This is a genomic window from Mycobacterium sp. UNC410CL29Cvi84, from assembly GCF_000686745.1.
GTDB classification, from domain to species: domain Bacteria; phylum Actinomycetota; class Actinomycetes; order Mycobacteriales; family Mycobacteriaceae; genus Mycobacterium; species Mycobacterium mucogenicum_B.
In genome coordinates this window covers 57,366-113,673 of sequence record NZ_JMLM01000010.1, presented here as the reverse complement: position 1 = coordinate 113,673, position 56,308 = coordinate 57,366, and the positions used below count along the sequence as shown (strand labels likewise).

Sequence of the window (56,308 nt, the reverse complement as noted above, 5' to 3'; positions counted from 1 at the left end):
ATAGGGCTCCTGCAGCGGCAGCCCGAGCAGCGAGCCCGGCACGCCGCGCATGATGTAGACCGAGCCGTTGTAGCCGGAGACGTAGTAGTTGCTCCGGATCAGGTAGCGCCCGATGGCCAGTCCGCTGACGAGCAGCAGGATCAGCACGATCGCGCCGATGATCAGATTGCGCCGGGTGTGCTTCTTGCGCTGCGGTGGATCAAGTTGTGCCGCAGGCTTTTTCGCGGCCGCCGCCACGCGCTTGGGGTTGAAGGCGGAGGCGCGTCCGGCGGCGGTGTTGGGGGGCAGCGTGTCGTCGTCCTGGCCCGACACCGCGCCCGCCAGGATGGGTGCGGTCTGGCCGTATTCGTAGTCGACGACGTCGGCCACCACGACCGTGACGTTGTCGGGGCCGCCGCCGCGCAGGGCCAGCTCGATGAGCCGGTCGGCGCAGTCCACGACGTCCGGGATCTGCATCGCGGTCTGGATGGTCTCGTGGCTGACCGGGTCGGACAGGCCGTCCGAGCACAGCAGGTAGCGGTCACCGGCGCGGACTTCGCGCATCGTCAGCGTCGGTTCGACCTCGTGACCGGTCAGCGCCTTCATGATCAGCGAGCGCTGCGGATGACTGTGGGCCTCTTCGGCCGTGATGCGGCCGTCGTCGACCAGGGTCTGGACGAAGGTGTCGTCCTTGGTGATCTGGGTCAGCTCGCCGTCGCGCATCAGGTAGCCGCGGGAGTCGCCGATGTGCACCATGCCCAGCCGCGTGCCGGCGAACAGGATGGCGCTCAGGGTGGTGCCCATGCCCTCGAGTTCGGGATCGGCCTCGACGTGCGCCGCGATGGCGGCGTTGCCGTCGTGGACGGCGTCGTTCAGCTTGGCCAGCAGGTCGCCGCCGGGTTCGTCGTCGTCGAGGTGGGCCAGCGCGGCAATGACCAGCTGCGAGGCGACCTCGCCCGCGGCGTGACCGCCCATGCCGTCCGCCAAGGCGAGGAGGCGGGCCCCCGCATAGACGGAGTCCTCATTGTTGGCGCGGACCAGGCCGCGGTCGCTGCGCGCGGCATATCGGAGTACGAGTGTCACGGGCGCAGCTCAATTACCGTCTTGCCGATTCGAACCGGCGTTCCCATTGGAACCCTTACCGCCGTCGTCACTTTCGCCCTGTCCAGGTATGTACCGTTGGTCGATCCTAGGTCTTCGACGTACCACTCGGAGCCTCTCGGCGACAGCCGGGCGTGCCGTGTCGAGGCGTAGTCGTCGGTGAGCACCAGGGTGGAGTCGTCGGCCCGGCCGATCAGAACGGGCTGGCTGGTCAGGGTGATCCGGGTGCCCGCGAGGGCGCCATCGGTCACCACCAACTGGCGCGCGTACCGGCGTCGGTCCCGGTTGGGCAGCAGGGTGCCACGGAACGCCAGACCGCGCCGCACCATGACGGCTCCGGTGGGTGCGTAGATGTCGGTGCGCAGGACACGCAGAACCGACCAGATGAAAAGCCAGAGCAACAGAAGGAAACCGACCCGCGTCAGCTGCAGAACTAACCCCTGCATCCGACGTCCTCTCCGTTGCCGCATCGAGGCTGGGCCCGGTGCCCGGTAGCCGTCGGCATCGTCACGATACTTTGGCGGTCACCGGCCGGTGTGAACATCATCCGGCCGGTGACGGAAACCGAGCTCAGTGAACGCGGACCACGATCTCGGAGTGACCCACCCGGATGACGTCGCCGTCGGCCAGCTGCCACTCCTGCACCGGGGCGTTGTTGACGGTGGTGCCGTTGGTCGAGTTCAGATCCGAGAGCAGCGCGGTGTGGCCGTCCCAGCGGATCTCGAGGTGCCGACGTGAAACGCCGGTGTCGGGCAGACGGAACTGTGCGTCCTGGCCGCGGCCGATGACGTTCGCGCCTTCGCGCAGCTGGTAGGTGCGGCCGCTGCCATCGTCGAGCTGGAGAGTGACGTTCGCGCCCGCGGCGCCGTAGCCGCCGTAGCCGGCCGGCTGACCGTAATCGGGCTCGGCGTAGCCGGCGCCTGCGCCGCCGCCGTAACCCTGGTCGCCGTAGCCGGCCTGGGCCGGAGCCTGACCGTAGCCCTGATCCGCGGGGGCATGACCGTAACCCTGGTCGGCGGGCGGCTGACCGTAGGACGGCTGCTGCGGCTGGCCGTAGTTCTGCTCGCCGTAGCCGCCCTGTCCGTAGCCGCCCTGCTGGGGCTGGCCGTAGCCACCCTGCTGGCCGCCGTAACCCTGGTCGGGCTGTCCGTAGCCGCCCTGCTGGGGCTGGCCGTAACCGCCCTGCTGGCCGCCGTAACCCTGGTCGGGCTGTCCGTAGCCGCCCTGCTGGGGCTGGCCGTAACCGCCCTGCTGGCCGCCATAGCCCTGATCGGGCTGCTGGCCGTAGCTCTGCTGGCCGTAGCCCTGTTCGGGCTGGCCGTAACCATGCTGAGGACCGACGGGCGGCGGTCCGGGAGGACCACCCTGCGGACCGCCGAAGCCGCCCGGGCCGTATCCGGACGGACCCGCGCCATAGCCGGCCTGCTCGGGCTGCCCGTAGCCACCCTGCTGGCCGTACCCGGGGCCACCCTGCGGCGCGCCGTAACCGCCCTGCTGTCCGTAACCCTGCGGGGGCTGGCCGTAGCCCTGGTTCGGGTCCTGCGGGTACTGCTGACCGCGCTGCTCGTCGGGCTGCCGTCCGTAGTCGTACTCGTCGCCTGGCTGGCCCTGTCCCTGGCCGGGACGGTGGGTCGGGTTGTCAGTCATCGTTGGTACTCCTGGTTCTGCGGTGTGCACGCGGTCGCTGGGTGCCGGCCGCGGTGGCCCGGCGGTTGAGTCGGGGTTGACCGCGCCGTGGGCGCGGAATTGGCCGGTATGAAGGCCAGGTGACGGCTCAAACCTGACGACCACCTCACCATACGTTTGCCATCCCCGCTCATGGACGAATCCCTCAAGGTGTTTGGCAAAAGCACTGGGTGTGAGGTCAGGATCGGCGTTCACCTTCTCGAAATCGGTGTAACTGAGCGTAATGACGTAATCGTTCGGTGCCAAAATACGGCCGCCACCGACATCACGGGCACCAGATTCGGCTTCCCGCTGGAGGGCGGCCTCGACTTCCGGGGGTGCGATCGACCCCCCGAAGACGCGGGCAAAAGCGTCTCCGACCGTGGTCTCGAGCTTGCGCTCGATCCGGTCGACCAGACCCATGTCCCCCTGCCTCGCTTCGTCTCGGTGGTCCAGATGTGATGTGCGTAATAACCGCAGACACCACTGTTACGCATGGTATCGGCCTGACCTTGTAATACGTGACCAACAGAATCGTGAGAATTCGAAACCCGCTGGTCAGGAGGTGGTGAACCGGCACGCGGACCGCTCGATCGTGGCTTCTCGCCGCGTTTGTGGGTCCAGCTGGGCAGAACTCCGTGGTCAGGCGCGGATTTGGAGCCGGGGGTAGGGGTGGTGATACTCTCTCCCAGTTGTTTGGGGCGAGTGGCGGAATGGCAGACGCGCTGGCTTCAGGTGCCAGTGTCCTTCGGGACGTGGGGGTTCAAGTCCCCCTTCGCCCACTCAACAGCAGTTCTACGAACTGCCGGCATTAAGGTCACGAACTCAAAAGGGTTCGTGACCTTTGTGTTTGTGGCGAAAGTCTAGCTGTGGGTGCGAGTTCATGTCCCCTCCCGGACTTCGTCGCGGAGATTCCCCATCAATCTGGACCCGCGCGTCGCGGCGGGCGAGCACCCCAGGGAAGACCAGGGCTAAACGGCACCGTGCGGGGCTCTTCGAAGCACTCAAGATGGACGACACTCCGATGGTCGTGGACAACTTCGTCAACTGCATCGACGAACTAGTGCGTGGAGGTAAGTTCGAGAGTTGACAGTTAATCATTTGGGGCGATTAGAAAGTCCGTCAAGCTTTGCACTCAACGCCCCTACGTGCAGTTCAAGATTCGAGGCGATGACATCTTCGAGAAAGCCCTCGGATGTGCGCGACTACTGAGTGGCTTGGTCCAGTGTTGTCTAATAGGGGAACACCTCGGTGAGTACTGACGGTGCGGCCGCTCGGCCGGAGATAGTGATCGGATTGGTTGGCGCACTCGGCACGGAACTGAATCGAGTCGAGGACGCATTAGCCCAGTCGTTGACGGGTGTGGCCTATTCGATCCGAAAAGTGCGCGTTAGCGATCTGATTGCGTCCGCGTACGGTGAGCTCGGTCTTCCTGAAATCGTGAATGCTGAAACCGACCTCGACCGCTTGATGGACATGGGTGATCAGCTGCGCGAGCATCAAGACGATGGTGCTGCTGCAGCAGCTATCGCGGTGTCAGCGATCGCGAGACAACGGTTCGATGAACTGGGCCAAGCATTAATAGATGCTGGTGTTGAGCGGGAGGCTGTTGCAACTGTCGTCCGACAGCTGAAACATCCGGATGAGGTAGACCTGCTGCGCTCGGTATATGGACCACGATTCATCTTGATCGGTGCGTGGTCACCGAAAGAACAGAGACAAATCCAGATAACCCAGCGTTTGCGTTTGTCTGTATCGAATCAAGACAACTCTTGGTATGACCAGCACGCAATTCGATTGATGAGCCGGGATGAGAGCGACGGCACTCGGAAACTCGGACAACGGGTCAGGGACACGTTTGAACTAGCTGACGCGTACGTGGCTATCCGATCGGGCTGTCCTATTGACCAAGATGTCAGCCGGCTAGTCCGGCTGATATTCGGGGCTCCGTTCGAGTCACCAACGCGTGATGAGCAGGCAATGTTTCAAGCCTTCGGAGCTCGACTCCGTTCATCGGCGGGTGGAAGGCAAGTTGGTGCGGTGGCAATCGACCGCGACGGTGAAATTCTCGCGACCGGAACCAACGACGTACCCAAGGCGGGAGGAGGTCAGTACTGGACGGGTGACGAACCCGACCACCGAGACTTTCAATCAGGGGCAGATTTCAATGATCAAGAGAAGTTTCAAGTGGCGCTTGATCTCGTGGACCGTCTTAAACAGGCGGGGTGGCTAGGCGACAAGGCAACTGGGCTTGAACCAAACGAGCTTGCTGAGCTGGCACTTAATTCCGGAGGGCCGTTCAGTAAGAGCCGGTTGGCGGATCTTCTCGAGTTTGGTCGGATCCTGCACGCCGAGATGGCTCTGGTGTGTACCGCGGCACGGCGCGGAACCGCGCTCGGCGGTACCACGATGTACTCCACCACGTACCCCTGCCATGCCTGCGCGCGGTTGATTATCGGCAGCGGAATCCTGAAAGTGGTGTACATCGATCCGTATCCCAAGTCGTTGGTTCCGCGCATGTACAGCACGGAAGTATCTGAGTACGAAGACCACACAGGGAAGGTCTCGTTCACAGCGTTTGCTGGGATTGCCCCGAGGCTGTATCCGCGAGTGTTCGCGATGACTGGGCGCGAACGCGACCGGGTCACCGGGTCGTACTCGCCTTGGAAGCCAGACGAAGCCATACCGCGGCTGGTAGATGCTGGCGTTTTGCGCTACCCCATCCAAGCAGCTGAGGACGTAGTGATCCGAGGTCTCGCGGACCGATTCAAGGCGGATTGACCGTTTGACACGTAGCTATCGTCAGAAGAGATCCTGGGCGTTTGCGCACGTCACCAAATTTTTGTGGGTGGGCCCTGTTTTAATATGGCTATCTTGAACTTTCAGAGAGGACGATTGCATCGTGAGCAGCGATCAAGGATGGCTTCGACGTGAGTTTGAGCGTGCAGAGCGGCGGTCGGAAAGTGTGCCGCAGCGTGCACGCCCAGTGGTGGTGAAAGGCTCCTTGCGCAGCGCTACAACCTCTGCGCGGCGTGCTAAGGAACAGGGCTCCTCGACCAGCCACCAGAGTCGTTAGCTAGTCTTAGTTTCGGTCGGGATAGCGGGTAGTGGCAGTCCTTTGTCTGATTGAGACGACATCGGGCGGCGCGATCAGGGTGCCGGGTCCTGTTCGAAATTTGTACAGCGGATTCGCTGATGGCCTGTTTTTCCGTGACGGCAGCCTGGGCGCTCTAACGGTTCAGAAGCCGGACGACGAGTTCCGCGACGCGGAGCAGGTTCGGCTCAGGTAGCGCCGGCGCCGCGGTGAAGGCCTTCGGATGGGGTGGACACGTGCGCGTAACCCAATAAGCGCATGCCTTTGATTTACCACGGGGCACCGAAAATTCTGGCACACGTTTTCGGGGTAGTAGACCGACAGGTCGGCAAGCCGTATTTGAGGTGTCCCAAAAACGGTCGTTATTGGCACGGATCCCGCCCGCCCAGGGTCGGCGATAGTTGCGACCTACTTGAGGTCGCAACGTCTGTTGTGGAGCCGCGTATCGAAGCGCGATCCCCGGAGACTCTTCGTCGCCGCCGGCTATGCACGGATATGTATGCCGCAGTTGATGAGTCGGTGTTTGGGCACTGCAAAGTCCAGTGCCCGCGTGCCTAGGCGGCCGGCCGTCCAATCGACCGAAGCATCCGCAGAAACGCCGACACCTCGCCCGAGAGCCAGGCGTCATAGTCACGCGAGCGGCGTTGGCGCGCTTGGTGAAGACGTGCTCGCCGAACATCAAGGACTGCTGCGCGACCATGCTCAGCACCGAACGTCAACTCAACAATGCGGGTCGCGGCCTGTGCGGCGTCGGTCGAGAGTTCTTCACCCTTGTAGTAGGGAACGATGAGTCGGCTGCCGCCGCGCTGCCGCCAAATGAAGGCCGGTGACACGTTCACCTGGAGCTGCTGCTCGCGCCACTTCTCGGTTGTGGCGAACGCGGACAGGGCCTTGCGCTGGCGCCACTGCTCCCAGCCCGCGGCAACTGCCCGGTAGCTGTCCCGCTTGTTGTCGCCGGCGTGGCTTGCTGCAGCTTCGTTCAGGCGGCGGACGTCATCGCCGCGAATGATCCCTTCGCGCAGCGCTTCTCGGACGTCTCGGTAGAAGTCGGGGCCCCGCGTGTAATCCTCGGCGTACATCTCTGCGATGGACCGCACCACGGTGATTCGCTGGCTGGCCTTCGCGGTAACGAAGTCCATGAAGCTGACGAGGCTGATCCTGGTCTCGAGTGGATTTGACAATGGATTCAGCCCTTCGGCGGGAAGGGGTCGTTGCCGGGGGCTACGGTGCTGGAATCGCGGATCTTGCCGTCGCGTCCGTGGATGCGGACTTCGCCTCCGCCGCTGTTGCGCACGATCTGCGTGGCGCGCTGGGCTGCTTCCTTCTGCGTGTCCGCGTGGGCACTCGAGCGGGTCGCCCCGGGCTTCTTCACGTCCCAGCCGCCGCCATTGTTTGGAACCACGTGTCGGGCGTTCGGCCCCTGCTTGGTTGTCACTTTGTCGTCTCCTGTCTTCGCAAGTTGTGTACGGTCCATCCGCACGCAAAGCGAAGCCCAGGGTCGGATATCGGTGGGTTACCGACACCCCCAGCCGGCGCTGGTGTTACCGTCGAGGCCTGCCTGCCAGAGCAGCCAAGAGGTTCCAGACCGTGGGCTTCGGCTCCAAGCCAGGTTCCTGGTCTGGAGCTTCTTGGATCATAGGACGCGCACCGGACACGACACGGCATCGCGAATCAACAACATTTCGACGACGCTGTGGATACTCGGACCGAGACCGCCGCGCTTCTGTGGACAATTTCGTAAACACACAGTTCAGCGGGCTAGACGCCAGAACTACATGAGTGTAATTCTTTGTGGATAACTGCAGTGGGAAGCGGTCGTGTCTCGGCGTGTCGTGTCGCCGGGACGGTATCGAGATTCCTGTTCCGCGAGTTGTTCATTGAGGGTCACCGCGGCTTGGCGCCGTACGGGTGGATCGGATCTCGGCTCATCGACGACTCTCGGTCCGGCGGGCGTAACGGTCACGCGCCGCGCGCCGTTTCGACGTCAGACGGCTCGGTGTTGAACTCCGTGGCCAACTGGGCGTACCCGACATCCAGAACGCGCTCCCCGAGGGCTTCGGCTCCCGCCCGCAGCAGTGCGCGCAACGCCGCCGCTTCCGACTTGATGTCGTCGGCGACGTTGTTCTCACTGGCCCAACGGCTCAGTGCCTCGAAGGCAGCCGAACCCTCGACCAGATAGGGACCAATCTTGGCCATATCCGAGTCGCCAAGGGTCAGGCTCACACGCTTACTCATGATCCGAGTTCTACACCGGTAGTCGGCGCATGATCGAGGCATATTGTGCGCTTTCGGGGCGCGAGCGGCTACGTGGACACCGGCGTTCGGCTCCACATTGCGATACATGTCGGCGGACCAGCCGCGTACCTGACCGATGGCCAACTTGCATGCTGACGAAGACCCAGGCCCGACTTGATATCCAAGAAGTACTCACCCAACACTCGATCACACCGTCATCGGCAAGTCAGTCCTCGTCGTCGGTCCTACTCAGGGCGTCCTGCAACTCCGGTGACGGCACAAATTTCGGTAGAGGTTCGTCCTTCTTGGTGAGCAGCTGAAGTCTCTTGTTGATGAAGACTTCTCGTGCGCCGACATAAGCGACAGCGCTCATGCCGGCAATGTCGCGGAACACATCTTCCGTCGTCGAGGACGGGGTGTTTTTGAACCCGCCGATAACTGTTTCCCGAAAGTGTGGAGTGGAACGGCGTGTGCCTTTGGTGGGGATCGTCCAGTACAGGTACGGGATGCGTTTGATGGCGGCGTCCCCAACAAACATCGCCACGTCGTAGAGCACCGAATCCCAGTACGGGCGCAGTTGTCCGTATCCGTCGTCTTCGATGCTGGCGATGAGCCAGTCGGTGAGCTGTTTGACGTCTTCGGGTTGTGTGCTGAGGTTGAATCCGTGCGCGCGGGTGAGTTTGCCGAGTTCGGTGATGCGTTGGTCGATGCTGCTGGTGATTTGCTCGAAACGCGCCAGTGCCTCCGCTTCGGATAGCTCCGAGCCTGGTGTTTTTCCTCCGATGCGCTCGAAGGGGGTGTAGCTGTCCCAGTTGGTCGGCCACGGCACCCGATCAGTATTGACGGGCGGCACAGCATCTGGGACGGGGGATTTCGCTTTCTCGATTTGTGCGGCGAATTCTGCCGTGGGGATGTCGAGGTCGGTGATGCTGCTGATCGGGGTGCCGAGCTCGCGGTCCACACCGCGCAGACCGAGGCTGTCGAGGTCGCGGGCCAACAAGTACAGCCGTTGCACTGCGCTCGCGGGGTCGGCGTCGGGGCGCGTCGGGATGGACAGGTGCACTTGCCAATCCATGTCCACCGTGATGTCCCACGGCTCGATGCGGTAGCGCCCCGGCCGATCCTCGAACGCGGGGACCATATGCGCACCCGCTGCGGCCGCCGTCGCAGCCAGTTCAGCGACCACAGCCTCCGCGTCGGGCGCCTTGTCGAAATCGATCCGATACACCATAAGAATCCCTCGTATCTATCGGTAGAGAACGCCGATGCCGGCTTTGGTCAATGCGTTCAGCAGATTCGCGGTCGGCCCGCCGTTGGCGGCCGAGGGCCCCGCGGCAACGTTGTTCAGTTTAAATACCCACGTGACGCTGTTGACCTGCCCGCTGTTAAGCAGTTCGGCGTCTTTGGCGACCTGCGCCTGAATTCTGCTGCCGAACGCCGTACGGCCCACTTTGGTTTCGAAAGCGTTGCCCAACCCGTCAAGCACATCGACGTAACGCGTCCCGGTACTCGTTGAGAAATAGGCCTCCTTGGCCACTCCGTTGGCCGCTCCGCCGAGTTGTTGGGCGAAGGCGTCTCGGAAAGCGTTGCCGGCGGCCTGGTTCGCGGCGAGCCGCGCGGCCGCACTGGTGACTTGGGTGGTCGCCGCGGTGTTGGCGAGGGAGAGCACGTTCTCGGTGGTGACGCTGGCGACCGTTTCGGCGCCACCGCGGGACAACAACGCACTGATGCCTCTGGCGGCGCCCCATCCGCCGGGCACGATCGTCATCACCGCTGAGAGCAGCGGCTCCGGGGTCGCTTGGACCTGTCCCGGATCGAGGTAGTTGACGCTGGTCAGTGCGCCGTCGCGGAACATGTACTGGAACATGTTCGACGGGGTCGAACAGTGTCCCCGTGCCGTCCTGCAGCGTGCTTTGCAACCCACCGACAGAATCCGCGGAGTGCGACAGGGCACCAATATCGCCGTAGAGCTGGGCGAGCGGTCCCCGAAGCTGCCCGGCCTGCGCCGCCGCCGAATCGAAATCACTGGTGCCCGGCCCGTGGACGTACCCCTGGGCGGCGGCATGATCGAAGGCTTGCTGCAGCGATTGGGCTTGCTGGTGCCGATCAACAATGGCCTGATCCAGCAGCTGCTGAATCTCATCCTGACTCGCGGGGACACCCGGCCCCGACGCAGGCCCTTCCGGGGCGCTGCCGCCCAAAACCGGAGCAGCAGGGACATCGCCGGATTGCAGCTCGATCCGCTGCGCCTGCGGTCCCGCGGCACTGGCCGTGCCGGACACATCACCGGTTCCACCCATGTCAGGTGTTCCGCCAGCACCAAGACTGGAGACCGTGTTGACCGCTCCCGCGCCTTGGGAGGTGAGTTGGGCGCCCTGCCCCACAAGATCGGTGACCTGGGAGGTCTGGTCGTTGAGTTGCGTGAACTGCTCGGCCTGCGGTTTCAGCTGCGGGCTCGCATCCCCGACCGCTTGGGCGACTTGATCGGCTGCTCTCTGCGCAGTTTTCACGATCTGGGAGCCCGCGTTGACCGCATCGGCGGTGCTTTGAACTCCCTGTGCCGTGCCCTGGATCAGGCCCTGCACATCCTGCGGGTTCACCGCACCCGACTGGGCCGAAGATGCCAGCGACGCACCGGCCTGCCCGGCTTCGCCGAATCCTTGCGCGGCCTGACCCGCGGACTCGCCGATCTGCTGCCCGGACTGCACGTACGTCTGCACATCCCCGGGAATGCCCTGCGCGGCTTGCGCACCGTCCTGGGCTAAGGCCTGTGTGTCCGGACCCCGCTCCTGCTCGTCGGGCTTTTGTGGTTCGTCGGGTCCTTGGTCCTGCTTGCGGCGGCGGCTCGAGGACACCGCCCCGAACAGCAGCGTGCTCAGATCGGTATCGCCGGACTGACTGTCACGATCCTGGTTCTTCTTATCGTCCTGCTTCTTGTCTTTGGACGGGAACTTCGGCAGCTGCTGATTGGTGTTCTGCCGCTGTTGTACCGGTTGTTGTGGCTGCTGCTGGGCAGGCTGATTCTGCTGCCCAGGTTGGCCTTGCGGCTGCTGGCCGTCAGGCTGCTGCGGGCCCTGCTGGGCCGGCCCCTGCCGTGGCTGTTGCTGGGCTGGGCCCTGCTGTACCGGCTGTTGTTGTGGAGCTTGCCCGGGCTGCTGAGCCGCGGGCTGCTGCGGCACCGACGGGGCCTGCTGAGGCGCCGACCCCTGAGCCGGGGCGTCATAATTCGGCGGCTGGACACCGTTGGCCGGGGCTTGCTGGCCCCCTGGTGTGCCCTGTTGCGGTGCGGGTGCCTGAGCCTGCGGCGGGGCGTCGTAATTGGGCGGCTGGACACCATTGGCCGGTGGTCCGGGCTGCCCTTGCTGAGGATACTGCGGGTAGCCGCCTTGGCTGCCAGGACTCTGCTGGCTGGGGTTGTAGATGGATATGCCATTGGCCTGATCGGGGGCCGGGTAGGAGCCGCCGTTGTAACCCCCTGGGGGACTGGGCATATCGGGCGGCTGCATCGGAAACGCAGGGCCGGACGAACCCGACCCGCTGCTACCGCCGCCGCAGTCCGGTGGGCAATCAGCGTGGGCGCGGGGCACGGCGCCGGGCCCGGTGTAAGAGTCCGGGACCGCCAGACCGAACGCGGTGGCCGAGAACCACAGCAGCACAACGACGGCGGCACCGGCGCGCATCTGGCCCATCGGGGTGGTGCCCCCGCCCGGGTTGTGCGGGCGGTGCGCCCAGGCCCACCACCCGGACAGGGCGCCCCACCAGCAGGTGTTCGCCAGTAGTCCGGCGATCAGGATGGCCGCGATGGTGGCCACGGCGGCCAGCCGGTCACTGCCGAATAGCCATCCGGTGACGCGGGGGACGATGTACCCCGACAGTGCCACGACGGTGGCAGCGCCGGCCAGCAGCATCAACCCCAGACCCGGGCGCGTGGACCACCACGACGCCCAGCGATCCCGGTACGGCCGGACGGCGAGATCGGCCCCGCCGCGGCGCTTGGGGCCCAAGCTCGGGACCCACAGTCCCGCAAGGTTTTTCGCGCCACCAAACAGGAGTGCTCCGGCGGTGGCGATGATCGTGACCTGCACCAGTGCCGAGATCAGCGTCCAGCCTGGTCCGGTAGCGGTGGTGTGGGCCCACCAGGTGGCGGCATGTCCACGCATGACCCACCAGATCCCGACTGCGCCAACGACGATCGTAGTCAGCGCTCGCGCCAGTGCGGGTACGCCGGAGACCGCCATAGCGGCCACCGCGGTGATCGGGTTCAGCGCCCGCTGCAGCAGGGTGATGCCCTTACCCAGGGCGCTGAACGCCGCCAGCAACAGCACCACCGAACCCACCGACAGGCTCACCCCGCCTGCCGAGGAGAGCACGTGCAGCCCCCACACCCCGGCAACCAGCAATGCCGCCCCGGTGATCCCGGCGGCAAAACCTGTCAGCGGCAGCGGCGCACCCTGCGCCGACGGTAACGGCTCGGTGAGCGGCTCACCGCGGTCGGGTCCCGGGTCAGTGATGGTGTTGCTCATGCCCTGGCCTTTCGTCCTGGCCGAAAGTTGGCGAAACTGGCAGCGGTGGAGCGGGTTCTGGTCATTCGGGTCCACCGGCCATGTTGGCTTTGACCCAACCGACTTCATCGGATGCCGTGCGGATGCATGCGTTGTAGTCATCGCCGCTTTGGCCGAATATCGCGACGCATTGGGCGGACATGTTGGCCAACAGGCGGTCGTTGCAGGAATCGACGCTGGTGTGCGCGGGGGTGCCCGCCAGGCACAGTTGTTGGGTTTGGCAGGAGGCGACGAAGTCCGCGGCCCGGCCGTCGGCGGCGGTGTATTGGTTGGGTCCGCCTTGGCAGTTCCCGGTGTGCCGCTGGGCGTACAGTGCCGGGTCGACGCCGTCGGGCCGGTGCGCCCCGGTGGGGTCGGTGACATAGTTCGCGGGCCTGGGGATCACCTCGATCGGGGTCCGGGTTCCCGGTGGTAGGCCGGCCCAGTCCTGGGTCAGAGCGCCGGTGGTGGGGATATCCGAGGCTCGGTACGACACGGTGATGGTCACCGGGAACGCGAAAATATTGGCCGGGCCCAGATCGATGGTGAGGTTGGATTGCCCGGGCGGGAAACCCGGTCCCAAGGTGGGGGTCACCGTCAGGGCGCCGTGGTTGGCGTCGAACGCAGTGGGGATGCTGAAGGTGCCGATCACCTTCGCTGGACTGCCTGGTGCGGCGTCGGTTTCCACCAGTACCGTGTTCACTCCTTGGCGCAGATGGGTTGCCGCCGGCAGTTTGATCCCGATCGGATAGGTGCTGCCCGAGAACACGCTCTTGCGTGTGATGGTGATGTCGGTGCCGCCACCGGCGAACGGGATCACTTGGTAGTCAACGTCATTGGAGCCGTAGATCGCGCCACCGTCTGGAGTCCAGGCGGCCGGGCCCAGGGTGACCTCGCCTGGTAGATGGATCGCGATCTGGCGGTTCGGGTGGGCGGTCGGGGCGAAGATGCCGTCCTTGGCCCACATCGGCACTGTCACCGCGCCTCGCTCCACCTGCGCGGCTAGGGGTCGTTCCATGCCGGCGGTTTCCCCTTGCGGTGTGGTGGAGGAAACCCGTGCCCCGCCAATGGGATTGACCCGTGAGGGGTCCTCTGGCATCGGCCGCGCCACCGGCACTGGTACGGGGGGATTCGGTGCCGGTGGCACGGGGTCCGCGCTCGCGGTGCCGGCGATACCGCCGACATTGGTCAGGGTGAGCAGCACCGCCGCGGTGACCGCCACCCGTCGAATGGCAGTCCGCAGCTGGTGTTCTGAGGGCAATGCGGTTGCCACGATCACAAGTCCTTCGGTTCGCCGTAGAGGGTTTGGGTGTCGTTGCCGTTGTCGGTGCGCACCCGGATCGTGGTGTATGACTGGATTTTCACCTGGCCACCGCAGCCGTCGGCTTCGATGTTCTGATCACGCAGGTTCGACACCGCGTGCATGCTGCGCAGACTGATCCGGTCCAACGGAACCTGGGCCAGCCCACCGGGTTTCAACAACACCCGGATGTGCCCACCCAAATGTTCCTGAACCCCGAGCGTTGCCCCGGCCGACGCGCCACCGAAACCACCGCCGCCGCCCCCTCCACCACCGGCACCGCCTTGGCCCTGCCCGTAGCCGCCGCCATACACCTGACCGTTGATCTGCTGATACGGATCAATCCCGATGTCGGCACCGACCTCCACGCCAGGGGAGGAATCGGTGCGACACCCCACGAAATACCCGGACTCCAGCTGCGCGTCCTGAATCACCGCGCCACCGCTGCCGGTGATGCGGGCCTCTGAGCGCAGCGTCACCCGCGCCTGCCACGAGTTGGATGCCCCGGCCAGGTTGTCGATGTGATTGATCACCTCGTTGGTGGTATTCACATCCACCACCCAGCCGTCATCGGTGACGAACTGCGTCCACCGATCCGGCATCGACTGCGGATCAGCCACCGCAGCCGGCGCAGGAATCGCGCACGAGAGTGCAAACACAGCGAACATCAATGACCCGGTAACACAGGGACGAATAGACCCCAGACCGCCACTCATGCAGTGACCTTCCCCCGCGAAATCAGGCCAAGCCCCCCGGCTGCCATCACATTTCGCCTAGGTGTCAGACATTTGCACAATGCGACTGACGCGTCAACACGTACGCGGCGAAACCGCGGCAGCTAACACGCGCAGGTGATCCCCGTCACCCTTAACGCAAGCGTTCGGCCGTCAAGTCCTGCGAATGCCCGTCATCGCGGCGCATCGACGAAGGTGATCACGAACCCGCCACACCCCGCTGCGGCGTAGCGGCCCGTGCGGAGCCGCGTCGAGCACTCAGCACCGACGAACCGTCATCAGCCAGCGATCTCCATGTCAGCGTTGAGAGCTGACGGCTGGTTCCACAAAGAAACAGAACACCGACCGTCACCGATCACCCCGCGCTATGTCCCTTGTTCTAGAGAAACGAGAAGGATCATTTCCCGTGTCGGTTTCGTGTTGACGTGTGTAGAACGCACTCGAATGTTTGCTGTGTTCGAGATCACTGGTGGATGACGTTCGGTCTCAAGGCGGGTTCCCGACTACACCTTCCATAACGTGTCCGGCGGTGCTGCCGGATATCAAGTTGGCGTATTTCAGGGGGAATCGTCGTGGGGGACTTCTTGCCGGGTGACCGGACGTGGTGGCGCATCGCTCGGTGGTGGCCGGTGGTGGTGGCTTTGGTGGCCACGATCGCGCTGGCCATCAGCGGACAGTGTCTGTTTGCCAGTTCTGGCCGGTCAGGGTCGGTAAGTGGGCGGGCTGCATCGCCTGCTCAGCAGTTCGCTGACGCGGCGATGGCGGCGTTCAGCGGATCGAGCACTATCACGGTCCCGAATCCGGCGTGGACACCCGCGCAGCGGACGGCGGGCTTGCCTGCCGATCCGGTGGCCGGTCTGACCTCGGCCACACCGGCCGGACCGGTGCAGCAGGTCTTGCCCGCGGGTCTGGGTGCGGCTCTACGCACCAGTGGTGGGCAGGTGATTTACCCCAATCGTGGTGCGGGCCTTGACTTCCTGGCCGAGAATGCCGACACCGGGACCCGGACGGTGGTCGGCATCAACAGCCCTACCGGGGTGCGGATGGTCACAACTTTTGTCCGCACCCCTGCGGACACCGTGATGCTGGCTCACACCAACGGATATCTGACGATCAACCGGGCCAGGTGTCGTGTTCGGTATTTCGCCTGACGAAGATTTTGGTTTCCTCACCGGAAAGCTGCTGCAGCAAGTGTGTTTCGGTGAAAATGAAATAGTTCTTCATTTCGACGACTCTGAGGTCGATCTTGTCGAATTCCCTAACACCCCAAAGATCATGTGTGGCGTCGAGGCCGACATCGAGATCGTCACCCGTATGCGCGGGAGAAGGCGGGCAGAAGACGCCCGTTCGCTCGCCGGTGACCTGGTGGACCTTCTCGGCAAACGCATCATTGGAACCAGTTTTACCCACCGCTCCCTATCGCTGGTATTCGATAACGAATACACCTTGGTGCTTCACGATTCAGAAGAACATTATGAGTCTTTCAATATTCGATACGGCGATCGCGTCATAGTGGTCTGAGACGGTGTCATAGCGAATGGGTGTCGTAGGAACGCGGCCTCGCGACGGATGTACTGCAGCCAATTCCTGTTCGGCTCGCCCGGGGGGCGGGCCACAATCGGGCTTCAAGTCTTCGTCGCAGTGAGAACTTCCAGAGCGACAGATTCGGTGAAGTGGCCCGACGGATTGATCGAGAGCAGGGTGGTGCGCAACGCCTCTTCGAAGGCGCCCTGCCTGTCTCCGAGCAGTCGGCGAAGTGGCAGTGAGGTCGAGTACAGATAGCCGACGATTCGTTCGATCGTCCATGAGCGCCGATATCGGTAGACCTCTCGACCAACCCGCGAAAAGGGAGAACTAACCAATATCTGCTCGTGAGTCCGGCTGTCATCGACTGATGATGGAGAAACAGCTACGCCATACCTCGGGATGAAGCTGCGCTGGATGTCTTGGATCGCCTGTTGCCATGGGGCGCTTGGCAATAGGAGGTTCGTGTCGTTGACGATGACTAGGCTGCCATCGTCATCGACCATGTCACCGAGGTCGATGAGGACTTGTGCACGGTCCATCCAATGGAAAGCACGCCCGATGGTGGCGATACTGAATCGACCCAGATCGGTTGGGAGGTGTGCTGAACTCCCTTGTCTCCAAAACACATTTGTGACTCCCTGCGCTTCGGCTTGACGGGTGGCTTCGGCGAGCATGCCGGATTCAGGGTCGACGCCGACCGCCTCGGCGACGTGACCTGCCAATGGCAATGTGAGTTGACCGGTCCCACAGCCGAGGTCGAGCAGACGGCCGGTGCCATCTAGGCGCAGTTGCTGGACCAGCTCGTTGATAACGACTGCCGGGTAGTTGGGACGAAAGCGCGCGTAATGCCAGGCGGTGCCTGCAAAAAGGTTGCCTTCGGACTCAGACACCGACAGCCGTCAGCCAATCGCTGTAGAAGAGCGCGATTCCGAGGCCGCAGGTGATGGCGGCGATGAGCCAGAATCGGATCGTCAGCGTGGTCTCGGGCCAGCCGATCAGCTCGAAGTGGTGATGGATCGGCGAGTTCCGGAAAACCCGTCGGCCGGTCGTCCGGAACGAAATGACCTGGATGACCACTGAGGTCACCTCGACTACGAACAGGGTGCCCAGGATGATGGCCAGAATTTCGGTGCGGCTGGTCACCGACAGCCCCGCGATGATGCCGCCCAGCGCCAGCGACCCCGTGTCACCCATGATGATCTTGGCGGGCGCGGCATTCCACCACAGGAATCCGATGCAGGCGCCGGCAGTCGCTGCCGCGACGAGGGCCAGATCGAGTGGGTCCCGAACGTGATAGCAGCCGGGTCCGGGCGTGACAGCACACGCGTTTCGAGATTGCCAGAGCGTGATGAGCACGTAAGCCGCGGCCACCATGGTCATGGCACCTGCGGCGAGGCCGTCCAGGCCGTCGGTGAGGTTGACGGCATTCGACCACGCCGAGACGACGACGATACAGAAGAGCACGAAAACCACGGGCGGCATTGTGAATGCGGCGATTTCGCGCACGTAGGACAAGTTGGCGCTGCCAGGAGTGAGGCCGTCGGAGTTACGGAACTGGAGCGCAAGTACGCCGAACAGGACCGCCGCAACGAGCTGGCCCACGCTCTTGGCCCGCTTGTTCAAGCCGAGGTTGCGTGCGCGCCGCAGCTTCACGTAGTCGTCGGTGAATCCGACCGCGCCCAGCGCGGTGGCGAGCCCGAGGACGAGCAGCCCCGATGCCGTCGGGCCCTCACCGCCGACTACGAGCCCGGCAAGGGTGGTGGTGAGGTAGCCGGCCCAAATCGCGGTGAGGATCGCCAGGCCGCCCATCGTCGGCGTGCCCCGTTTTCGCTGGTGGGTTTCCGGGGCTTCGTCGCGGATCGGCTGGCCCAGCCCAAGCTGGGTGAACATCAGGATCAACACCGGAGTCAGCAGAATGGCGACTGCCAGGGCCACACCCGCGGCGATGAGTATCCGCGTCATAGTTCCGCGAGGGCCTTTCGCGCATAGCGCGATCGACAGCAGTTACACCGCATTGAACCCTTCGCCCCCACCAGGCCAGTATGGCCCGAGCTCGCTGCGATTCGTCGACAGCTGATGGTCTGGGCGGCACCGGTGGATAGGCTCGCGCCATGAAAGGTTCGGTGACCGTCCACATGAACGCCCCGGCAGATCAGGTCTGGAACCTGATTGCCGACATTCGCAACACCCCGAAGTACTCGCCGGAAGTGTTCGAGTCCGAGTGGCTGGACGGTGCAACCGGACCGGCGCTGGGAGCCCTGTTCCGCGGCCACGTCAAGCGCAACGAGATCGGGCCGATCTACTGGACGACGTGCCGTGTCACGGCTTGCGAGCCCGGTCGCGAGTTCGGCTTCGCAGTGCTCGCCGGCGACAAGGCGGTCAACAATTGGCACTACGCCCTGGCGCCCGCCGGTGACGGTACCGATGTCACCGAGTCGTTCTGGATGACGCCCGGCCTGCTCGACACCGTGTTCGGCATTTTCGGTGGGCAGCTGCGCACCCGGCGCAACATCCGGGACATGAGGACCACGCTCAACCGCATCAAGGCCGAGGTCGAGTCCGTCTGATCCCCGTCGCTGTCTATTTCACGAATTCCAGCAGCCGGCCGAGCATCAACTCCGCGGCGTCCCCGTCGTACTCATTGGGCAGCGAGGCGTCGCTGAACAGGTGGCCCCGCACATCGGGGTAGACAAAATGCTCGAACCGAGCGCCGCCGGCCCGCACTGATGCACCGAGTGCCGCGATCTCGTCGGGTTCGCGAAACGGATCGTATTCACCTTCGTGCACCTGGACCGGCACGGTATCCGGCCAGGAGCACACGCCGAACCAATGGGGCGATACTGCGCCGTGCAGTCCGATGAGGCCGCGGGCGCCCGGGCGGGTGGCAGCGAGATAGACGGCGGACGCCGCGCCCATCGACAACCCCGCGTACACCACCTCGGCGGGCAGGTCGGCGACCGCGGCTGCGGCCTTCGTGATGAGGGCCTCATCGCCGCCCAGCGACTGGACATGGGCGAAGGCGGGTTCGTATTCGTCGAATGACGCGCCGTCGAACAGGTCGATGACGTGCACGGTGTGACCGGCCGCCGCCAGCCTGGCGGCGATGTCGCGGACACCCGCGCGTACGCCCAGCACCGAATGGAACACCACGATCTCAGTCATGGTCACCCCCGCTCTCGGCCAGGGTATGCCCGATCGGCGACGCGGTGCCGGCGGGAAGTGAACGGCTCTGACCGCTGAATCTTTGATTTGTGCGAGGAAACGGTCGGATCGACCGGGCAACCCCTTCCTGACCGCGATTCCCCCGCCCACACTCGGTGCACGAGCTGGGGAAGGGGATCGGCGTGAAGGCACAGATCGTCCACGAAATTCCGGCGCCCGTGTGGGTCGCGCCCGAGCCCGGTGTCGATTGGCGGACCGTCGTGGAGGCGACGGCGGCATCGTGGAGCCGCCCGACGGTCTTGCAGTGGACCACCGAGGTCGACGACGACGGGGCGCACCACCGCAGCGAGCGCTATGACATCTCGCAGCAGTCCTTGCCGGACTTACCGAAGTACGTGCTGACCGGCTACGGGTTGGACTTCATGAGCGGCAGCGTGGACTTTCTGAAGTCGGTCGCCGATGGACACCACGAGCGGATGACGCGCCGTCAGCGGTGGAGCGGGCTGGATCCACACGCCGCGCGGGGTGACCACTGCGAGCCGCCGCTGTGGATGGGCGGGTATGCCATCGGCGCGACCTAGCCACAAGTGACCGCATGGTAATATCGGCGTCGTCCCGGTGAGAACACCGCGTGGGAGGAAGCCATGTCCATTCGCAAGGCCGTGACCGATCTGGTCCAGCGCCGCACCCTGTTGCCCGAGCGACTCGACGCCGCACTGGCCGGCCCGGGCCGTGATGTCAGCGACCTGACCATCGTCGTAACGGGCGCCTCGGCCGGTATCGGCCGGCAGGCGGTCACTCTGCTGCGCGCCCGCGGGGCCACCGTCATCGCCGTTGCCCGCCGTGAGGAAGAACTGCGGACGCTCGCCGCTGAGACCGGATGCTCTTGGCGCACTTGTGATCTCGCTGACCAGGACGCCACCGCGCGCCTGCTGGCGGACCTCGCCGACGAACGCGTGGATGTCTTGGTGAACAACGCAGGCCACTCCATCCGCCGCAGCATCGCCGACGCCACCGACCGTCTACACGACTACCAGCGCACGATGTCCCTCAACTACCTGGCGGCCGTCCAGCTGAGTCTGGGCCTTCTGCCGGGCATGATCGGCCGCGGCCGCGGCCAGATCGTCAACGTCTGCACCTGGGGCCTGCACGCCAACACGTTTCCGCGCTTCTCGGCGTACGCCGCCTCCAAGAGCGCGCTGGCGATCTTCGGCCGCAGCCTGAACGCCGAGCGGCCCCACCCCGGCATCAGTGCGACCAACGTCTACTTCCCGCTCGTCCGCACCGAAATGATCGCGCCCACAGCCGAATACGAGGATGCCCCGGCACTGTCAGCGGAAGAGGCCGGACGCTGGATCGTGCGGGCCGTCACCCATCAGCCGGTGGAGGTCAGCCCCGCCGTGCTGCGGGCCGTTCTGCCCACGATCGACCTCATCTCCCCCGCCGCGGCGGACCGGGCTCTCGCCGCCCTCACCTAGTCGCCGATCACACGTCAGATAGGGACTCCATTGACGACCCACACCATCTCTCGCGCATTGTCACGCGTCGTCATCGACGGCGTGCTGCCGCTGGTCGACAGTCGCCTGCCGGCATCGCGCCGGCCGTTCGACGCACCGGAGATTCTGAAACCCCACAACGTCTCGCGTGCCTGGGGCGTCACGCATTTCGGCGTATTCGTGCCGGATCTGCCCGAGCCCTACCGCTACCTCAACACCATGACGCTGCTGGGCGCGTCGGGCGCCGAGCTGTTCGACCTCGATCATCTGGCAGCCTCCGACGCGCGCGACACCACCACGGTCTTCTCGTCGACCGCGCACGCGGATCAGCGGTTCTACCGTGCGTACGACATGAGGACCGACTGTCGATTCACCGCCGATGGCAGCCAGTTGCGCTGGGCCGACGACCTGGCCATCGACGTGGCGATGCCGCACGTCGTCGTCCGCGGCCGCTATCCACAGTTCGATGTCGACCTCAAACTTGATGTCACAGACCAGGTTTCGTACTTCGTGAAGTCGCCGATCTACGACCACCTGAGCCTGCTCGCCCCCTACACCGGCACCGTCGACGGGGTGGCGGTCAGTGGGCTCGGCACCTTCGAGTACGCGAGAATCCGCACGCACCAAGCACTTACGCGCCGGCCGGTACCGGCCCAGCTCAAGCTGCCGCTGGACTTCTTCACCTACCAGATCATCAACATCGACGAGCGCACGCAGGTGTTGCTGACCGACGTCCGCGCGCGTGGCCGGACCGCCTGCAAGCTGGCGCACGTGCGGGTCCTCGGCGGCGAGACCGAGGTGTACTCCGACGTCCACTTCGCGGTCACCGAGTACGGCGAGCCGCTGGTCGATGACCGTGGTAACACCATGCGGCGGCCCCGCAAGTTCAAGTGGTCGGTCCGCGATGGTGACCGGGAAATCCTCGCCCTGATCGGGACGGTCGACTCGCCGTGGCGCCTCGGCCACGGACCGGGATACGTCGCCGCATACTCCTATACCGGTACCTGGGGTACCGGATCGGTCTCGGGCAGCGCGTATCTCGAGTGGATCGACGTTCAGCCGAACTGAATCGGCCCGTTCGTCCCAGGCAACGGTCAACTCCGGGACAGAGGTGCCTGCCACCTGATTAGGCTGTCCCGATGACCACGCGTCCCGTCACCGGCAGAACCGGCACCAAGGGTGTGCCGCGCGGTGAGCGCGAGCAGCTGATCGTCGAGGCCGCGATCGCCGAATTCAGCCGGGCCACGTACGCGGGTGCGTCGCTGGCCGCCATCGCCGCGCAGGCCGACGTCTCCAAGACCCTGATCATCAGTTACTTCGGATCCAAAGAGGCGGTCTACGCCGCCTGCGTCACCAAGATCGGCACCCAGATCGAGCAGGCGGTCGCCGACGTGCTGAATTCCCCCGATCACCTGGCCGGGGCCGGCGCCGCCGCCGGCGAGCCGGTGCTGGCCGCCATCTTCACGACGTTCGAGGGTCACCCGGGCGACTGGCATGTGCTGTTCGACCGGTCGGTCCCCAATGGCCCGGCGCGGGATGCGGCGCGTGAGCAGCGGACGATCCTGCGCCAGCAGGCGTTCGCGGGGGTGTCGCGGTCGCTCGGCGGTGTCGGCCTGACCGATCCCGTCGACCTGGTGGCCGCCACCGGCGTCTGGGAACACATGGTGTCGGCGCTGATGCTGTTCTGGCGCAATCATCCCGAGGAGTCCGCCGCCGCGATGGTCGCCCGCGCCCACCGCGTCCTGGCGGCCATGGCCGGGCACACGCTGGACAGCGTGCGGCGCTAGGTCGGGATCCGTCCGGCGATACCGTCCGCCAACAACCTGCGGGGCGGCTCGGTCCCGTCGAGGAGCCGCGTGACGCGTTTGACGATCTGCCAGCCGTGTGGCGCCTCGGCGGCGCGGCGGAGATGGAAGTGGCTGACGCCGGCCCGGACGGCCTCGTAAGTCGTTGCGCGCCTGAGCAACAGCGTCGACTCGCACACCGCGACCGCCTCATCACCGTGGACGGTGACGACGGCGGGACTCAGGAAGTGGACGCACCCGGTGGTGATGAAGCCTTGATGACCGGGTGAGCGCACCATCGCCGCGACGTCGTCGGGCCCTGTCATGAGCCAGTTCTCGACGTCGTACACCCCGCCGGGTGCCCACATGGCGGCGACGGCCTCGGCCTCGCCGGCGTCGACGAGCGGGCCGTAGGAAGCGATCATCCGCTCGATGGCGCGTTCGTCTTCGATGCGGGACAACCGCGCTTCGAGGTCGGCCAGCCGCTGGTCGGTCATCGCGACTCCGTGGTCAACAGGTTCGTCAGGTCCGCCAGGGCGCCGAGTTGTTCGCAGCAGTGCGCCGCCGAACGCGAGGCGATCACGCATGTCGCGGCCGTCGCTCCCGCGTCCTCGAGCGCACCGAGTTCATCGAGCGTCTGTTGCGGCGCACCCACCGGATCCAGCGGCCGTGTGGCGAGCGCGATGTCGAAGTCCTCGGGAAGTTCCACGGCGCCAAGCATTGTCGCGATCTCGGCGGCTGAGAAGCCGAACGGCATCCAGCCGTCGCCGAGGTCGACGGCGCGGCGCAGCGACCGGCGGGTCCGGCCGCCGACCCAAATGGGCACCCGGAATTGCAGCGCGCAGGGATCCATGACGACCGAGTCGTACGTGTAGTGATCACCTTGGTGCACTGGATGTTTGGTGGACAGCGCCCCTCGCAGCGCCGCCATCGCCTCGTCCGCGCGGGCGCCCCGGTCGTCCCAGGCCGCCCCCAACAGATCGAACTCCTCGCGCAGTGACCCGACGCCGACACCGAGGATCAACCGGCCACCGCTGACCTGGTCGAGCGTGCCGTAGCGCTTGGCGATCTCGAGCGGGTGGTGGTAACCCAGCACCAGCACCGAGGTCGCCAACCGGATCCGCGACGTGCGGCCGGCGATGAATGCCAAGGTGGCCAACGGATCCCAGTACGTCGCTCCTCGGGTCGCCGCGACATCGGTCGGCACGACGACATGTTCAGAGCACGTGAGGTAGTCGATGCCGAGCAGGTCGGCGACGGCGGCGATCTCACCGATCTCGGCGGCCCCGGCGGTCGCTTCCCACGCCGACGCGGTGGCGGGAACTTGGATGACCACCGGCGTCTGCAGACCTATCCGCATGCGTGCGCCCTTCCGAACTGGCGTCTGGATCGGCTACCCTCGGACGCAGAAAACTAAAATGAATTTTAGATATGGAGCGAGAACTTGTCTAGCGAGGACCCCCTGCAGCTACAGCAGTACGGGCCGTGGGCTGTCATCGCCGGTGGCTCGGAAGGCGTCGGCGCCGAGTTCGCGGCGCTGCTCGCCCAGGCCGGCATCAACCTGGTGCTGATCGCGCGCAAGCCCGGCCCGTTGCAGGCCACCGCCGCGAGGTGTCGGGAGTCGGGCGTCGAGGTACGCGAACTGACCGTCGACCTGACCACCAGTGACGGCATCGACCAGATCATCAGCGCCACAGCCGATCTGGAGGTGGGTCTCCTCATCTACAACGCCGGCGCCAACACCCACAGCGTGGAATTCCTCGACGGTGACCTGACGGAATTCCAGCGCGTCATCGATCTGAACGTCACCACTCCCCTGCGATTGGTACACCACTTCGGCGCGCCGATGCGGGAACGCCGCCGCGGCGGGCTGATGTTGGTCGGCTCGCTCTCCGGACATCTCGGCTCAGCGCGGCACACCGTGTACGGCGGCGTGAAGGCGTTCAGCCGGATCTACGCCGAGGGGCTCTGGCTGGAGCTGCGCGAGCACAACGTGCACGTCCTCGAACTCGTCCTCGGCCTCACCAGGACACCGGCGATGGAGCGCGTCGGCCTCAACTTCGACATCCCCGGGATGCCCGCGTCCGACCCGGCTGACGTCGCCCGCGAAGGCCTGGCGAATCTCGCGAACGGACCGGTGCACATCATCTCGACGCACGCCGTCAATCCGGCGGTGCACGCCACCGCCGATCGCGACAAGGTGCTGCTGGCGTCACACGCGATGATTCAGAAGATGCTGCAGGGCACTCCTTCTGGGCCACCGGACTAGCCATGCCCCGGGCACCACTCGACCGGGAACCGGCGACGCCGAAGACCCCCGCGCAGATCGACCGCTGCGAACGCATCCTCGCCACCGCCGCGCGCCTCGGCGCGCGCCACGGCCTCGAGGAAGTCCGCATGCAGGACGTGGCGGACCAATCCGCGGTCTCGATCACGACCGTCTACCGCTACTACCCCACCAAGCATCATCTGTTCGCCGCGTTGCTGTTTCACTACACCCAGGGGGCGGCGCCGCCGGGCCCCACCACGGGCAATCCCGTCGCGGACGTCACCGAACTCATGGTCGGCATCATCCGGGCCATGCTCAGCCGTCCGCAGTTGGCCCGCGCCATGATCACGTCGGTCAACGCCAGGCGCGCCGAGTCGACGGCCGGCGGCGACTACAACCTGCGGCGGAACATCCTCGGCGTCGCGGGCATCGCGGCGCCCACCCCCGATCAGACGCAGATCGCGCTTCTGCTCGAGCAGTGCGCGTACGGCATCCTGTCGTGGGCCATCACCGGGGAGACGACACCCGAGCAGGCCGAGCGTGACATGCGCCGGGCCTGCGAACTGCTCTTGGCGCCCTGGCGCGGACGGACCCGAACCCGACGAAACGAAGGCAACCGATGACGACACCCGTCACCCTGAGCACCGGAGACCAGGCGCACGCCATCGAGGCCATCAAGCGCACCTTCGCCCGCCGGCTGCGGTGCATGGACACCAAGCAGTGGGAGATCTATCCGACGCTGCACACCGATGACGTCGTGTCCGAGACCTGGGATGGGTTGCCCGACAACAACAATTGGACATCCACGCCCGGCAGCAAGAACCGCGTCGTCGGCAAGGAGGCGCTCACGCGCGCCATTCGATCACTGCTCGACGGCGGCACCACCGTCACCACCGTCCACCACGGACACACCCCCGAGATCGAGCTGACCAGCAACACCACGGCCACCGGCATCTGGGCCATGGAGGACCAACTGTGGTGGACCAACGGCGACGCCGAAGAACACCTGCACGGCTACGGCCACTATCACGAGCAGTACCGGCTGGAAGACGGCCAGTGGCTCATCAGCTACCGCAAACTGACGCGGCTGCGGGTCGACACCACACCGCACTTCTTCGCCTTCCTCACGCGGCGGTAGCGTGCTCACTTCAGCTGACTGGCGGCGTACTCCTCGGGCCGGTTCTTCTTCATCCACGCGCGTAGGGGCCAGAACAGGATCCACAGCAGCCCGTACCCGGTGAAGTAGATGGCCGCACACAACGGCGCGGCGATCAGCCAGCCCGGGTAGATCAGCAGCAGGCAGAACTGCAGAAACTGTTTGACGCCAACGGGATAGCCGTCGGCCATCGCGAAGAATGCCTTCGGGTGCATCGACGCCAGCAGGCCGCGTCCGGGCGAGGTCTTCTGTTCCGTCGGTGTCTCGTCCGCGGTGACGGCGGTGGGTTCGGGGTGGGTCATCGAGCGGGCTCCTCCTCATGCGGCTGCGCGGCGGTGATCAACGGGCGAGGCACGACTTCGCGCCCTCGTACACGCCCTTGCGGTAGGCATCGATCCGGTCGCTGCCCTGACCCTGGCGTTCGACGTCGCCCTCACCCCGGAACAGCAGGAGCGCGGACACCGCTTTGTCGAGGTCGCCCGGCGACAGGCTGTATCGGCTGTCGGCGCGTTCGTGCAGCAGCAGACTCGCGGCCCAGGCGCCGGCCAGGCAGTCGGCCTGCAGCGACGTCTGTTTGTCGCTGCTGTCCTGTCCGAGGCGGGTCAGCAGCGCCAACCCGTACTGCGTCGCGATCAGCGTCGCGACCGCGAAATCACCAGCCTCGTCATAGATTTGGGGCATGGCCTCGACGTTGTCGAATCCGACGTAGTCCTCTGGCACGCAGTAGAACAGCACGTAGCCCTTGGTCGACTCGTTGCCGCAGTCCGGTTGGTTCCGCGGGTCGAGCTTCTGCGCGGGCTTCATCGGCGTCCACGGCTTGCCGGTGCCTTGCTGGTAGAGCCGCGCCATGTAGTCCTCGACATCCTCGGGGACACCGTCGACGATCGACTCGTATGGGGCGTTGCCGCCGGCCGCGGCGTCCTGCGCGTTGTTGAACGGCAGCTCGACCACGACCGGGTTACCGCGCCTGTAGTCGGCGCAGGCCTGCGGGCCCTCGTCGTATCCGTTGCGGAACGAGTTCACCCGGTCGAAACCGCTGCCGTGCGCGCTCAATTCGTGCTGGCCGGTGCCCGGCTCGTCGCGCAGGAACAGCACACCGGCGAGTGCGCGGTCCAGATCGTTGGCGCTGGGCTTGAACGTCTCGGCGCTGTGTTTGGCCCACGCCCCGGCGAAGCAGTCGGCCTGGATCTCCTTGGTGACGGTCTCGCCCTGGAAGTTCGCGCGGGCCTGGATCGCATGCCCCCACTCGTGGGCCATCACTATGGGAATGACGAAGTCGCCGAACCGTTTTCGCAGACTCGGTAGGAGCTCCTCGACGTCCCACGCGACGTTGTCGGCCTTGGCGCAGTAGAACGCGTTGCCGGCGATGTCCGAGGCCGCCTGCGCGCACGGCGGCAGCGGGCCCTGCGTGGGATCCACGGCGTAGAACCCACCTTTGACCGGTGTGTAGTCCTTCTTGTAGAGCTTGGGAAACTCGGTCTGCCAATAGCTTTCGATGTCGCCGATCGCCTTGATGACGATCTTGTTCACCGGGTCCGCGGCGTCGCCGTGAATCTCGATCGGCGGAGCCGACGACGTCGACGATGACGACGGGGGTTCCCCCTGAGGTTTCAAGTGCTTCTCGCCGCAGCCGGCGACCGTCAGGGTGCAGACCGCCAGGAGTGCAGATGCCCGCCACAGGGCCCGGTGAATTCCCATCGCTTACGACGTGGGCTTGTCGTCGACCTTGAACCCGTAGTTCACGTCGGAGCCGTCGACCTTGTTGACGGTGACCGTGACGCCGTAGGTCTGGCCGCTGTCCTTGAGCTCGCACCGCAGCGTGGCGCCCGGGGTGCCCTTCAAGTTCTCCGGGCAGGTCAGCGATTCGGGCTTCGCACCGAACTGCTGACCCAGCTCCTCGCTGATCTGGTTGGCGACCTGCGCCTTGTCGATGGTCTGGACCATGTCGAACTTGACGTTCTGACCCTCGATGCTGGTGACGGTGACGTTCACCGTGCTGGTCTTGTCGCCGACCTTCATGGTGCAGTTGATCTCGGCGCCCTTCTGGCCCGCGAGGTTCTCCGGGCAGGTCACCGAATCGGCCTTCTTGCCGTCGGCGCCGGTCATCTTTTCGACGATCTGGCTCTCGACGTCTTTCTTGCTCACCGACGGCGTCCCGCTGGAACAGGCAGCGGCGCCGAACACGGCAACCGTGATCGCGGACGCCAGAACGAGCCTCTGACACGTCGTGTTGGTCATGTCGCCAACCCCTTCCGAGTTCGGGCGCCAGCCACCGGCGCCGCACTGATCAAGCGGACGGCAAAAGTTAGCGCCGCGATGTTGGAATCCGATTGGAACTCCCCGCAGGTCGGGTTGGTGACCGTCGGCGTTCCAACCGCCTGCGCCGCCGGGTTCAACGGAATTCCAATCGGCCGTCCATATCGTGGCGCCGAGGACGTGACCGGCGTCCGTCGTCAACCCCTGAGGAGTCACGATGCAGATGTCGCATCGCCCTGTCATCGCCGTCGCTGCCGCGGTCTGCCTGAGCATCACGCTGGGCGCGTGCGGAGGTGGCGACAAGGACAAGAGCTCGACCAGCTCCAGTTCCAGCTCGTCGAGTTCGAGCAGCAGCTCGAGTACGACATCGTCCGCGAAGGCAGCGCCAAAACTGAAGCCGCGCAAGGCCGAGGAATCCGGCACGAACCCCACGATCGCCGACTACATCAAGGAAGAGAAGATTCAGGAGACGTCGATCCATCCCGGGGACCCGGGTGCTCCCGCCGTGGACATCGACCGCCCGACCGGCTGGGACAGCGCCGGCGAGGACACTCCTGACTACGCGTACGGCGCACTCGTCTACACCGGACCCGGCGCCCAGAGCACCGACTACACCGCGAACATCATCGCGCTGGTGTCGCGCCTCGACGGTCCGGTGGATCCCGACAAGCTGCTCAAGCTTGCCGGCGGCGAGGTGAAGAACCTGCCCGGATTCGAGTCCGTCGGTGAGGAACCGGGTACGTCGGCCGGCTTCCCGGCCTTCCGCATCGCCGGCACGTACAACCTCAAGGGCGGCGGCAAGGCCGCGTTCGGGCAGGAGACCGTGGTCTTCAAGGGACCCGACGGCCTGTACGTGCTGCAGATCAACGCGACCAGCGACGAGAGCCAGGGCCACGAGCTGTTCGAGGCGCTGGACGCGGTGGATAAATCCTTGAAGATCACCTTCTGACGAAATGGCGACGGCGCCACCCCGAAGTAAGGCGTATCTGCTCAAGAGCCGAACCAACACCTGGTGGGTGAACGTCGAACTGGAGCTGACGGACACCCAGGTGCGGTGCCTTGCGTCCGAGTATTCGAAGTGGGTCGATGACCAGTTGGGGCTGCCCGACTACAAGGCGAAGCTGTCCGCGGGTGAGGAGGTGGTGATCTTCGACTTCCCGCGCGACGCGGTGACGGTCACTTGGCTACGGCAGTTGTACCGGGGCGGCTGTGAGGTCAGTCGCGGGAACTCCCGCAAATGGGTTGTGTCCCTGGTGTATCCGTCCGGGTTCGGCAGTGTGCTGGACCTCATGACGGACCGGGCGATCTGGCGCCAGTGGCGCGAGGAACTGCCCGACCGGAGTGTGAAGGCCTGAGTCAGACGGGCTCGACCGACTGGGCGGCCAGCCTTTCGGCGATGCCACGGGCGAAGGCCTGCTCGCCCGTGGCATCGGCCAGGCGGCTGGCCCGGTGCACCAGGGCGCGGGCACTGTCGGGCCGGCCCTGGTGCAGCTCGATGTCGGAGAGCAGGCACAGGAACATGGTGTTCATGACGGTCGTCCCGTCACAGGTGTATTCGTCGAACGCCCGGAAGGCGACGGTCGCGTCCCCCTCGCCGGAGCCGATGACCTGCGCCCAGACCCGGACGATACGTGCGCAGGCCGCCCATTGCGGGCTGCCCGCCGCGGTGAACTCGACGTCGACCTGGTCTGCCAGTTCGACGATGCCGTCGGTGACACCGAGGACCGCCGCACACTCGACGTAGGTCAGCCGCGCGGCCAGGATGTTGAACACGTCGCCACGGCTCTGCGCGAGATGCAGTGCGCGGCGGTGGTATTCGCGCATGGCCTCCAGGTCCCCGCGGACCGCCTCGGCGATGGCCATCCAGCAGTAGACGCGGGGATGGAAGAAGTGCAGCGGATCGGTGACGGTCTCGGGCGGCGGGAAGGTGTCCATCATGTGCAGGCCGGTGCCGATCAGCATGTCGGTATTGCCGCGCAGCGTGTACAGCAGGATGTGCACGAAGTCGTTGACGAGGCCGATCACCGGATCACCGGACTTGTCGTACTGGTCCTCCAGGCCGATGGCGATGATCTCGACCTCGTCGATGCGGCCGTGCGCGCACAACAGCATGGACTGCAGCGCGATGGCGCCATAGAAGGCGCGGCCCTTGACCTCCTGACCGATCTCGAAGGCCCGCTGGACGGCCGCGGCGGCCGACTCGCTGGCCTGCCCCTCGAGGATGTTCTTCGCGCCGGCCAGGTGTAGCCACAGGGTGGCCTGCCGGTCCAGGTGTTCGGGCTTGGCCGGCAGCCGGTCGCCGATCTGCAGGGCGTGCTCGGCCAGCCCGGCGACGTCGTGGTACGCCGACCGGTTCAGGGCCCGCTGGATGGCGATCTCGAGAATGCCAAGGGCCACATCGGGATTCAGTTCCACCCCGGCCCGCCACGCATGGTCGGCAGTCGCGATGACGTGTTCGTACGCGGCGGTCGCGAGCGTCGCCGTCCGCGTGGTGGCGATGGCGGCGTGCACAGTGGTGCGATCGGTGGTGGCGAGCTGGGCGATGAGTGCGTCGCGCACCAGGCCGTGGCTGAACCGGTAGGCGCCGGGACGTGCGGGCAGTTCGTCGAGCAGGCCGGTCTGATACGCCGGCCGCAGCCGGCTCTGCACCGTCGAGACCGACAGGTCGACGATGTCCGCCAGGTCGGCGACGTTGAATTCGGGCCCGACGACGGCGGCCGCGCACAGCACCCGACGGCAGGGCCGGTCCAGGACGCCGAGCCGGCGGCCGACGACGCCGACCACGGCATCCGACAGCGCGGGATGGCTGCGCTGCGGGGCGCCGTCGGTGTCCAGCGCCCGCGCGAGTTCCTTGATGTAGAAGGGATTTCCGCCGGCCTGCTCCCAGACCTGTGTCGAGATGGCCGGCGGGATCGTGCCGCCGACCACCGCGTCGACGAGGTCTGCCGCGGCCGCACGGTCGATGCCGTCCAGATGCAGTGTGACGGTGTCGTTCGACCGGACGATGCGTTCGAACGACGTCCGATTCATCGGCCGGTCGGCCCCGAAGAAGGTCCAGTTGCCGATGACCTGGATGGGGATACGCGGGAATTCTTCGGCCAGCAGGACGAGCGCGTTGATCGAGGCGGGGTCCGCGCGTTGCAGATCGTCGATGACGAGCACCATCGGGGCCACGGTCGACAGCTCGCGCAGCGCCGCCACGATGCGCTCGACCAAGGCGAATCCCGTTGGCGCGAACCGGCTGCCGGCGTTGAGGTCGTCGTCGCCGTGCCATTCGGGCACCAGGGCGTTGACCACGCCGGGCGTCTCCCGCAGCACGGCCTTGCGGCCGGCGATGCCGAGCTCGCCGCCCAGTTGGCGCAGCAGCTGGATCCACGTCCACAGCTGCGGCAGCTTCACCCCGCTCGGGTGGCCGGCCCAGGCCACGGCGATGCCCGCCGCCCGCGCGCGGTCGACGGCGGCCTGCGCCAGGGTGGTCTTGCCGATGCCGCTGTCGCCGGTCACGAGCGTCAGCCCGCCGGCGCCGCCGTCGGCTCGGCGCACCGCCGCGGTGACGGCACCCAGCTCGGTGTCGCGGCCGACGAACGGTGGTGGTGCCGCTGGGTCCGGATCGGGGTTCAGCACATGCGGTGCGGGTGCGACGCGCAGTTCCGCGGCGCCGTCACGAATCTTCTCGAAGAGCGTCTGCAGGCCTTCGCCGGGCCGGGTGCCGACCTCGCGGTCGAGTGTCGTGCAGGCCCGCTCGAACGCCTGAATGGCATCGGCGGTGCGGTTGGACCGGTGCAGAGCCAGCATCAGATGGCCCCACAACCGTTCCTGCAGTGGATGTTCCGCCAGGGCCGCCTCGACTTCGGGGACCAGTTCGCCGCCGCCGCCGAGTTGCAGTGCGGCGTCGAAACGGGCCTCGATGGCGGTGGTCCGCAGTGCTGCGAAGCGGATGGCTTCAGGGGCGGCGAATTCGTGATAGGCGAACTCTCCGAACGGATCTCCGTGCCAGAGCGCCAGCGCCTCGGTCAGCATCTCGACGGCCGCACCGGCCGAATGGCGGATCAGTGCCGTCCGGCCTTTCGAGACAAGGCTTTCGAAGGTGACGAGATCGATGGTGTCGCCGGCGAGCAGGTTCAGCTGGTAGCCGTGGGGGTGGGACGCGAGCCGTTGGTTCTGCGTGTCGCCCCGGCGGGTATCGGGCGCCTGGTCATGCCCGGCGTCGGCGCCAGGGTCGAGGACCCGACGGAGGTTGGCCACGTACGAGCGCACCGACGCGAGCGCTTTCGGCGGTGGCTCGTCGCCCCAGACTGCGTCGATCAGGCGGTCGATGCTGACCACCGTGCCGTGATTGGCCAGCAATACCGCCAGTACGCACCGCTGTTTCGGTCCGCCGAGCGCCGCCGGCGTGCCGTCGACCCGGGCGGTTACTGCACCCGAGAGGTAGTACTGGGCCATATCCCCCGATTCACAGCAAATTCGGAACTGGGGAGACGATACATCCGCGCGTGACCTGCGGCAGCCCAGATGAACCTGGCAATCTGCTGGCGGGCGGGTCGCTTCAGAGGAGTTCGGGCCCGCGCCGGCGGCCGGCCCGGCTCACGATCCCGAATCCGGTACCCACCAGCAGGAATGGGACGGCGATGATGCCGAGCAGAGTCGGCAGGAACCACACCTGCCAGTAGGTGTTGATGGTGGCGTCGTGGGGGTCGCCGGGGTTGTACCGGACGTCGACGTGTTCGCCGAGCCTGGCCGGTGGCGGATTGCTGCTGATCGAGCTGAGAAAGCGGACGTGGGTCCCTGCGGATGTGGCGAATTCGACGCGCGCCCGGTAGCGCGGGCTGCTGCCACCGCCGCTGGGGACCAGCTCGACGACGGTCCCGTCGGCGTGCCGGTCAGACGAATTCGATTGGGCGACAAACGCTGCGCAGACCCCGGCCGCGACGGCCAACGACAGCCCGACAGCGAGGAACGCCTTCGCCAGGACCGGTGCGGCGGACTTCTTGGGCACGTCGGTGCCGAGTTCGGTCGCGATGGTCGGCGCCGGGTCGGCGGACGCGGTCCGGGCGCGGCGTTTGCGTAGCAGCGCAACGAGAATGGCGATATCCACGATCACGATGACGGCGATCAGCACCACGATGTACTCGATGCGCATGGCCCCTCCGGAGATGTCGACACACAGAGGGTAAGGCGGCGCGATTGGAATCCGGTTGGCGTCGGGGTGCCCGAATACGCCTGTGAGGGTTGTGTCCGCGTATCTCGGGTTCCGCGTACACAACCCTCACAGGGATGCGGGGACAGGCTGTGTCGGCCTAGGCTTCCGTCTGTCCCAAGGTCACCTGCACGGAGCGCTCCGCTCCGGAGGGGTCGGCGTAGGTCACGGTGACGTTGTCACCGGGCGCCTTGGACCGGATCGCCGCGACGAGCGCTTCCGGACTGTCGATCGGCTGGTTGTCGACCTTGGTGATCACGGCGCCCTTGTCCAGGCCGGCCGCGGCGGCGGGACCGTCGGCGACGACGCCGGCCACGGCCGCGCCCTGGGCGCTGTTGTTGGCGGCCAGCTTGACGCCCAGCGAGGCGTGCTGCACGGTGCCGGTGGAGATCAGTTGGTCGGCAATGCGTTTGGCCTGATCGACCGGGATGGCGAAGCCGAGGCCGATCGAACCCGGCTGGGAGCCGCCGGAATCCGGGCCACCGCCGAGCGAGGCGATCGCCGAGTTCACGCCGATCAGATTGCCGTTCATGTCGACCAGCGCGCCACCGGAGTTGCCGGGGTTGATCGCGGCGTCGGTCTGGATGGCGCTCATCACCGACTGCTGGCCGGTCTGCTCGTCACCGGTGCTCACCGGACGGTTCAGCGAGCTGATGATGCCGGTGGTCACGGTGCCCTGCAGGCCGAGCGGTGAGCCGATGGCCACCACGTTCTGTCCGACGCGCAGGTCCTTCGAGGATCCGATGCTGATCGGGGTCAGGTCGGACACCCCCTGGGCCTTGACCACCGCGATGTCGTCGGCCGGATCGGCCCCCACCACGGTGAAGGGCACGGTGCGGCCGTCGGACAGGGTGACGGTCGCCTTGGTCTGACCGGCGCCGGTCATGCCGCGGGGCAGCCGGCCGCTCGGATTGAGTCCGCTGGGCAGCGAATCCTGTTCCGCGGCAGCCTGATTGGCTTCCGCGATGACGTGGTTGTTGGTCAGGATCAGGCCGTCTGCCGTGAGGACGATGCCCGACCCCTCGCCGCCCTGCTGGCCGGTCTGGACCTGCAGCTTGACGACGCTGGGCAGCACCTTGGCCGACACCGCCTCGACGGAACCGGTCGGGGCGGCCGGCGCGGGTGCGGGCACGGAAGCCGTTGGCAGCGCGCGGTTCTGAATGCCGGTGGCGAGCGGAACCTGCGCCGTCGGCGCCATGCTGCCGTAGTGATCGACGGCGGCCATGGTGCCGGCCGCACCGGCCGCGATGGCCACCGCGGCGATGCCGAAGGCCAGCAGCCCGGACCGTGAGCGCTTAGCTGGCGCCGGCGGCACAGGCGGGGCCGGGTACTGCTGCGGCGCCGCGTACGGAGTCCGCAGCGGCTGGGTGTACTCGTCCGAGACGTGGGGACGCTGGTAGCGGTCATTGCTCCACTGGACCAGTTTCTCCTGTTCAGCGGCGTACTGCCGCGACCAGAGGTGCTGGTTGTCCGGGGTTGGCTGGTCTGACGGGTGTCTCATTGGCGTTGACTACTTTCTCGAAACGTCGGTAAGACAGGCGTGCTCGCGCTTGATGTCTCCACCGTGCCGTCGCCAACTGAGGCGTTGCTGAGAAAGAGTTCGGGACAGCCCAAGACTTTTCAGATCACAAAAAGTGTCATCTCGGCCCGTCGGCGCGGATCCAGGTGAGGGTGTTGCCCCGACCGACGTAGCTCAACTCCAGTTGCGTGTCGGTCGCTTTCAACGGCACGTAGAACGCGTCGAAAGACGGCGCGGGACTGGTCCAGTGCAGCCACAACACACAGATGCCGTCGTCGGGCAGCTGACCGGCACCCGGCGTCCGGCCGATGGGCCGGACGCTCCAGGTGCCCGACTCGTCGCCGGCTCCGCGGGATCGCAGCGCACCGTCGGGCGCCAGCGTCGTGGTGGTCGGATCGTCCGGGCCGGTCCAGGCGCCGACGAACTGCCGTGCTGTGACCGACGTGCCCGGGCAGGCGGGGTCGCCGGGGGCGGCGGAGGCCGAGGGCATGCCGCAGGTGGCCATCGTGACCACCACCGCGGTGACCGCGGATGCGGGATATGCCCATGCGACGCGACTCATGGCCTCAGCGTATGGCGCACGGGGCCGGACCTCGATACCGTCTGCGCATGTTCCGGCGTCTCGTCGTGGTGCTTCTGGCCGTATGGTCGTCGATCCTGATCGGCACCGCGCAGGCCGGGGCCGACCCGGGCGTCGACCCCGGCTCACCGACCGGCGAGGCCATCGTGGCGCCGGCCGTCGCGGCCCTCAAGGCCGAACTGGGCAAGCCCGCGACGCTGGCGGTCGAGGCCATCAACGTCTCCGGGCCGTGGGCCTTCGTGTACGCCGGCATCCGCGGCGCCGACGGACAGGCCTTCGACTTCCGCGGGACACCCCTCGCCGAGGGTGCCGCCGAAGGGTTCGTGTCCCGGACCTACGCGGCCCTGCTGAACCGCCGAGGCGACCACTGGACGGTGACGGAGCAGGCCGTCGGCCCGACGGATGTGGCGTGGCAGGACTGGCCGCAGCGATATGGCGCCCCGGTGTCGTTGATCGCGATTCCGTGAACCCCGGCTGAACTTCGGCCCTGATTCCGGTGTCGGACTCGCCAGACGCTCCGGGCTGAGCCACGATCGACGGGTGCGTCCGACCCGACTGACCGTTGCCGGCGAAATCCCGGACACGGGCATCCCCGACGACTTGTCGACAACCATGACCATCGCCGAGCAGTACGACTGGCACCAGCAGTACCTGCGCCGGCACCGCGTATCGCGGCGGAACTTCCTACGTGGATCGGCGGCCGCCGCGGCGGTGGCGGCCCTGGGCCTGGCGCCGTTCGGGCGCCGCGCCTACGCGCAGGACGCGCCGCTGAGCATCGCCAACCGCCGGGTCGGTTTCGGCGGCGACGCGGACAGCCAGCTGCGGCTGGCCGCGCAGTTGTCGCGAAATCCCGGTGGCACCAAGGTGTTCGTCGACCACGGGCCCACCGATCAGTTGGGCGCGACCATCGAAGCCGAGGTGCGCAACCTCGTCACCCAGATCCCGACCAGCGACCGCGGTGTCCTGGCGGCCGAGCAGTTCTACGCCCATGTCCCGGTCGACGGATTGCCCGGTGGCAGCGCGCATTTCTACCGGTGGCGCACCGAGGACGGTTTCGTCAGCGACGTGCGGTCGGCCAAGACGGCGATGCCCAGTGTGCGAAAGACATTGGCGCCGTTCCGGTTCACCATGATGGGCGACCAGGGCACCGATGACGTCCCGCGCCGGCCGGCGGGACTCAAGCGCGGCGACTACGACGATAGTTACTACAAGCCGGACAACGAGCCCGACGTCCCGCACACCGCCAACGTGTTCAACCAGATCGTCGCGTCCAACCCCGAATTCCACCTGCTGGCCGGGGATATCGCCTATGCCGACCCGTCCGGCGGCGGCAAACCGTTGTCGTTCGTCCCGTCCGGCGGCAAGGCCGCGCACGGCTTCGACAAGTACAACCCGTTCGTCTGGGACGTCTATCTGGGCTCCATCGAAGCCAGCGCGGCGAGCACGCCGTGGATGTTCGCGACCGGTAACCACGACATGGAGGCCTCGTATCCGAGCCACGGTTACGGCGGCCACCTGGCGCGCATGGACTTTCCGGACAACGGGCCGGCGGCATGCCCGTCGGTCTATTCGTTCACGTACGGCAACGTCGCGGTGCTGTCGCTGGACGCCAACGACGTCAGCTTCGAAATCCGTTCCAACACCGGCTATTCCGACGGTAGCCAGAACTCCTGGGTCGAGCGCACCCTCGCGGCCTACCGAGCCGATCCCAACATCGACTTCATCGTCTGCTTCTTCCACCACTGCGCGTACTCGACCACCGACTCGCACGCCAGCGACGGTGGTGTGCGGGCGGCCTGGTGCGAGTTGTTCGACCGGTATCAGGTCGATCTCGTGCTGCAGGGGCACAACCACGTCTACGAGCGCACCGACCCGATCCGCGGCGACCGCCCCACCAAGGTCGCCGGGGACAATTCGACCGTCGACGCGGAAACCGACGGCACCGTCTACTACACCGTGGGCTGCGCCGGCCGGCCCCGATACGGCTTCCAGCCGGGTGAGCCCGAGAGCTACCGCGGCCACGAAGCCCCCGACACCTTCGTCCCGAACAGCTATGTCTGGACGGCTGACGGCAAGAAGAAGGCGGAGGCGGTCGGCTGGTCGCGCGTGCGCTTCCGCAACTACGCCTTCATCCGCGTCGATGTCAGGCCCGGACAGCTGCTGAGCGAAATGGACGTGACCGCGGTCGACGAGCATGGGCGGGAATTCGACAAAGTCACCTATCGCCGCAGGGTGCGCGCGTAACCATTCGCTGGGCAGCGGACGCCGCCGCCTCTTATGGTTAGCCGGTGGAAGGGACACCGTTCGGCCGGTACCGGCTGATTGAGCTGCTCGGTCGTGGCGGCATGGGTGAGGTGTGGAAGGCCTACGACACCACCATGAAGCGCGTCGTCGCGATGAAGGTGCTGCCGCCGACCTTCGCCGACGACGAGCAGTACCAGGTGCGTTTCCGCCGGGAGGCCCACGCCGCGGCCGGCCTCGATGAGCCGCACATCGTGCCGATCCACGATTTCGGTGAGATCGACGACCGGCTGTTCGTGACGATGCGGCTGATCGACGGCAAGACCGTTCAGCAGCTGTTGGCCGACGGCCCACTGGCACCCGAGCGCGCCGTCTCGATCGTCGAGCAGATCGCTGCCGCGCTCGGTGCCGCACACGGTGTCGGGCTGGTGCACCGCGACGTGAAACCCGCCAACATCCTGGTCACGCCAGACGATTTCGCGTACCTCATCGACTTCGGCATCGCCCGCGCCGCCGGCGAGACGAAACTGACCCACACCGGCGCCACCATCGGCACCGTCGCGTACATGGCGCCCGAACGCTTCACCAGCGACCGGTGCGACGCGCGGTCCGACATCTATGCGCTGACGTGCGTACTGCACGAATGTCTCACCGGCGGCCCGCCATTTCCGGGCGACAGCATGGAGCGGCAGATCACCAGCCACCTCTACTCGGATCCGCCGCGGCCGTCGACCATGCGGCCGGGGATTTCGGCGTACATGGATCAGGTCATTGCCACCGGCATGGCCAAGGATCCCGAATTGCGCTACGCCACAACCAAAGACCTCGCTGCCGCCGCGCGTGCCGCCTTGGCCGGCGCACCGGCGCAGCCCGCTCATTTCGGTCAGCCCGCTCAGCAGACACCGCCGCCGGCGTGGGCCGCCCCTTCGGTGCCCTACCCCACGACCGGCCCGGAGTCCTACCCGGCGCACGCGCACACGCAGTACGCGACCCCGGCGCAAGGTCTGGGTGCGGTATCCGCGCAGTGGTCGCCGCCCCAGATGGCGAACAACCAACCAACCCAATCCTGGTGGCGCAACTCGGCGGTGGTGATCGTCGCGGCCTTGGTCACGATCGTCGTCCTCGGGGGTGCCGGCATCGCCTACGTGATGTGGTCCGACAGCGGTTCGGGCGATCAGCCCCAGGCGACCAAAGAGCCCAGCGCGCAACTGTTTCCGTCGATGCCCACCGGTCCCGGTGGCACCGCCGGGTACCCGACCGGTTCGATGTCGACCCCCGCCTCCACCGCGGCGTCGACGCCGGCGGGGCCGAGCCAGCTGCAGACCGTCGATGGCCTCACCAATCTGATCGGCACCATCAAGGCGAAGTTCGGCGACACCATGGGATTCAAGCTCGTGGTCTACCCCGACTACGCGGTCATGGATCGCGTCTCACCCACGAACAAGCACGTCGACCAGAGCTTCATGTACCGCGGTGGCAGCTGGAACAAGTGGGGCTCGGACACCAGCACCAGTTCGTTCGACGTGCTGGCGGACCTCGGCGCGATCAACACGCAGGCGGTGGCCGCCACCATGGCGGGCGCGCCGCAGCAGCTGGGTGCGGAACCCGGCTCGCAGCTGTACCTCATCATCGAGGGCGAAGAGGGCGGCGGTCTGGGGCTGGCAATCCACTCCACGGCGCCCGGAACCGGATACATGCAGGTCAATGCCGACGGGACCATCAAGCAGATCTATCCGCCGTAACCGGCCACGCCCCCGCTGCGTAGTAACGGAGCGATTGCTCTGTTATGGTGTGCCGGTGCCCCGGCCTCGTGTGTATGACCTCGACTCGGTGCTCGACGCCGCCGAGTCGCTGGCCGTCGAGGCCGGGCCGGCCGGTGTCACCACCCGTTCGGTGGCCGCCGCCGCCGGCGTCTCCAACGGCGCGATCTATCACAACTTCGGCTCGCGATCTGAGCTCGTCGCCCGCACCTGGCTGCGTGCCGCGCGCCGATTCCTCGACGTACAAACCGAATTGGTCGACGCCGCGCTGGCCGATGACGCCGCCGATCCCGTGGACGCGGTCGTCGCCGCCGCGCAGGCGCCCGCGGTGTTCTACGAACGTCAGCGCCAGTCGGCCGAACTGGTGTGGCGGGTGCAGCGCGACCAACTGCTCGGCCCCGACCTGCCGGGAGCGCTGGCGGCCGAACTCAAAGACCTCGACCGCGAGCTCATCGACCTGATGGTGCGGCTGTCGTCGCACCTGTGGGACCGGCGCGACGGCGCGGCGGTCGACGCCATCACGGTGTGCATCGTCGACCTACCGACCGCAATCATCTTGTCCCGCAACAGAATCAGCAACAGCTGGGCGCGTGATCGGCTGACCGCAGCCGTCCGCGCCGTCCTCGCCGACGAACCCACCCCAACCAGGAGGAAACAACCATGACCATCACCGTCAGCTACCAGGACAAAATCGCGATCCTGAATCTCGGCGATGACGAGAACCGCTTCTCGCTCGGCTTCCTCGACGACATCAACAGTGCCATCGACGATCTCGTCGCGGGTGGCGCCCAGGGACTCGTGACCACCGGCGCCGGGAAGTTCTACTCGAACGGGCTGGATCTCGACTGGCTGATGGCGCACGGCGACCAGATGCAGGCGTACGTCGGGCGGGTCCACGCCCTGTTCGCGCGGGTGCTGACGCTGCCGATCCCGACGGCCGCCGCGGTCAACGGACACGCCTTCGGCGCCGGCGCCATGCTGGCGATGGCCCACGACTACCGGACCATGCGCGCCGACCGCGGGTTCTTCTGTTTCCCCGAGGTCGACATCCGGATTCCGTTCACCCCGGGCATGGCCGCGCTGATCCAGGCAAAGCTGACGCCGCAGGCGGCCATCGCGTCGATGACCACCGGCCGGCGCTTCGGTGGCGACGACGCCGCCAAGTACGGCATCGTCGAACTGGCCGCGGCCGAGGACGCGGTGGTCTCCGCCGCGGTGGATCTCGTGATTCCGGTGGCGGGCAAGGATTCCCAGACCATGGCCGCCATCAAGGCGACGATGTTCGGCCCGGCGATCGCGGCGCTGCGGGGCGAGTAACGGTCCCCAGAGGCGGCCTGATAGGCATAAGAGCGTGGGACAGAACGAGCGCAAGAAGATCGTCATGACCGACGACGAGATCGTCGAGTTCATCGATCGCAGCCGGACCGCGACCATGGCCACCGTCCTGGCTGACGGCCGGCCGCACCTGGTGGCCATGTGGTACGCCGTGCTCGACGGCGAAATCTGGTTCGAGACCAAGGCCAAGTCGCAGAAGGCGGTCAACCTGCGCCGGGACCCGACCATCACCGTGATGATCGAGGACGGTGACACCTACGGCACCCTGCGTGGTGTGTCGATCGACGGCACCGCCGAGATAGTCGAGGATCCCGACACCTGCCTGCGTGTCGGCATCAGTGTGTGGGAGCGCTACACCGGCCCGTACACCGACGAAATGCGCCCGTTCGTCGACCAGATGATGAACAACCGCGTCGCGGTCCGCGTCGTACCGAGCCGCATGCGCAGCTGGGACCACCGCAAACTCGGCATGCCCGACATGCCGGTCAGCGGCTCGACCGCGCAGTATCTGAACCAGCAGTGATCTCGGCGCGCCCCGTATCACTCTCCGATACGGAGCGCGCCCAAACCACTCAGGCCTGGTCGACCAGCGGCGCGTATTCGGGATGCTTGGCGATGTATCCGCTGACCATCGAGCACTCCGGGACGATGCGTAACCCTGCGGCCCGGGTGGCGTCCAATGCCTCGGCGACGAGGATCGTCGCCAGTCCACGACCGCCGTACTCGGGCTGAACTTCGGTGTGCGGGAAGATTCGTCGGCCACCCTGGTCGATGTAATCGATCAGCCCGACCGTCTTGCCGTCGACGGCGATGGTGAATCGTCCGGCTTCGGCGGTGACAGTGGCGGGTGCTCCGGTCTTGTCGGTGGTGCTCGTAGTGGCCATAGGAGCCACGGTAACCCTCGTGCGTAAAGCCGCTGCCCGCGCTGCCGCCCCCTCAAACGGCAGCGTGGGCAGCGGGTACTACGCGACTTCGAGGAAGATTCGGCGCTGGCGGCGGACCGGGTAGCCGTTGGCCTCGGCCAGGGACCGCAGCTGCTTCAGCGCGAACGTCCGGCCGCGGCCCTCCTCGGCCGGGATGACGATGCCGGCCCAGAGGCCTTCGGCGCGGGGCAGTTCGACGGCGTCACGCGCGCAGGCCCAGCGGCGCGGGCACTGGCGGCAGAGGCTCTTGGCCTCTTCGCTGGCGATCGTCGTCCACTGCTCCGGGCTCCGGGTGCACTCACCGAGCGGCAGGCCGTCCATGGCAATTGCGGTCATCGGAGTACTCCTTTGTTGTTGCGCTGCGACTGTTCCGTCGCGGTTGGGAAGAATCTATAGCACCAGACTGCAGTAATGCAACAGTTAAACCGTAGCGTTAGACATATCCGCTGGTCAGCGCGCTACAGAGGCGCAGAAATCATCCGAATGGTCCGGAATAACATTGGTGAAAGTCGCGGTTTGGGGAGGGTGTACGGTCTAACTGAAGCGCTTCGCGCCGCACCGATACGGTTCAGTGACTGTTAACGCAATAGTTATGCGGGACTGAACGGGTTAAGCTGTATCGGACCGCCGACGGTGCTCCGGATTTCGTGTTGAGCGCGGGCCGCAAGGGATGGGAGGTGACATCGGGTGCCGAACATCGATCCCGATGACGTCACCGAATACATCGCCCTGCCCGCAGTCGACCCCGGAATGGAGCGCGCCGGTGCCGCCGCCGCCGCGCGGCGCCGCGAGCTGGACATCAGCCAGCGCAGTCTGGCGGCCGACGGCATCATCAACGCCGGAGCGCTGATCTCCTTCGAAAAGGGCCGCAGCTGGCCGCGGGAGAGAACCCGCCTGCGTCTCGAAGAGGTATTGCAGTGGCCGCCGGGAACCATCGCCCGGATCCGCAGTGGCGAGCCGGTCCCGACGACGCAGGTGCCGTTGGCGCCCCAGGCGCAGGCTGCCCCGGCCCCGCCGTTGACCAATGCGGGTGAGGTTCCGCTCATCGCGCAGGCCGTCGTCGCCGCGGTGAACACGCTGGGCGCCACGGCGGACGCACTGCCGGCGATCGAGGATTCTGAATTCACGCCGTGGGTCACCCAGATTCTGTCCGACCTGCGGCAGCTCGAGGCCGTCGCGGCCAGTGCCGCGCGGCTCGGCCCCGTGTCGCCGCCGCTGATCAAGGCATTGGGACTGGTGCGTGCCCGCATCGACGAACTGACGCTGCTCGGCGCGAAATCGCCCACCGCAACGCTCGGGCAGCGGCTGTACGCGGCCCGCCGCGGTGCCAACCTGACCATTCAGGAGACGGCCCTGGCGGCCGGAGTGCCCGAGGCCGTCGTGGTCGGCGCCGAGGCCGAGGCAGCGGTGTCCGAGCAGGACAAAGAGTTGGTCGAAAAGCTGCTCCTGCAGCTGGTCTAGCTGCCTCGGGCGTCAGGAACGCGCGCGGTGCCGGTCGTCACCGGTGGGAAAGTTGGCCGCCAGCGCGGCAGCGATCTCGATGAACTTGCGCCGCGTCGCCGGCGCCATTTCCCGGGTGCCCGCGATGACGCCGCCCGGCCGCAGGTGCCCGTCGAACGGCACCTCGACAACGGCCTGCCCCTGCCCGGCGAACTGCTGCGCCAGCACCGAGCGGGTGCGCTTGTCGGCGTGGCCGTCGGAATCGTTGAGCACCACCACGGTTCGCTGCAGGAGACCGTTGAGGCCGTGCGCCGCCAGCCAGTCGAGCGTCTGGCCGGCCGCACCCGCGCCGTCGACCCAGGGCGACGACACCACGATGAGCGCGTCAAGATCCCGCAGCACTTCCTGTGTGACAGGGCTGTCCATCGTGGAACTGCAGTCGATGATCGAGATGGTGAAATGGCGGTCCAGCCGGGAGGCGGCCTCCCGGTAGACGGCGGGATCGAGCACCCGGCGGCGCGCCGGGCTCGCCTCACCGGCCAGCACGAAAAGCCCGGCGGCATTGCTGCCGACCCGGTTGCGAATGTCGGCGAAACTCTCCAGGTGCTGGTCGGATGCCAACTCCCAGTACGAGCTCAGGGCCTTTGGGTCGACGCGACTGCCGAGCTTGCCGAACGCGGTGTCGGCATCGACGGCCACCACCCGGTCCTCCTGCCGGAGCTCGGCGAACAGCGACCCGATCGATGCCGACACCGTCGTCTTGCCGACGCCGCCCTTGCCCATCACACCGACCTTGTAATGGCCCGAAAGCGCCGACCGGATCCGGTTGATCTGCTGTGCTTCCTGGATCTCGTCGGGTGACGGACCGAGGTTGACCAGCCCGAACGTCGCCTTGAACAGCGTCTTGCGCCAGCCGCGACCGGGCTCGGGCTTGCGGGTCCGGAGCAGGTCGTCGCGGCGAATGGCATCGGCGTACGAACCTGGCGGCATGAACTGGCCCTGGGGACCGTGTGGCCAGGGCTGGTGCGGGTGCGGTCCCGGCTGCATCGGACCGGGCGGCATGGGGCCCGGCTGGACGGGACCGGGCTGCGGTGGGTAGCCGGCCCTGCGCTGCAGCGGTTCGGTGTGTTGCATGCCGGTGTTGTTCCCGGCCGGATTCACGCGCGGCCACGCCGGCGGTGTGTTCACGGGATGTCCGGCGAAAGCGCTTTCCGGGGGGCCCGGCTGCGGTTCGAAGTGGTCAGTCACCGAATACGCGCTTTCTCTCCTCGGTTCGCTCGACGCAGGTGCCAAGACGCAGATGCCCTCCCAGTATCGACCACGCCGGCGCCGACGGCGGGATGGCCGGGCCCAATTGCGTCGACGCCCGTTCGGCGGACGGTTCGGGCGTATCGCCGGTGACACCGTTGATTACCCTGTCCGCCAACGGTTTTCGTCGTGCGTCGACCGCGCCGGTCGGGTGTGTGCTTCCGGCGAATTGGTGCGGATCCGGCGGCGGACCCGCTGGTAGGCTCGATGCGGGTTGTGGGGAAGCGCTGTGGGGGTGGTGTGGGGCCGCCCGCGCAGGTCAGATGCCGTGACTCGCGTAGGAGTTTGGCCATCGGCCTGCCGTCCGTCAGGTGGCGTACCAAGATGGTCACGGAGGACAGCGATGCCCGGCGCCTGGCGCCGGGAACAGGGGGTGGAGCCGAGATGCAGCGGGTGGACACATGCGCCGGGTGTGATGCCGGGTCGTCTGGGTCGGCTATGGCGTCGGGGCGGTTGTCGTGACCGGCCCGTACACCGCGGCCAGCAGCGCCTCGGGCGGCATCGACGACGTCATCGCGGTCGAGGTCACCATCGACGGCATGCTGGTCATCGCCGACAAGCTCGAGCTCATGGACTTCCCGGTCAGCCTCGGCATCCGGCCGAACATTCCTCAGCTCGACCTTCGAGACCGAGTCTGGGAACAGGTGCGGCGGGATCTGACGGCGCAGGGCGTCCTCGACATCTACGGCAATCCGCATCCGGAAGTCGCCGCGATGGTCGACACCCTCAGCCGCGCCGACCGCACCATCGAGGGCCGCTGGTGGCGCCGCGACGTCGGCGGGAAGATGCTGCGGTTCGTCGTCTGTCGCAAGGGTGAGCGGCATGTCGTCGCGGCCCGCGACGGCGAGATGATCGTCGTCCAGCGGGTCGCCCCGCAGGTGGGCCTGGCCGGCATGGTCAATGCCGTGCTCGGAACGGCCAACCCCGCCAACGTCGAACCCCTGACCGCGTCGACCAGCCGGCTCAGTGACGCCCGCACACCGGACCAGCTCACCCAGTTCGGCATCAGCCTGAGCTCGGCGCGGGCCTACTCCGAACTCATCGCCAACCCCGACTCGTGGGTGGAACTCACCGCCAACGAGCGGCACGAGGGTGGCACCTTCAGCCAGGCCGACGTCGCCGCCGGTGTTCTCGACTCCCGGCTGGGCCGCATCGTCTCCCTGCCGCGGAAAGTCAGCGGCGAGCTGTACGGCAGCTTCCTCGCCGGCACCGACGAGAACCTGGAACGCGCCCTGCAGGGGCTGTTGGAGTTCCTACCGTCGCGATCCTGGTTCGACACGCCCTCCGCGGGCGCCGCCGGCGACGACTACCAGGACTGACGTTGGCGGCCCACCATGATGACGGGTTCGATGACGAGCCGTCGGGCGATGATCCGGACGACGGCTCGGACGACGATCTCGGCGGCGCACTCGACTACCTGTACGCCGATGACGACGACGTGGTCACCCCCGATGCCGTTGGCACGGGGGACGATCTGCCCGCCATCGATGACGAGCCCGTCCCGTTCGGGTACACGGTCACCAACCCGCCGCAGACGGTGACCGTCACGGCCCTCATGGACGGCCGGATCCACCGGATCCGGCTCGCTCCGGGCGTCACGAGCATGACGGAAGTCGAACTGGCGGACGAGATTCTCGTGATCGCCGGACTCGCCCGCCAGGACGGCAGGTCGGCGCAATACGACGTCATGTACTCCGGACTCCGGGAACTGGGCCATGACCGCGCCGAGGCCAAGGATTTCCTGTCCCGCAGTCTCGATCTCCCGTCTCCGGAAGACGCCGCCGCGACCCGCGCCCACATCTTTGCCACCAGATATTCAGGGGAAGTAGACGCCAATGAGTGACCAACTCGCCGCCATGTTCAACAACGCCGTCGGCATGCTGGACACCGCACCGGCGCGCTCGATGCAGCTGTTCAGCGAGATCACGTCGGTCGACGAGACCGCGTGTGACGCCTGGATCGGGCGGATCCGCTGCGGCGACACCGACCGGACGACGTTGTTCCGCGCCTGGTACTCACGCGGCAACCTCGGCATGCTCGCCGGCCAGGCCGAGGTGTCGCTGGCGCAGGTCAACGCCCGGGTGCGCATCGGCGGCGAGCTCGGTGACATCACCTACCCCGTGAACTCGCCGCTGGCGCTCACGCTGGCGTTCGCCGTCAACGAGGCCGCCGAGGGCAACTATGCCGACGCGCTGGAAGCCGTGGAGGGCGCGGCGGTCGGCGGTTCCGAGCATCTGGTGGCGTGGGTCAAGGCCGTCATCTACACCGGCGGCCAGCGCTGGACCGACGTCATGGAGGTGCTCCGGGGTTCGGAGAGCTGGCCGGACGCGTTCCTGGCCGGCGCGGCCGGCGTGGCCCGAGGTGTCGCGGCAGCCAACCTCGGCCTGTTCACCGAGGCCAAGGACAAGCTGACCGAAGCCAACGAGTCCCCGGCCGGGACGGCGTGCGGCCGGCCCATCGCGTGGTACCTGGCCATGACATTCCGGGATCAGGGCAACGAAGAGGGCGCGCGGCGCCTGCTGGAATGGCTGCAGGCCAATTTCCCGGAGCCGAAAGTCACTGAGGCGCTTCGTGATCCGAACTATCGCCTGACGACCACCACGGCGGAGAAGATCGCGGCCCGCTCCGACAAGTGGGATCCCAACAGCGTGGTGGCGGACACCTCGGCGCGCGACAAGATGCTCGGCGATGCCCAGGCCGAACTGGACCGGCAGATCGGCCTGGCGAAGGTCAAAGAGCAGATCGAGACCTACCGCGCCGCAACGCAAATGGCGAAAATCCGGGCCGCGCGTGGCATGAAGGTCGCTCAGCAGTCCAAGCACATGATCTTCACCGGGCCGCCGGGAACCGGCAAGACCACCATCGCCCGCGTGGTCGCGAACATCCTGGCCGGCCTCGGCGTCATCGCCGAACCCAAGCTGGTCGAGACGTCCCGCAAGGACTTCGTCGGTGAGTACCTCGGCCACACCGCGGTGAAGACGTCGAAGGTCATCGACCGGGCGCTCGGCGGCGTGCTGTTCATCGACGAGGCCTACACCCTGATCCAGGACGGGCTGCAGGGCGGCGACGCCTTCGGCTCGGAGGCCATCGACACCTTGCTGGCCCGCATGGAGAACGACCGCGACCGGCTGGTCGTCATCATCGCCGGATACAGCTCGGACATCGACCGGCTGCTGGAAGCCAACGATGGTCTGCGTTCCCGGTTCGCCACCCGCATCGAGTTCGAGTCATACTCCCCCGAAGAGATCGTCGAGATCGCGAAAGTCATTGCCAAGAGCAATGATTCGCTGATCAACGACGAAGCGGCCAAGCAGGTGCTGGAAGCGGCCACCACGCTGTACCAGCACGAGCTGAACGGCAAGCCGGCCATCGACATCGCCGGTAACGGCCGCTACGCGCGACAGCTGGTCGAGGCCGGTGAGCAGGCACGCGACATGCGCCTCGCCCGCTCGATGGACATCGAGAGTCTCAGCGTCGAGGCGCTCGGCGAGATCACCGGCGACGATATGGCTTCCGCGATCGGCGGGGTGCACCGGCGCCTGAGTATCGGCGAATAACCGATGGCTGATTTCCGGCTCACCACCAAGGTTCAGGTCAGCGGTTGGCGCTTCCTGCTCCGTCGCGTCGAGCACGCCATCGTGCGGCGCGACACCCGCATGTTCGACGACCCGCTGCAGTTCTACAGCCGGTCGGTGTCGGCAGGCATCGTCGTCGCGGTCATCGTCTGCCTCGGTGCCGCGATGCTGGCGTACTTCAAACCGCAAGGCAAGCGGGGTGGCGACTCGCTGCTCGTCGACCGCAGCACCAACCAGCTGTACGTGGTGATGCCCGGGGGTTCTGGGCAGATCCGTCCGGTCTACAACCTGACATCGGCGCGGCTGGTTCTCGGCCACACCGGTGAGCCGCAGGTCGTCAAGCCTGCGGAACTGTCCAAGATGCCCAAGGGTCAACCCATCGGCATCCCCGGTGCGCCCTATGCGACGCCGATCAACGGCACGTCGGGCACCTGGTCGGTGTGTGACACCGTCACCAAGCCCGAGAGCGTCACCCCGACCGTCGAGACCTCGGTGCTCGTCGAACCCGTCGTCCTGGGCGGCGGGGTCGGCCCCATCCGGCCAGATCAGGGCGTGCTGGTCAAGTATCAGGACAAGACCTGGCTCATCACGAAGGATGGGCGGCATGCGATCGACCTGGCCGACCGCGCCCTGACCTCCGCCGTGGGAATTCCGGTCGGTTCGAAGTCGGCGCCCATCTCGTCCGGCCTGTTCAACGCACTGCCGAACGTCGGCCCCTGGGCCCTGGCCCCGATCCCGGCCGCGGGCGCGCCAAACAGCGTCGGCCTGCCGCCGAATCTGGTCAACGGCACGGTGTTCCAGACGGTCACCGACAACAGCAAGCAGCAGTACGTGGTGCTGCCCGACGGCGTCGCGAAGGTCAACGACACCACGGCGGCCGCACTGCGCGCCACGAACTCCTACGGGCTGATCTCGCCGCCGTCGGTGGAATCCAGCGTCGTCGCCAAGATCCCCGAGCAGACCTACACCTCACCGCTGCCGGCGAAGCCCATGACCATGCTGCTGCCGCAGGACGATCCGACGGTGTGCTGGGCATGGCAGCGCGAAGCCGGCGACCAGGGTGCCAAGACCACAGTGATCGTCGGTCGGCACCTGCCGATCCCGCCGAGCTCGATGGGCAACGGCATCAAGCAGATCAGCGGCGACGCCACCGTCTACATCGACGGCGGCCAGTTCATCCGGCTGCAGTCCCCGGACCCGCGGTACGGCGAGGCCCAGTACTACGTCGACGCCCAGGGCGTCCGGTATGGGATAGCCAACGACGACACCGCGAAGGCCCTCGGGCTCAGCGGCGCCGTCACGGCGCCGTGGCAGGTGGTCGGTCTGCTGATGGAAGGCCCGGTGCTGTCGAAGGAGGCGGCGCTGCTCGAGCACGACACGCTGCCGGCGGATCCGAAACCGCGGAAGGTGGGCGGCGGCAACGAGGCCGCGGCTCCGCCGCATCCGGGAGGTGCGTCATGACAACCAAGAAGTTCACCCCGTCGATGAAGCGCGGTCCGCGCCTGACCCCGGGTGAGATCAACGTGACGCCGCCCGACGACCTGGGCATCGAGATCCCCGCGTCCGGCATGCAGAAGGCAATGCCGTACGTCATGGGCGGCGGCATGCTCGGAATGATCGCGATCATGATCTTCACCGGCGTTCGTCAGCTGTCGCCGTACATGCTGATGATGCCGCTGATGATGATCATGGGCACCGTCGGCTACATGGCCAGCGGCGGTGGCGGTGGCAAGAAGGTGCCGGAGATCAACGAGGACCGCAAGGAGTATCTGCGGTACCTGGCAGGCCTGCGGACGCGCGTGACGTCGTCGGCGGATGCGCAGGTGACGTTCTTCAGTTACCACGCACCGCATCCCGAGGACCTGCTGTCCATCGTGGGCACGCAGCGGCAGTGGTCGCGCAGCGTCAGCGGTAACAACGCCGATTTCTTCATGGGTGCCCGCATCGGCATCGGCGCCCAGGCGGCAGTCGACCGACTGCTCAAGCCGAACATCGGGTCGGACCTCGCGGGCCCGATGGCCGCACCGCAGGCGCACCTGGAACCGGTCAGCCACATGTGGGTGACTAAGTTCCTGCGCACCCACGGTCTGGTGCACGACTGCCCGAAGCTGGTGATCCTCAAGAGCTACCCGACCATCGCAGTCGGTGGTGATCCGGAAGGGTCGAGGGGTCTGCTCGCCGCCATGATCTGTCACCTGGCGGTCTTCCATCCGCCGGACCTGCTGCAGATCCGGGTCCTGATGGACGATCTCGACGATCCCGACTGGGCGTGGCTGAAGTGGCTGCCCCACGTGCAGAGCCAGACCGAGTTCGACGACGCCGGACCCAGGCGCCTCGTGTTCACCAAGCCGGACGGGCTGGCCGACCTGACGGCGCGCGGTCCGCACAGTGCCGACGCACCGCCTTCCGGTCCCTACGTGCTGGTGGTCGACCTGACCGGCGGCAAAGCCGGCTTCCCGGTCGACGGTCGCGCCGGCGTCACCGTCATCACCAAGGGCAACCACAGGTCGGGCTACCGCATCAAGGTCAATCCCGACGGCTCGTGCGAGGACCGCACGGCGTCCCAGCCATGGCGTGAGGTCACGACCGTGACCGACTCGGTGACCCCGACGTCGGCCGGCCGGTTGGCGCGCAAGCTCGCGGGCTGGTCCATCACCGGCACGATCATCGACAAGGGCACGCGCGTCCAGAAGAAGGTGTCGAGTGAATGGCACCACCTGGTTGGTGCCCGCTCGGTCGAGGAAGTGACGCCGCGGCGGTGGCGGATGTACTCGGATACGGATCAGGACCGGTTGCGGATTCCGTTCGGCCACCAGCTGAAAAATGGCGAGATCATGCATCTCGACATCAAGGAGGGCGCCGAGTTCGGTGCCGGTCCGCACGGCATGCTGATCGGTACGACGGGTTCCGGTAAGTCGGAATTCCTTCGTACCCTGATCCTTTCGCTCGTTGCGACGCACCATCCGGATCAGATCAACCTGCTGCTGACCGACTTCAAGGGTGGTTCGACCTTCCTGGGCATGGAGAAGCTGCCGCACACCGCGGCCGTCGTCACCAACATGGAAGAGGAAGCCGAACTCGTCGGCCGCATGGGCGAGGTGCTCACCGGTGAGCTGGACCGGCGGCAGAACATCCTGCGTCAGGCCGGTATGCAGGTCGGCGCGGCCGGTGCGCTGTCGGGCGTCGCCGAGTACGAGAAGTACCGCGAGCGTGGGGCCGACCTGCCGCCGCTCCCAACGCTTTTCGTCGTCGTCGACGAGTTCGCAGAGTTGCTGCAGAACCACCCGGACTTCATCGCACTGTTCGACCGCATCTGTCGCGTGGGCCGGTCGCTGCGCGTGCACCTGCTGCTGGCGACGCAGTCGCTGAACACCGGCGGTGCCCGCATCGACAAACTGGAGCCGAACCTGACGTATCGAATCGCGCTGCGTACCACCAGCTCCGCCGAATCCAAGGCGGTGATCGGTACGCCCGAGGCGCAGTACATCACCAACAAGGAGAGCGGCGTCGGCTTCCTCCGGGTCGGCATGGAGGATCCGGTCAAGTTCAAGAGCATCTACACCGGCGGCACCTACGTGCCGACGGCAGCGGAGAACGACGACGGTGACGACGCGCCACGAGTGGTGGCGCAGAACAACTTCCGGATTCGGCCGTTCACCGCAGCGCCGATGGCAGATTCGGGAGTCGGACGATGACGAACACCGAACAGCGCGCGCTGCGTGAAGTGGTGCTGAACCAGCTGACGACCGGTGAGAGCCGCGCGTACAAGATGTGGCTGCCGCCGCTGCTGGATCCGATGCCGGTCAACGAACTGGTGGAGCGCGACCAGCGGGCCCCGCTTCGCTTCGGCCTCGGCATCATGGACGAACCGCGCCGCCACAAGCAGGAAGTGTGGGGCATCGACACGTCGGCGGCCGGCGGCAACATTGCGGTCGGCGGTGCGCCGCAGACCGGGAAGTCGACGTTTCTGCAGACGCTGGTGCTGTCGGCGGCCGCGACCCACTCCCCCCGCCAGGTGCAGTTCTACTGCGTCGACCTCGGTGGTGGTGGTCTGATGTACCTCGAGGACCTGCCGCACGTCGGCGGCGTCGCCACCCGTTCCGAACCGGACCGGGTACAGCGCGTCGTCGCGGAGATGAAAGCCGTTCTGCGGCAGCGTGAATTGACGTTCAAAGAGCTGCGCATCGGGTCGATCGCCAGTTACCGACAGTTGCGTGAGGACCCGAATCATCCGGCGTCGCAGGATCCGTTCGGTGACGTCTACCTGATCATCGACGGCTGGCCGGCGTTCGTCGGTGAGTTCCCGGACCTCGAGCCGGTGGTTCAGGACCTCGCCGGCCAGGGCCTGTCGTTCGGAGTGCACGTCATCATCTCGACGCCGCGCTGGACGGAACTGAAATCCCGTGTCCGTGACTACCTGGGCACCAAGGTCGAGTTCCGCCTCGGTGACGTCAACGAGACGCAGATCGACCGCATCACCCGCGAGATTCCGCCGAACCGCCCTGGGCGGGCGGTGTCGATGGAGAAGCACCACCTGATGATCGGGGTGCCCCGGATGGACGGGGTGCACAGCGCAGCCGACCTGGTGCCGGCCATCACCGCGGCCGTTGACCACATCGCGTCGCTGCACACCGACATGGCTCCGCGGGTTCGCGTGCTGCCCGAGCGGATCTACCTGCACGAACTCGACCCGAATCCGCCTGGCCCGGAGAACGACTACCGGACTCGGTGGACGGTGCCGGTGGGCGTGCGCGAATCCGATCTCTCGGTGGCGTACAACCACATGTACAACACGCCGCATCAGCTCATCTTCGGTGCGCCGAAGTCAGGCAAGACCACCATTGCGCATGCGGTGGCGGAGGCGATCTGCAAGCGCAACAGCCCCGATCAGGTGCGGTTCATGCTCGCGGACTTCCGGTCTGGCCTCCTCGACGCCGTGCCTGAGACACATCTGCTCGCGGCGGGCGCCATCAACCGCAACATCGCCGCCCTGGAAGAGTCCATCAAGGCGCTGGCGGTGAACCTGAAGAAGCGGCTGCCGCCACCGGACCTGACGACGTCCCAGTTGCGCTCGCGGTCGTGGTGGAGCGGTCCGGACGTCGTGCTGCTGGTCGACGACTGGCACATGATCGTCGCCGCCAGCGGTATGGGGTCGCCGATGGCGCCATTGGCTCCGCTATTGCCGGCCGCCGCCGATATCGGTCTGCACATCATCGTGACATGTCAGATGAGTCAGGCGCACCGGTCCACGATGGACAAGTTCGTCGGTACCGCTTATGGCGCCGGAACGCCGACGATGTTCCTGTCGGGCGAGAAAGCGGAGTTCCCGTCGAGCGAGTTCAAACTCCGTCGTAGGCCCCCTGGCCAGGCGCTTCTGGTGTCACCGGACGGTAAGGAGGTCATCCAGGCTGCCTATGTTGATCCTCCGGCGGAATAAGTGTAGGTAACCCCCCAAAACCCTCGGTAGTATCAGTTTCAGACGTTCAGCAACGCTAAACGCCCGCTGATCGGCCTAGGGGGAACGGGGGTTCCGTGGGGGATCTTCAATTCTTATCTGTGCCGTTCGCACAATTCCATACCGCGATCTTGAATTGGTAAGGAGAAAAGAAATGCAGCCTTTGCAACATGAAGAGGGCGCGATCGGCGTCGGCACGCAGGTTGTCGCCAACGGAGCGCGTGGAATTGCGACCGGCACTGCCACCATGACGGAGGCCAGCACCCTGGTCCCGGCCGGTGCAGACGAAGTGTCGCTGCAGGCCGCCATGGCATTCGCCGTCGAGGGGGTCGAGGTCATGGGCATCAACGCCTTCGCCCAGGAAGAGCTGGCGCGTGCTGGCGCAGCGTACGTCGAGGCGGGCGCCATGTATGAGGCCACTGATGTGGCCACGTCAGCGACCCTGATCTAGCCACCGCGTACGACGAGCCCACACAGAGCCTGAGGACAGCAAATCATGGGGCTTCCCGCCATGCCGGCGATGTTCTACGGAGCATTCCCGCCGGAGATGAACACCGGCCGACTCATGGCCGGTGCAGGCCCTGCGCCGATGCTGCAAGCAGCTGCAGGGTGGGAAGCGTTGGCCGTCGCGCTGGAGACGCAGGCGGTGGAGCTTGCCGCCAGCTTGGCGGAACTGAGCGCGAACTGGTCCGGCATGGGCAGTGAACGAGCCGTCACGGCAACCTCACCGATGGTGACGTGGCTGCACACTACTGCTATGCAGGCACAGAAGCGCGCGATGCAGGCGTTGGCACAGGCGGAGTCATACAGCTTGGCCTTGGCCACCACTCCGCAGCTGCCGGAGATCGAGATGAACCACGTCACGCACGGCGTGCTCGAGGCCACGAATTTCCTGGGTATCAATACGGTGCCGATCGGCTTCAACGAGGCGGACTACGCGCGCATGTGGGCGTTGGCGGGCTCGGTGATGGAGACGTATCAGGCCGAGACCACCATGAACACGCTGTTCGAACCCATTCTGCCGCCAAAGCCCATCGTGATACCTGGGGTCGGCGAGGCGACGGAAGCGGCGATTGTCGCGCGAGCCGCGATGGGGGTTTCGGAGGCAGTGGCGCGCAACTTGGTCATCTCGCAGGTAGCGAGCCAGTCGGCGATCGAAGACGCGGCGCTGATGGTGGGAAATGCCGCTGCCCAGGCGAATTTCGCGGGACAACGTGCGCAGGGACAGGCATCCAAAGCGGAATCGGCAGCGCAGCGTGCCAGCGAGCAGCAAGACAAAGGCCAGCAGGGCGCGCAGATGATGATGCAGGTGGTCTCGCAGGTCGGATCGCAGGCCGCGCAGCTGCCGCAGCAGCTCGGTCAGCTCATCACGCAGCCAGTTCAGCAGTTGAGCCAGCCGATGCAACAGGTGACGCAGATCTTCAGCCAGCTGGGCAGCAGTTTCGGTCAGAACAACGGGCCGCAGATCGGCCTGATGGGCGCCAGCCCCTTCTCCAATCACCCGCTGGCGGGTGGCTCGGGCGCGACATCGGGTGCCGGCCTGGTGCGTGCTGCGTCACTGCCCGGAATGGGCGGTTCCGCACCGCGGACGCCGCTGATGGCCTCGCTGGTCGGTGGTCTCGGGGGCCCCCCGACCGCTTCGCTCGAGGCGGGTGCGGCGGCGGGTGCAGGAGGTGCCGGCAAGGCGCCGGTGAGTAGTGCCGGTGGGGCCGGTGGCGGAATGCCTGGCCGCAAAGCAGAGAAGGGCGGAGGGACAAGGGAGGCCCTCAAAGCCCCCGGGGTTCTGGTTCAGGACCTCGACGACGATGACGACGACTGGTGAGTTGTCGCGTCACACAAAGGCTTCCGGCCCAGGGGGGTCGGCAAGGACTCGCCATTCCCGTGGTGAGGACACAGGAAATAGAAAAGGTGATCCAGCATGACGAGCATGAATACAGATGCCGAAGTCCTCGCCTCAGAGGCAGGTAATTTCGATCGCATCGCGGGCGAGCTGAACGGCGTGAAGACCCACGTCGACGCGGTGGCGGGCCAGCTCGCGACGCACATGAAGACGCCCGAGGCGGGCATGGCGGCCCAGGCTGCATTGACTCGCTTTGACGAGGCCATGACGGCGCAGCTCAAGGAGCTGGCCGACATCTCCGCCAACATCCAGACTGCCGGCGTGCAGTACACCGCGACCGATGCCGACGCCGGGTCGTCGCTGTCGAGCCAGATGCAGATCTAGCCAGACCCAACCACCACGTACAACGACTCAGAAGCGGAGAAGACAAAATGGCACAGGACTGGAATTTCGCCGGCATCGAAGGAAGCGCCGGCGACTTGGCTGGTGCGGTGAACACGACGCACGGCCTGCTGGACGAGGGCAAGGCCTCGCTGGCGAAGCTGGCTTCGGTGTGGGGCGGCTCGGGTTCGGAGGCTTACCAGGCCGTCCAGCAGCGGTGGGACAACACCGCGATGGAGCTCAACAATGCGCTGCAGAGCCTCGGGCATGCGGTCAGCGAGGCCGGTGGCACCATGCAGTCGACCGAGCACGGCGTCACCGGATTGTTCGGCTAGGCGATCGGCACGACGCAACACAGGAGGTGGGCAGGTCGGCGTAGGGTCGACTCTGCCCACCTCATGTGCGTTCCAGGTGTAATCCCCACACAATCGAGAGGTACTCATGTCCGCCGACTA

The 56,308-nt window shown here is 66.3% G+C and carries 57 protein-coding genes and 1 tRNA gene (2 of these 58 only partly in view); 32 read left to right on the top strand and 26 right to left on the bottom strand.

Going from position 1 to position 56,308, the window contains the following annotated elements:
* The 3 genes from BR47_RS0115410 to BR47_RS0115400 form a co-directional block, all read right to left on the bottom strand.
* A protein-coding gene (locus BR47_RS0115410; RefSeq protein WP_029120061.1) for a PP2C family protein-serine/threonine phosphatase crosses the window boundary here: on the bottom strand, positions 1–1,062 show its 5' portion. Its footprint begins 495 nt before the window's first position; 1,062 of the gene's 1,557 nt are visible here — the first part of the coding sequence; the start codon lies at positions 1,060–1,062; the stop codon falls past the left edge of the window.
* Positions 1,059–1,526 carry an FHA domain-containing protein FhaB/FipA gene (locus tag BR47_RS0115405; protein ID WP_029120060.1) on the bottom strand — a complete coding sequence of 156 codons (468 nt, stop codon included), beginning with the start codon at positions 1,524–1,526 and terminating at the stop codon, positions 1,059–1,061. The genes BR47_RS0115410 and BR47_RS0115405 overlap by 4 nt, the downstream gene beginning before the upstream one ends.
* A 124-nt stretch (positions 1,527–1,650) precedes the next feature.
* Positions 1,651–3,168, bottom strand: coding sequence for an FHA domain-containing protein (locus BR47_RS0115400; RefSeq protein WP_029120059.1), 1,518 nt, complete (start codon positions 3,166–3,168; stop codon positions 1,651–1,653).
* A gap of 276 nt (positions 3,169–3,444) precedes the next feature.
* Between BR47_RS0115400 and BR47_RS0115395 the strand changes: the two genes are divergently transcribed.
* A tRNA-Leu gene (locus BR47_RS0115395) sits at positions 3,445–3,527 on the top strand.
* 469 nt (positions 3,528–3,996) lie between these two features.
* Positions 3,997–5,526 carry an anti-phage dCTP deaminase gene (locus BR47_RS32640; RefSeq protein ID WP_141772241.1) on the top strand — a complete coding sequence of 510 codons (1,530 nt, stop codon included), beginning with the start codon at positions 3,997–3,999 and terminating at the stop codon, positions 5,524–5,526.
* An 867-nt stretch (positions 5,527–6,393) separates the two neighbouring features.
* Here BR47_RS32640 and BR47_RS0115370 read toward each other — a convergent pair.
* The 8 genes from BR47_RS0115370 to BR47_RS0115330 form a co-directional block, all read right to left on the bottom strand.
* Entirely contained in the window at positions 6,394–6,978 is a 585-nt protein-coding gene (locus tag BR47_RS0115370; protein WP_231506714.1) for a hypothetical protein, read from the bottom strand.
* Positions 6,979–7,025: 47 nt separating this feature from the next.
* Entirely contained in the window at positions 7,026–7,274 is a 249-nt protein-coding gene (locus tag BR47_RS0115365; RefSeq protein WP_036427438.1) for a DUF2188 domain-containing protein, read from the bottom strand.
* 524 nt (positions 7,275–7,798) lie between these two features.
* Positions 7,799–8,074: a hypothetical protein gene (locus tag BR47_RS30620; RefSeq protein WP_231506713.1), complete on the bottom strand. Its 276-nt coding sequence runs from the start codon at positions 8,072–8,074 to the stop codon at positions 7,799–7,801.
* A 226-nt stretch (positions 8,075–8,300) separates the two neighbouring features.
* Entirely contained in the window at positions 8,301–9,305 is a 1,005-nt protein-coding gene (locus BR47_RS30615; protein WP_081831304.1) for a hypothetical protein, read from the bottom strand.
* Between the two features lie 15 nt (positions 9,306–9,320).
* Complete coding sequence (locus BR47_RS33130; RefSeq protein WP_155987072.1) at positions 9,321–9,548, bottom strand: hypothetical protein; 228 nt, start codon at positions 9,546–9,548, stop codon at positions 9,321–9,323.
* A 4-nt stretch (positions 9,549–9,552) separates the two neighbouring features.
* Complete coding sequence (locus tag BR47_RS33125; RefSeq protein ID WP_141772243.1) at positions 9,553–12,597, bottom strand: hypothetical protein; 3,045 nt, start codon at positions 12,595–12,597, stop codon at positions 9,553–9,555.
* A gap of 61 nt (positions 12,598–12,658) precedes the next feature.
* Complete coding sequence (locus tag BR47_RS30600; RefSeq protein ID WP_502685826.1) at positions 12,659–13,888, bottom strand: hypothetical protein; 1,230 nt, start codon at positions 13,886–13,888, stop codon at positions 12,659–12,661.
* 2 nt (positions 13,889–13,890) lie between these two features.
* On the bottom strand, positions 13,891–14,583 hold the full coding sequence (locus BR47_RS0115330) for an MspA family porin (protein ID WP_051634815.1): 693 nt from the start codon (positions 14,581–14,583) through the stop codon (positions 13,891–13,893).
* A gap of 638 nt (positions 14,584–15,221) precedes the next feature.
* Between BR47_RS0115330 and BR47_RS0115325 the strand changes: the two genes are divergently transcribed.
* Both BR47_RS0115325 and BR47_RS0115320 read left to right on the top strand, forming a co-directional pair.
* A complete protein-coding gene (locus tag BR47_RS0115325; RefSeq protein ID WP_231506712.1) occupies positions 15,222–15,800 on the top strand; it encodes a hypothetical protein in 579 nt (192 codons plus the stop codon).
* Positions 15,781–16,170 (top strand): hypothetical protein, encoded by a 390-nt coding sequence (locus tag BR47_RS0115320; protein ID WP_029120051.1) that lies wholly within the window; start codon positions 15,781–15,783, stop codon positions 16,168–16,170. The genes BR47_RS0115325 and BR47_RS0115320 overlap by 20 nt, the downstream gene beginning before the upstream one ends.
* A 104-nt stretch (positions 16,171–16,274) precedes the next feature.
* Here the strand turns inward: BR47_RS0115320 and BR47_RS0115315 are convergent, their stop codons facing one another.
* Both BR47_RS0115315 and mraY read right to left on the bottom strand, forming a co-directional pair.
* Entirely contained in the window at positions 16,275–17,066 is a 792-nt protein-coding gene (locus tag BR47_RS0115315) for a class I SAM-dependent methyltransferase (protein ID WP_036427393.1), read from the bottom strand.
* The gene (gene mraY / locus BR47_RS0115310) at positions 17,059–18,138 is read right to left on the bottom strand and encodes a phospho-N-acetylmuramoyl-pentapeptide-transferase (RefSeq protein WP_029120049.1); all 1,080 of its coding nucleotides are present in this window, start codon (positions 18,136–18,138) and stop codon (positions 17,059–17,061) included. The genes BR47_RS0115315 and mraY overlap by 8 nt, the downstream gene beginning before the upstream one ends.
* A 149-nt stretch (positions 18,139–18,287) precedes the next feature.
* On the opposite strand from mraY, the gene BR47_RS0115305 reads away from it, so the two are divergent.
* On the top strand, positions 18,288–18,743 hold the full coding sequence (locus BR47_RS0115305) for an SRPBCC family protein (protein ID WP_020099922.1): 456 nt from the start codon (positions 18,288–18,290) through the stop codon (positions 18,741–18,743).
* A gap of 13 nt (positions 18,744–18,756) precedes the next feature.
* On the opposite strand, the gene BR47_RS0115300 is transcribed toward BR47_RS0115305, so the two are convergent.
* Positions 18,757–19,338 carry a dienelactone hydrolase family protein gene (locus tag BR47_RS0115300; protein ID WP_029120048.1) on the bottom strand — a complete coding sequence of 194 codons (582 nt, stop codon included), beginning with the start codon at positions 19,336–19,338 and terminating at the stop codon, positions 18,757–18,759.
* A gap of 182 nt (positions 19,339–19,520) precedes the next feature.
* On the opposite strand from BR47_RS0115300, the gene BR47_RS0115295 reads away from it, so the two are divergent.
* The 4 genes from BR47_RS0115295 to BR47_RS0115280 all read left to right on the top strand — a co-directional run bounded on the left by BR47_RS0115295 (position 19,521) and on the right by BR47_RS0115280 (position 22,621).
* Positions 19,521–19,919 carry a hypothetical protein gene (locus tag BR47_RS0115295; RefSeq protein ID WP_029120047.1) on the top strand — a complete coding sequence of 133 codons (399 nt, stop codon included), beginning with the start codon at positions 19,521–19,523 and terminating at the stop codon, positions 19,917–19,919.
* A 63-nt stretch (positions 19,920–19,982) separates the two neighbouring features.
* Positions 19,983–20,816, top strand: coding sequence for an SDR family NAD(P)-dependent oxidoreductase (locus BR47_RS0115290; RefSeq protein WP_029120046.1), 834 nt, complete (start codon positions 19,983–19,985; stop codon positions 20,814–20,816).
* Between the two features lie 30 nt (positions 20,817–20,846).
* Positions 20,847–21,902 (top strand): DUF6670 family protein, encoded by a 1,056-nt coding sequence (locus BR47_RS0115285; RefSeq protein WP_029120045.1) that lies wholly within the window; start codon positions 20,847–20,849, stop codon positions 21,900–21,902.
* 71 nt (positions 21,903–21,973) lie between these two features.
* Positions 21,974–22,621, top strand: coding sequence for a TetR/AcrR family transcriptional regulator (locus tag BR47_RS0115280; RefSeq protein WP_090562792.1), 648 nt, complete (start codon positions 21,974–21,976; stop codon positions 22,619–22,621).
* On the opposite strand, the gene BR47_RS0115275 is transcribed toward BR47_RS0115280, so the two are convergent.
* On the bottom strand, positions 22,618–23,115 hold the full coding sequence (locus BR47_RS0115275) for a nuclear transport factor 2 family protein (protein WP_029120043.1): 498 nt from the start codon (positions 23,113–23,115) through the stop codon (positions 22,618–22,620). The genes BR47_RS0115280 and BR47_RS0115275 overlap by 4 nt on opposite strands.
* On the bottom strand, positions 23,112–23,978 hold the full coding sequence (locus tag BR47_RS0115270; RefSeq protein WP_029120042.1) for an LLM class F420-dependent oxidoreductase: 867 nt from the start codon (positions 23,976–23,978) through the stop codon (positions 23,112–23,114). The genes BR47_RS0115275 and BR47_RS0115270 overlap by 4 nt, the downstream gene beginning before the upstream one ends.
* Before the next feature lie 84 nt (positions 23,979–24,062).
* Between BR47_RS0115270 and BR47_RS0115265 the strand changes: the two genes are divergently transcribed.
* The 3 genes from BR47_RS0115265 to BR47_RS0115255 are packed head-to-tail and all read left to right on the top strand — an operon-like array spanning position 24,063 to position 26,025.
* The gene (locus BR47_RS0115265; RefSeq protein ID WP_029120041.1) at positions 24,063–24,887 is read left to right on the top strand and encodes an SDR family NAD(P)-dependent oxidoreductase; all 825 of its coding nucleotides are present in this window, start codon (positions 24,063–24,065) and stop codon (positions 24,885–24,887) included.
* Positions 24,888–24,889: 2 nt separating this feature from the next.
* On the top strand, positions 24,890–25,510 hold the full coding sequence (locus BR47_RS0115260; protein ID WP_029120040.1) for a TetR/AcrR family transcriptional regulator: 621 nt from the start codon (positions 24,890–24,892) through the stop codon (positions 25,508–25,510).
* On the top strand, positions 25,507–26,025 hold the full coding sequence (locus BR47_RS0115255) for a nuclear transport factor 2 family protein (RefSeq protein ID WP_020099932.1): 519 nt from the start codon (positions 25,507–25,509) through the stop codon (positions 26,023–26,025). The genes BR47_RS0115260 and BR47_RS0115255 overlap by 4 nt, the downstream gene beginning before the upstream one ends.
* 5 nt (positions 26,026–26,030) lie before the next feature.
* Here BR47_RS0115255 and BR47_RS0115250 read toward each other — a convergent pair whose 3' ends face one another.
* From BR47_RS0115250 to BR47_RS0115240, 3 genes are read right to left on the bottom strand one after another with little or no spacing between them, the layout of a single operon-like run.
* Positions 26,031–26,345, bottom strand: coding sequence for a hypothetical protein (locus BR47_RS0115250; protein ID WP_020099933.1), 315 nt, complete (start codon positions 26,343–26,345; stop codon positions 26,031–26,033).
* 37 nt (positions 26,346–26,382) lie between these two features.
* Entirely contained in the window at positions 26,383–27,741 is a 1,359-nt protein-coding gene (locus tag BR47_RS0115245; RefSeq protein ID WP_020099934.1) for a neutral zinc metallopeptidase, read from the bottom strand.
* Between the two features lie 3 nt (positions 27,742–27,744).
* Positions 27,745–28,281, bottom strand: coding sequence for an anti-apoptotic protein (locus BR47_RS0115240; protein ID WP_020099935.1), 537 nt, complete (start codon positions 28,279–28,281; stop codon positions 27,745–27,747).
* Between the two features lie 235 nt (positions 28,282–28,516).
* Here BR47_RS0115240 and BR47_RS0115235 point away from each other — a divergent pair, with 235 nt between their 5' ends.
* Together BR47_RS0115235 and BR47_RS0115230 are read left to right on the top strand one after the other, a co-directional pair.
* Entirely contained in the window at positions 28,517–29,248 is a 732-nt protein-coding gene (locus BR47_RS0115235; protein WP_020099936.1) for an LpqN/LpqT family lipoprotein, read from the top strand.
* A 4-nt stretch (positions 29,249–29,252) separates the two neighbouring features.
* Positions 29,253–29,654, top strand: coding sequence for a hypothetical protein (locus BR47_RS0115230; RefSeq protein WP_020099937.1), 402 nt, complete (start codon positions 29,253–29,255; stop codon positions 29,652–29,654).
* A gap of 1 nt (position 29,655) precedes the next feature.
* Here BR47_RS0115230 and BR47_RS0115225 read toward each other — a convergent pair whose 3' ends face one another.
* From BR47_RS0115225 to BR47_RS0115210, 4 genes are all read right to left on the bottom strand, one after another.
* A complete protein-coding gene (locus BR47_RS0115225) occupies positions 29,656–32,742 on the bottom strand; it encodes an ATP-binding protein (RefSeq protein ID WP_029120039.1) in 3,087 nt (1,028 codons plus the stop codon).
* A gap of 103 nt (positions 32,743–32,845) precedes the next feature.
* Complete coding sequence (locus tag BR47_RS0115220) at positions 32,846–33,439, bottom strand: DUF3592 domain-containing protein (RefSeq protein WP_020099939.1); 594 nt, start codon at positions 33,437–33,439, stop codon at positions 32,846–32,848.
* A 157-nt stretch (positions 33,440–33,596) separates the two neighbouring features.
* A complete protein-coding gene (locus BR47_RS0115215) occupies positions 33,597–34,997 on the bottom strand; it encodes a S1C family serine protease (RefSeq protein WP_020099940.1) in 1,401 nt (466 codons plus the stop codon).
* 136 nt (positions 34,998–35,133) lie between these two features.
* Positions 35,134–35,577, bottom strand: a complete 444-nt coding sequence (locus BR47_RS0115210; RefSeq protein WP_029120038.1) for a hypothetical protein — start codon at positions 35,575–35,577, stop codon at positions 35,134–35,136.
* 47 nt (positions 35,578–35,624) lie between these two features.
* Between BR47_RS0115210 and BR47_RS0115205 the strand changes: the two genes are divergently transcribed.
* The 6 genes from BR47_RS0115205 to BR47_RS0115180 all read left to right on the top strand — a co-directional run bounded on the left by BR47_RS0115205 (position 35,625) and on the right by BR47_RS0115180 (position 41,454).
* Positions 35,625–36,062, top strand: coding sequence for a hypothetical protein (locus tag BR47_RS0115205; RefSeq protein WP_020099942.1), 438 nt, complete (start codon positions 35,625–35,627; stop codon positions 36,060–36,062).
* A gap of 145 nt (positions 36,063–36,207) precedes the next feature.
* Entirely contained in the window at positions 36,208–37,839 is a 1,632-nt protein-coding gene (locus BR47_RS0115200; RefSeq protein ID WP_231506724.1) for a metallophosphoesterase, read from the top strand.
* 44 nt (positions 37,840–37,883) lie between these two features.
* Positions 37,884–39,578: a serine/threonine-protein kinase gene (locus tag BR47_RS0115195; protein ID WP_029120036.1), complete on the top strand. Its 1,695-nt coding sequence runs from the start codon at positions 37,884–37,886 to the stop codon at positions 39,576–39,578.
* A 55-nt stretch (positions 39,579–39,633) separates the two neighbouring features.
* Complete coding sequence (locus BR47_RS0115190) at positions 39,634–40,260, top strand: TetR/AcrR family transcriptional regulator (RefSeq protein WP_029104856.1); 627 nt, start codon at positions 39,634–39,636, stop codon at positions 40,258–40,260.
* Positions 40,257–40,913, top strand: a complete 657-nt coding sequence (locus BR47_RS0115185; protein WP_020099946.1) for an enoyl-CoA hydratase-related protein — start codon at positions 40,257–40,259, stop codon at positions 40,911–40,913. The genes BR47_RS0115190 and BR47_RS0115185 overlap by 4 nt, the downstream gene beginning before the upstream one ends.
* 34 nt (positions 40,914–40,947) lie before the next feature.
* Positions 40,948–41,454: a pyridoxamine 5'-phosphate oxidase family protein gene (locus tag BR47_RS0115180; RefSeq protein ID WP_020099947.1), complete on the top strand. Its 507-nt coding sequence runs from the start codon at positions 40,948–40,950 to the stop codon at positions 41,452–41,454.
* 49 nt (positions 41,455–41,503) lie between these two features.
* Here BR47_RS0115180 and BR47_RS0115175 read toward each other — a convergent pair whose 3' ends face one another.
* Together BR47_RS0115175 and BR47_RS0115170 are read right to left on the bottom strand one after the other, a co-directional pair.
* Positions 41,504–41,815, bottom strand: coding sequence for a GNAT family N-acetyltransferase (locus tag BR47_RS0115175; protein ID WP_029120035.1), 312 nt, complete (start codon positions 41,813–41,815; stop codon positions 41,504–41,506).
* Positions 41,816–41,893: 78 nt separating this feature from the next.
* Positions 41,894–42,190, bottom strand: a complete 297-nt coding sequence (locus tag BR47_RS0115170) for a WhiB family transcriptional regulator (RefSeq protein ID WP_029104857.1) — start codon at positions 42,188–42,190, stop codon at positions 41,894–41,896.
* Positions 42,191–42,541: 351 nt separating this feature from the next.
* Here BR47_RS0115170 and BR47_RS0115165 point away from each other — a divergent pair, with 351 nt between their 5' ends.
* A complete protein-coding gene (locus BR47_RS0115165) occupies positions 42,542–43,315 on the top strand; it encodes a hypothetical protein (protein WP_020099950.1) in 774 nt (257 codons plus the stop codon).
* Positions 43,316–43,327: 12 nt separating this feature from the next.
* On the opposite strand, the gene BR47_RS0115160 is transcribed toward BR47_RS0115165, so the two are convergent.
* Positions 43,328–44,542, bottom strand: a complete 1,215-nt coding sequence (locus BR47_RS0115160) for a MinD/ParA family ATP-binding protein (protein ID WP_020099951.1) — start codon at positions 44,540–44,542, stop codon at positions 43,328–43,330.
* A gap of 518 nt (positions 44,543–45,060) precedes the next feature.
* Here BR47_RS0115160 and BR47_RS0115155 point away from each other — a divergent pair.
* The 11 genes from BR47_RS0115155 to BR47_RS0115105 all read left to right on the top strand — a co-directional run.
* Complete coding sequence (locus BR47_RS0115155; RefSeq protein WP_029120034.1) at positions 45,061–45,921, top strand: ESX secretion-associated protein EspG; 861 nt, start codon at positions 45,061–45,063, stop codon at positions 45,919–45,921.
* Positions 45,922–45,923: 2 nt separating this feature from the next.
* Positions 45,924–46,445, top strand: a complete 522-nt coding sequence (locus tag BR47_RS30595) for a hypothetical protein (RefSeq protein WP_051634813.1) — start codon at positions 45,924–45,926, stop codon at positions 46,443–46,445.
* The gene (gene eccA / locus BR47_RS0115145) at positions 46,438–48,159 is read left to right on the top strand and encodes a type VII secretion AAA-ATPase EccA (RefSeq protein ID WP_029120033.1); all 1,722 of its coding nucleotides are present in this window, start codon (positions 46,438–46,440) and stop codon (positions 48,157–48,159) included. The genes BR47_RS30595 and eccA overlap by 8 nt, the downstream gene beginning before the upstream one ends.
* 3 nt (positions 48,160–48,162) lie before the next feature.
* Complete coding sequence (gene eccB, locus BR47_RS0115140) at positions 48,163–49,638, top strand: type VII secretion protein EccB (RefSeq protein WP_029120032.1); 1,476 nt, start codon at positions 48,163–48,165, stop codon at positions 49,636–49,638.
* The gene (gene eccCa, locus BR47_RS0115135; protein ID WP_029120031.1) at positions 49,635–51,872 is read left to right on the top strand and encodes a type VII secretion protein EccCa; all 2,238 of its coding nucleotides are present in this window, start codon (positions 49,635–49,637) and stop codon (positions 51,870–51,872) included. The genes eccB and eccCa overlap by 4 nt, the downstream gene beginning before the upstream one ends.
* Positions 51,869–53,614 carry a type VII secretion protein EccCb gene (gene eccCb / locus BR47_RS0115130; RefSeq protein ID WP_020099957.1) on the top strand — a complete coding sequence of 582 codons (1,746 nt, stop codon included), beginning with the start codon at positions 51,869–51,871 and terminating at the stop codon, positions 53,612–53,614. Before eccCa ends, eccCb begins: the two co-directional genes overlap by 4 nt.
* A 172-nt stretch (positions 53,615–53,786) precedes the next feature.
* A complete protein-coding gene (locus tag BR47_RS0115125) occupies positions 53,787–54,083 on the top strand; it encodes a PE family protein (protein WP_020099958.1) in 297 nt (98 codons plus the stop codon).
* A 45-nt stretch (positions 54,084–54,128) separates the two neighbouring features.
* On the top strand, positions 54,129–55,454 hold the full coding sequence (locus tag BR47_RS0115120; protein WP_020099959.1) for a PPE family protein: 1,326 nt from the start codon (positions 54,129–54,131) through the stop codon (positions 55,452–55,454).
* A gap of 96 nt (positions 55,455–55,550) precedes the next feature.
* Positions 55,551–55,856, top strand: a complete 306-nt coding sequence (locus tag BR47_RS0115115) for a WXG100 family type VII secretion target (protein WP_029104862.1) — start codon at positions 55,551–55,553, stop codon at positions 55,854–55,856.
* A 47-nt stretch (positions 55,857–55,903) separates the two neighbouring features.
* Entirely contained in the window at positions 55,904–56,188 is a 285-nt protein-coding gene (locus BR47_RS0115110) for a WXG100 family type VII secretion target (protein WP_020099961.1), read from the top strand.
* Between the two features lie 106 nt (positions 56,189–56,294).
* Positions 56,295–56,308 carry the 5' end (the start) of a MinD/ParA family ATP-binding protein gene (locus BR47_RS0115105; protein WP_020099962.1) on the top strand. Its footprint extends 1,381 nt past the window's final position, so 14 of the gene's 1,395 nt are visible here — the first part of the coding sequence; it begins with the start codon at positions 56,295–56,297; the stop codon falls past the right edge of the window.

What these genes read in the sequence shown, in the direction of transcription:
- BR47_RS0115400 (WP_029120059.1), bottom strand. Translation starts at nt 3,168, where the DNA reads ATGGGTCTGGTCGACCGGATCGAGCGCAAGCTCGAGACCACGGTCGGA.
- BR47_RS0115305 (WP_020099922.1), top strand. Translation starts at nt 18,288, where the DNA reads ATGAAAGGTTCGGTGACCGTCCACATGAACGCCCCGGCAGATCAGGTC.
- BR47_RS0115235 (WP_020099936.1), top strand. Translation starts at nt 28,517, where the DNA reads ATGCAGATGTCGCATCGCCCTGTCATCGCCGTCGCTGCCGCGGTCTGC.
- BR47_RS0115260 (WP_029120040.1), top strand. Translation starts at nt 24,890, where the DNA reads ATGCCCCGGGCACCACTCGACCGGGAACCGGCGACGCCGAAGACCCCC.
- BR47_RS0115370 (WP_231506714.1), bottom strand. Translation starts at nt 6,978, where the DNA reads ATGGACTTCGTTACCGCGAAGGCCAGCCAGCGAATCACCGTGGTGCGG.
- BR47_RS0115245 (WP_020099934.1), bottom strand. Translation starts at nt 27,741, where the DNA reads ATGGGAATTCACCGGGCCCTGTGGCGGGCATCTGCACTCCTGGCGGTC.
- BR47_RS0115120 (WP_020099959.1), top strand. Translation starts at nt 54,129, where the DNA reads ATGGGGCTTCCCGCCATGCCGGCGATGTTCTACGGAGCATTCCCGCCG.
- BR47_RS0115205 (WP_020099942.1), top strand. Translation starts at nt 35,625, where the DNA reads ATGTTCCGGCGTCTCGTCGTGGTGCTTCTGGCCGTATGGTCGTCGATC.
- BR47_RS0115175 (WP_029120035.1), bottom strand. Translation starts at nt 41,815, where the DNA reads ATGGCCACTACGAGCACCACCGACAAGACCGGAGCACCCGCCACTGTC.
- BR47_RS0115290 (WP_029120046.1), top strand. Translation starts at nt 19,983, where the DNA reads ATGTCCATTCGCAAGGCCGTGACCGATCTGGTCCAGCGCCGCACCCTG.
- BR47_RS30615 (WP_081831304.1), bottom strand. Translation starts at nt 9,305, where the DNA reads ATGGTGTATCGGATCGATTTCGACAAGGCGCCCGACGCGGAGGCTGTG.
- BR47_RS0115210 (WP_029120038.1), bottom strand. Translation starts at nt 35,577, where the DNA reads ATGAGTCGCGTCGCATGGGCATATCCCGCATCCGCGGTCACCGCGGTG.
- BR47_RS0115170 (WP_029104857.1), bottom strand. Translation starts at nt 42,190, where the DNA reads ATGACCGCAATTGCCATGGACGGCCTGCCGCTCGGTGAGTGCACCCGG.
- BR47_RS0115255 (WP_020099932.1), top strand. Translation starts at nt 25,507, where the DNA reads ATGACGACACCCGTCACCCTGAGCACCGGAGACCAGGCGCACGCCATC.
- BR47_RS0115215 (WP_020099940.1), bottom strand. Translation starts at nt 34,997, where the DNA reads ATGAGACACCCGTCAGACCAGCCAACCCCGGACAACCAGCACCTCTGG.
- BR47_RS0115225 (WP_029120039.1), bottom strand. Translation starts at nt 32,742, where the DNA reads ATGGCCCAGTACTACCTCTCGGGTGCAGTAACCGCCCGGGTCGACGGC.
- BR47_RS0115330 (WP_051634815.1), bottom strand. Translation starts at nt 14,583, where the DNA reads ATGTTCGCTGTGTTTGCACTCTCGTGCGCGATTCCTGCGCCGGCTGCG.
- BR47_RS0115240 (WP_020099935.1), bottom strand. Translation starts at nt 28,281, where the DNA reads ATGACCAACACGACGTGTCAGAGGCTCGTTCTGGCGTCCGCGATCACG.
- eccA (WP_029120033.1), top strand. Translation starts at nt 46,438, where the DNA reads ATGAGTGACCAACTCGCCGCCATGTTCAACAACGCCGTCGGCATGCTG.
- BR47_RS0115110 (WP_020099961.1), top strand. Translation starts at nt 55,904, where the DNA reads ATGGCACAGGACTGGAATTTCGCCGGCATCGAAGGAAGCGCCGGCGAC.
- BR47_RS0115250 (WP_020099933.1), bottom strand. Translation starts at nt 26,345, where the DNA reads ATGACCCACCCCGAACCCACCGCCGTCACCGCGGACGAGACACCGACG.
- eccB (WP_029120032.1), top strand. Translation starts at nt 48,163, where the DNA reads ATGGCTGATTTCCGGCTCACCACCAAGGTTCAGGTCAGCGGTTGGCGC.
- BR47_RS0115115 (WP_029104862.1), top strand. Translation starts at nt 55,551, where the DNA reads ATGACGAGCATGAATACAGATGCCGAAGTCCTCGCCTCAGAGGCAGGT.
- BR47_RS0115405 (WP_029120060.1), bottom strand. Translation starts at nt 1,526, where the DNA reads ATGCAGGGGTTAGTTCTGCAGCTGACGCGGGTCGGTTTCCTTCTGTTG.
- BR47_RS30620 (WP_231506713.1), bottom strand. Translation starts at nt 8,074, where the DNA reads ATGAGTAAGCGTGTGAGCCTGACCCTTGGCGACTCGGATATGGCCAAG.
- eccCb (WP_020099957.1), top strand. Translation starts at nt 51,869, where the DNA reads ATGACGAACACCGAACAGCGCGCGCTGCGTGAAGTGGTGCTGAACCAG.
- BR47_RS0115275 (WP_029120043.1), bottom strand. Translation starts at nt 23,115, where the DNA reads ATGACCGACCAGCGGCTGGCCGACCTCGAAGCGCGGTTGTCCCGCATC.
- mraY (WP_029120049.1), bottom strand. Translation starts at nt 18,138, where the DNA reads ATGACGCGGATACTCATCGCCGCGGGTGTGGCCCTGGCAGTCGCCATT.
- BR47_RS0115125 (WP_020099958.1), top strand. Translation starts at nt 53,787, where the DNA reads ATGCAGCCTTTGCAACATGAAGAGGGCGCGATCGGCGTCGGCACGCAG.
- BR47_RS0115270 (WP_029120042.1), bottom strand. Translation starts at nt 23,978, where the DNA reads ATGCGGATAGGTCTGCAGACGCCGGTGGTCATCCAAGTTCCCGCCACC.
- BR47_RS33125 (WP_141772243.1), bottom strand. Translation starts at nt 12,597, where the DNA reads ATGAGCAACACCATCACTGACCCGGGACCCGACCGCGGTGAGCCGCTC.
- BR47_RS0115220 (WP_020099939.1), bottom strand. Translation starts at nt 33,439, where the DNA reads ATGCGCATCGAGTACATCGTGGTGCTGATCGCCGTCATCGTGATCGTG.
- eccCa (WP_029120031.1), top strand. Translation starts at nt 49,635, where the DNA reads ATGACAACCAAGAAGTTCACCCCGTCGATGAAGCGCGGTCCGCGCCTG.
- BR47_RS0115200 (WP_231506724.1), top strand. Translation starts at nt 36,208, where the DNA reads ATGACCATCGCCGAGCAGTACGACTGGCACCAGCAGTACCTGCGCCGG.
- BR47_RS0115185 (WP_020099946.1), top strand. Translation starts at nt 40,257, where the DNA reads ATGACCATCACCGTCAGCTACCAGGACAAAATCGCGATCCTGAATCTC.
- BR47_RS0115230 (WP_020099937.1), top strand. Translation starts at nt 29,253, where the DNA reads ATGGCGACGGCGCCACCCCGAAGTAAGGCGTATCTGCTCAAGAGCCGA.
- BR47_RS0115300 (WP_029120048.1), bottom strand. Translation starts at nt 19,338, where the DNA reads ATGACTGAGATCGTGGTGTTCCATTCGGTGCTGGGCGTACGCGCGGGT.
- BR47_RS0115280 (WP_090562792.1), top strand. Translation starts at nt 21,974, where the DNA reads ATGACCACGCGTCCCGTCACCGGCAGAACCGGCACCAAGGGTGTGCCG.